At 65.1% G+C, this 55,565-nt stretch carries 55 protein-coding genes; 32 read left to right on the plus strand and 23 right to left on the minus strand.

What is annotated here, in order from left to right; genetic code table 11:
* Positions 1-219: 219 nt before the first annotated feature.
* A complete protein-coding gene (locus MU553_RS08180; protein WP_247377583.1) occupies positions 220-828 on the minus strand; it encodes an undecaprenyl diphosphate synthase family protein in 609 nt (202 codons plus the stop codon).
* A gap of 247 nt (positions 829-1,075) precedes the next feature.
* On the opposite strand from MU553_RS08180, the gene MU553_RS08185 reads away from it, so the two are divergent.
* Entirely contained in the window at positions 1,076-2,416 is a 1,341-nt protein-coding gene (locus MU553_RS08185; RefSeq protein ID WP_247377585.1) for a DUF92 domain-containing protein, read from the plus strand.
* Complete coding sequence (locus tag MU553_RS08190) at positions 2,413-2,889, plus strand: GNAT family N-acetyltransferase (protein WP_247377586.1); 477 nt, start codon at positions 2,413-2,415, stop codon at positions 2,887-2,889. Before MU553_RS08185 ends, MU553_RS08190 begins: the two co-directional genes overlap by 4 nt.
* Here the strand turns inward: MU553_RS08190 and dnaG are convergent.
* A complete protein-coding gene (gene dnaG / locus MU553_RS08195) occupies positions 2,886-4,316 on the minus strand; it encodes a DNA primase DnaG (protein ID WP_247377587.1) in 1,431 nt (476 codons plus the stop codon). The genes MU553_RS08190 and dnaG overlap by 4 nt on opposite strands.
* A 191-nt stretch (positions 4,317-4,507) precedes the next feature.
* Between dnaG and MU553_RS08200 the strand changes: the two genes are divergently transcribed.
* The 3 genes from MU553_RS08200 (at position 4,508) to MU553_RS08210 (ending at position 6,503) form a co-directional block, all read left to right on the plus strand.
* Positions 4,508-4,855: a tRNA-binding protein gene (locus MU553_RS08200; RefSeq protein ID WP_247377588.1), complete on the plus strand. Its 348-nt coding sequence runs from the start codon at positions 4,508-4,510 to the stop codon at positions 4,853-4,855.
* A 310-nt stretch (positions 4,856-5,165) separates the two neighbouring features.
* Positions 5,166-5,465, plus strand: a complete 300-nt coding sequence (locus tag MU553_RS08205; RefSeq protein WP_247377589.1) for a hypothetical protein — start codon at positions 5,166-5,168, stop codon at positions 5,463-5,465.
* A gap of 96 nt (positions 5,466-5,561) precedes the next feature.
* The gene (locus MU553_RS08210) at positions 5,562-6,503 is read left to right on the plus strand and encodes an HFX_2341 family transcriptional regulator (protein ID WP_247377590.1); all 942 of its coding nucleotides are present in this window, start codon (positions 5,562-5,564) and stop codon (positions 6,501-6,503) included.
* A 73-nt stretch (positions 6,504-6,576) separates the two neighbouring features.
* Here the strand turns inward: MU553_RS08210 and MU553_RS08215 are convergent, their stop codons facing one another.
* Positions 6,577-7,335, minus strand: coding sequence for a DUF1405 domain-containing protein (locus tag MU553_RS08215; protein WP_247377591.1), 759 nt, complete (start codon positions 7,333-7,335; stop codon positions 6,577-6,579).
* Positions 7,336-7,462: 127 nt separating this feature from the next.
* Between MU553_RS08215 and pdxS the strand changes: the two genes are divergently transcribed.
* From pdxS to MU553_RS08230, 3 genes are all read left to right on the plus strand, one after another.
* Entirely contained in the window at positions 7,463-8,371 is a 909-nt protein-coding gene (gene pdxS / locus MU553_RS08220) for a pyridoxal 5'-phosphate synthase lyase subunit PdxS (RefSeq protein ID WP_247377592.1), read from the plus strand.
* A 6-nt stretch (positions 8,372-8,377) separates the two neighbouring features.
* Positions 8,378-8,839, plus strand: a complete 462-nt coding sequence (locus tag MU553_RS08225) for a thiol-disulfide oxidoreductase DCC family protein (RefSeq protein ID WP_247377593.1) — start codon at positions 8,378-8,380, stop codon at positions 8,837-8,839.
* 116 nt (positions 8,840-8,955) lie between these two features.
* Complete coding sequence (locus MU553_RS08230; RefSeq protein WP_282594255.1) at positions 8,956-10,143, plus strand: mechanosensitive ion channel family protein; 1,188 nt, start codon at positions 8,956-8,958, stop codon at positions 10,141-10,143.
* A 270-nt stretch (positions 10,144-10,413) separates the two neighbouring features.
* Here the strand turns inward: MU553_RS08230 and MU553_RS08235 are convergent, their stop codons facing one another.
* Positions 10,414-10,836 carry an SCP2 sterol-binding domain-containing protein gene (locus MU553_RS08235; RefSeq protein WP_247377595.1) on the minus strand — a complete coding sequence of 141 codons (423 nt, stop codon included), beginning with the start codon at positions 10,834-10,836 and terminating at the stop codon, positions 10,414-10,416.
* Between the two features lie 313 nt (positions 10,837-11,149).
* Between MU553_RS08235 and MU553_RS23755 the strand changes: the two genes are divergently transcribed.
* Entirely contained in the window at positions 11,150-13,084 is a 1,935-nt protein-coding gene (locus MU553_RS23755) for a DUF6114 domain-containing protein (protein ID WP_247377597.1), read from the plus strand.
* Positions 13,085-13,125: 41 nt separating this feature from the next.
* Here the strand turns inward: MU553_RS23755 and MU553_RS08245 are convergent, their stop codons facing one another.
* From MU553_RS08245 to MU553_RS08255, 3 genes are all read right to left on the minus strand, one after another.
* The gene (locus MU553_RS08245; RefSeq protein ID WP_247377599.1) at positions 13,126-14,001 is read right to left on the minus strand and encodes a homoserine kinase; all 876 of its coding nucleotides are present in this window, start codon (positions 13,999-14,001) and stop codon (positions 13,126-13,128) included.
* 75 nt (positions 14,002-14,076) lie between these two features.
* On the minus strand, positions 14,077-14,964 hold the full coding sequence (locus MU553_RS08250) for an alpha/beta fold hydrolase (RefSeq protein WP_247377601.1): 888 nt from the start codon (positions 14,962-14,964) through the stop codon (positions 14,077-14,079).
* A 64-nt stretch (positions 14,965-15,028) separates the two neighbouring features.
* Entirely contained in the window at positions 15,029-15,946 is a 918-nt protein-coding gene (locus MU553_RS08255; protein WP_247377602.1) for a hypothetical protein, read from the minus strand.
* Positions 15,947-16,042: 96 nt separating this feature from the next.
* On the opposite strand from MU553_RS08255, the gene MU553_RS08260 reads away from it, so the two are divergent.
* Genes MU553_RS08260 through MU553_RS08270 form a run of 3 tightly spaced genes read left to right on the plus strand, consistent with a single transcriptional unit; the run spans position 16,043 to position 17,849 of the window.
* Entirely contained in the window at positions 16,043-16,360 is a 318-nt protein-coding gene (locus MU553_RS08260) for an MTH1187 family thiamine-binding protein (protein ID WP_247377605.1), read from the plus strand.
* Positions 16,361-16,408: 48 nt separating this feature from the next.
* Positions 16,409-17,341 carry a methenyltetrahydromethanopterin cyclohydrolase gene (gene mch / locus MU553_RS08265; protein ID WP_247377607.1) on the plus strand — a complete coding sequence of 311 codons (933 nt, stop codon included), beginning with the start codon at positions 16,409-16,411 and terminating at the stop codon, positions 17,339-17,341.
* 1 nt (position 17,342) lies between these two features.
* On the plus strand, positions 17,343-17,849 hold the full coding sequence (locus tag MU553_RS08270; protein WP_247377609.1) for a double winged helix-containing putative transcriptional regulator: 507 nt from the start codon (positions 17,343-17,345) through the stop codon (positions 17,847-17,849).
* Positions 17,850-17,864: 15 nt separating this feature from the next.
* Here MU553_RS08270 and MU553_RS08275 read toward each other — a convergent pair whose 3' ends face one another.
* Positions 17,865-18,770 (minus strand): hypothetical protein, encoded by a 906-nt coding sequence (locus MU553_RS08275; RefSeq protein WP_247377612.1) that lies wholly within the window; start codon positions 18,768-18,770, stop codon positions 17,865-17,867.
* Between the two features lie 149 nt (positions 18,771-18,919).
* On the opposite strand from MU553_RS08275, the gene MU553_RS08280 reads away from it, so the two are divergent.
* Entirely contained in the window at positions 18,920-19,597 is a 678-nt protein-coding gene (locus MU553_RS08280) for an HAD family hydrolase (protein WP_247377614.1), read from the plus strand.
* A gap of 7 nt (positions 19,598-19,604) precedes the next feature.
* Here the strand turns inward: MU553_RS08280 and MU553_RS08285 are convergent, their stop codons facing one another.
* Positions 19,605-21,263 (minus strand): GTPBP1 family GTP-binding protein, encoded by a 1,659-nt coding sequence (locus MU553_RS08285; protein WP_247377616.1) that lies wholly within the window; start codon positions 21,261-21,263, stop codon positions 19,605-19,607.
* A gap of 105 nt (positions 21,264-21,368) precedes the next feature.
* Positions 21,369-22,055, minus strand: coding sequence for a phosphoglycolate phosphatase (locus MU553_RS08290; RefSeq protein ID WP_247377619.1), 687 nt, complete (start codon positions 22,053-22,055; stop codon positions 21,369-21,371).
* 96 nt (positions 22,056-22,151) lie between these two features.
* Between MU553_RS08290 and MU553_RS08295 the strand changes: the two genes are divergently transcribed.
* On the plus strand, positions 22,152-23,027 hold the full coding sequence (locus MU553_RS08295) for an MBL fold metallo-hydrolase (protein ID WP_247377621.1): 876 nt from the start codon (positions 22,152-22,154) through the stop codon (positions 23,025-23,027).
* Here the strand turns inward: MU553_RS08295 and MU553_RS08300 are convergent.
* Entirely contained in the window at positions 23,024-23,581 is a 558-nt protein-coding gene (locus MU553_RS08300; protein WP_247377623.1) for a J domain-containing protein, read from the minus strand. The two genes, MU553_RS08295 and MU553_RS08300, sit on opposite strands and share 4 nt — an antisense overlap.
* Positions 23,582-23,693: 112 nt before the next feature.
* On the opposite strand from MU553_RS08300, the gene MU553_RS08305 reads away from it, so the two are divergent.
* Together MU553_RS08305 and MU553_RS08310 are read left to right on the plus strand one after the other, a co-directional pair.
* The gene (locus MU553_RS08305) at positions 23,694-23,900 is read left to right on the plus strand and encodes a hypothetical protein (protein WP_247377625.1); all 207 of its coding nucleotides are present in this window, start codon (positions 23,694-23,696) and stop codon (positions 23,898-23,900) included.
* 108 nt (positions 23,901-24,008) lie between these two features.
* A complete protein-coding gene (locus tag MU553_RS08310) occupies positions 24,009-24,851 on the plus strand; it encodes a hypothetical protein (protein ID WP_247377627.1) in 843 nt (280 codons plus the stop codon).
* Positions 24,852-24,863: 12 nt separating this feature from the next.
* On the opposite strand, the gene MU553_RS08315 is transcribed toward MU553_RS08310, so the two are convergent.
* Entirely contained in the window at positions 24,864-26,855 is a 1,992-nt protein-coding gene (locus MU553_RS08315; RefSeq protein ID WP_247377629.1) for a PAS domain S-box protein, read from the minus strand.
* 198 nt (positions 26,856-27,053) lie between these two features.
* Between MU553_RS08315 and MU553_RS08320 the strand changes: the two genes are divergently transcribed.
* On the plus strand, positions 27,054-27,851 hold the full coding sequence (locus tag MU553_RS08320) for a hypothetical protein (RefSeq protein WP_247377631.1): 798 nt from the start codon (positions 27,054-27,056) through the stop codon (positions 27,849-27,851).
* Here the strand turns inward: MU553_RS08320 and pyrF are convergent, their stop codons facing one another.
* Positions 27,852-28,694: an orotidine-5'-phosphate decarboxylase gene (gene pyrF, locus MU553_RS08325; RefSeq protein ID WP_247377633.1), complete on the minus strand. Its 843-nt coding sequence runs from the start codon at positions 28,692-28,694 to the stop codon at positions 27,852-27,854.
* A 60-nt stretch (positions 28,695-28,754) separates the two neighbouring features.
* Complete coding sequence (locus MU553_RS08330; RefSeq protein WP_247377634.1) at positions 28,755-29,525, minus strand: SIMPL domain-containing protein; 771 nt, start codon at positions 29,523-29,525, stop codon at positions 28,755-28,757.
* Between the two features lie 154 nt (positions 29,526-29,679).
* Between MU553_RS08330 and MU553_RS08335 the strand changes: the two genes are divergently transcribed.
* Positions 29,680-30,342, plus strand: coding sequence for an HAD family hydrolase (locus tag MU553_RS08335; protein ID WP_247377637.1), 663 nt, complete (start codon positions 29,680-29,682; stop codon positions 30,340-30,342).
* On the opposite strand, the gene MU553_RS08340 is transcribed toward MU553_RS08335, so the two are convergent.
* The gene (locus MU553_RS08340) at positions 30,330-30,713 is read right to left on the minus strand and encodes a DUF7993 family protein (RefSeq protein ID WP_247377640.1); all 384 of its coding nucleotides are present in this window, start codon (positions 30,711-30,713) and stop codon (positions 30,330-30,332) included. The genes MU553_RS08335 and MU553_RS08340 overlap by 13 nt on opposite strands.
* Entirely contained in the window at positions 30,713-31,153 is a 441-nt protein-coding gene (locus MU553_RS08345) for a DUF2240 family protein (protein WP_247377642.1), read from the minus strand. The genes MU553_RS08340 and MU553_RS08345 overlap by 1 nt, the downstream gene beginning before the upstream one ends.
* Before the next feature lie 128 nt (positions 31,154-31,281).
* Between MU553_RS08345 and MU553_RS08350 the strand changes: the two genes are divergently transcribed.
* Positions 31,282-32,259 carry a hypothetical protein gene (locus tag MU553_RS08350; RefSeq protein ID WP_247377644.1) on the plus strand — a complete coding sequence of 326 codons (978 nt, stop codon included), beginning with the start codon at positions 31,282-31,284 and terminating at the stop codon, positions 32,257-32,259.
* Between the two features lie 63 nt (positions 32,260-32,322).
* The gene (locus MU553_RS08355; RefSeq protein ID WP_247377646.1) at positions 32,323-32,697 is read left to right on the plus strand and encodes a 30S ribosomal protein S8e; all 375 of its coding nucleotides are present in this window, start codon (positions 32,323-32,325) and stop codon (positions 32,695-32,697) included.
* A 351-nt stretch (positions 32,698-33,048) separates the two neighbouring features.
* Here the strand turns inward: MU553_RS08355 and MU553_RS08360 are convergent, their stop codons facing one another.
* Positions 33,049-34,044 (minus strand): phosphate signaling complex PhoU family protein, encoded by a 996-nt coding sequence (locus MU553_RS08360; protein ID WP_247377648.1) that lies wholly within the window; start codon positions 34,042-34,044, stop codon positions 33,049-33,051.
* A gap of 375 nt (positions 34,045-34,419) precedes the next feature.
* On the opposite strand from MU553_RS08360, the gene MU553_RS08365 reads away from it, so the two are divergent.
* From MU553_RS08365 to phoU (MU553_RS08390), 6 genes are all read left to right on the plus strand, one after another.
* Entirely contained in the window at positions 34,420-35,466 is a 1,047-nt protein-coding gene (locus MU553_RS08365; protein WP_247377650.1) for a PstS family phosphate ABC transporter substrate-binding protein, read from the plus strand.
* A 97-nt stretch (positions 35,467-35,563) separates the two neighbouring features.
* Complete coding sequence (gene pstC, locus MU553_RS08370) at positions 35,564-36,610, plus strand: phosphate ABC transporter permease subunit PstC (protein WP_247377652.1); 1,047 nt, start codon at positions 35,564-35,566, stop codon at positions 36,608-36,610.
* Complete coding sequence (pstA, locus tag MU553_RS08375; protein ID WP_247377654.1) at positions 36,607-38,169, plus strand: phosphate ABC transporter permease PstA; 1,563 nt, start codon at positions 36,607-36,609, stop codon at positions 38,167-38,169. The genes pstC and pstA overlap by 4 nt, the downstream gene beginning before the upstream one ends.
* Positions 38,166-39,092: a phosphate ABC transporter ATP-binding protein PstB gene (gene pstB, locus MU553_RS08380; RefSeq protein ID WP_247377656.1), complete on the plus strand. Its 927-nt coding sequence runs from the start codon at positions 38,166-38,168 to the stop codon at positions 39,090-39,092. Before pstA ends, pstB begins: the two co-directional genes overlap by 4 nt.
* 3 nt (positions 39,093-39,095) lie before the next feature.
* Positions 39,096-39,764, plus strand: coding sequence for a phosphate signaling complex protein PhoU (gene phoU / locus MU553_RS08385; protein ID WP_247377658.1), 669 nt, complete (start codon positions 39,096-39,098; stop codon positions 39,762-39,764).
* A 331-nt stretch (positions 39,765-40,095) separates the two neighbouring features.
* Positions 40,096-40,782, plus strand: coding sequence for a phosphate signaling complex protein PhoU (gene phoU / locus MU553_RS08390; protein ID WP_247377660.1), 687 nt, complete (start codon positions 40,096-40,098; stop codon positions 40,780-40,782).
* A 203-nt stretch (positions 40,783-40,985) separates the two neighbouring features.
* On the opposite strand, the gene radB is transcribed toward phoU (MU553_RS08390), so the two are convergent.
* Both radB and MU553_RS08400 read right to left on the minus strand, forming a co-directional pair.
* Positions 40,986-41,705, minus strand: a complete 720-nt coding sequence (gene radB, locus MU553_RS08395; protein WP_282594288.1) for a DNA repair and recombination protein RadB — start codon at positions 41,703-41,705, stop codon at positions 40,986-40,988.
* A 12-nt stretch (positions 41,706-41,717) separates the two neighbouring features.
* The gene (locus MU553_RS08400; RefSeq protein WP_247377664.1) at positions 41,718-42,575 is read right to left on the minus strand and encodes a hypothetical protein; all 858 of its coding nucleotides are present in this window, start codon (positions 42,573-42,575) and stop codon (positions 41,718-41,720) included.
* Between the two features lie 72 nt (positions 42,576-42,647).
* Between MU553_RS08400 and MU553_RS08405 the strand changes: the two genes are divergently transcribed.
* Positions 42,648-43,379: a hypothetical protein gene (locus tag MU553_RS08405; protein WP_247377667.1), complete on the plus strand. Its 732-nt coding sequence runs from the start codon at positions 42,648-42,650 to the stop codon at positions 43,377-43,379.
* Positions 43,380-43,387: 8 nt separating this feature from the next.
* Here the strand turns inward: MU553_RS08405 and larC are convergent, their stop codons facing one another.
* Complete coding sequence (gene larC / locus MU553_RS08410) at positions 43,388-44,713, minus strand: nickel pincer cofactor biosynthesis protein LarC (RefSeq protein WP_247377670.1); 1,326 nt, start codon at positions 44,711-44,713, stop codon at positions 43,388-43,390.
* 131 nt (positions 44,714-44,844) lie between these two features.
* Between larC and MU553_RS08415 the strand changes: the two genes are divergently transcribed.
* Positions 44,845-46,074 carry an MFS transporter gene (locus tag MU553_RS08415; protein ID WP_247377672.1) on the plus strand — a complete coding sequence of 410 codons (1,230 nt, stop codon included), beginning with the start codon at positions 44,845-44,847 and terminating at the stop codon, positions 46,072-46,074.
* A 125-nt stretch (positions 46,075-46,199) separates the two neighbouring features.
* Positions 46,200-48,428, plus strand: coding sequence for a CDC48 family AAA ATPase (locus MU553_RS08420; RefSeq protein WP_247377674.1), 2,229 nt, complete (start codon positions 46,200-46,202; stop codon positions 48,426-48,428).
* A 223-nt stretch (positions 48,429-48,651) separates the two neighbouring features.
* Here MU553_RS08420 and MU553_RS08425 read toward each other — a convergent pair whose 3' ends face one another.
* Positions 48,652-51,156 carry a methyl-accepting chemotaxis protein gene (locus MU553_RS08425; RefSeq protein ID WP_247377676.1) on the minus strand — a complete coding sequence of 835 codons (2,505 nt, stop codon included), beginning with the start codon at positions 51,154-51,156 and terminating at the stop codon, positions 48,652-48,654.
* A 184-nt stretch (positions 51,157-51,340) separates the two neighbouring features.
* Positions 51,341-52,483, minus strand: a complete 1,143-nt coding sequence (locus MU553_RS08430) for a CBS domain-containing protein (RefSeq protein ID WP_247377678.1) — start codon at positions 52,481-52,483, stop codon at positions 51,341-51,343.
* Between the two features lie 82 nt (positions 52,484-52,565).
* On the opposite strand from MU553_RS08430, the gene MU553_RS08435 reads away from it, so the two are divergent.
* The 3 genes from MU553_RS08435 (at position 52,566) to MU553_RS08445 (ending at position 54,278) form a co-directional block, all read left to right on the plus strand.
* On the plus strand, positions 52,566-52,913 hold the full coding sequence (locus tag MU553_RS08435; protein ID WP_247377680.1) for a lycopene cyclase domain-containing protein: 348 nt from the start codon (positions 52,566-52,568) through the stop codon (positions 52,911-52,913).
* A 187-nt stretch (positions 52,914-53,100) separates the two neighbouring features.
* Positions 53,101-53,607, plus strand: coding sequence for an HTH domain-containing protein (locus MU553_RS08440; protein WP_247377682.1), 507 nt, complete (start codon positions 53,101-53,103; stop codon positions 53,605-53,607).
* Positions 53,608-53,807: 200 nt separating this feature from the next.
* On the plus strand, positions 53,808-54,278 hold the full coding sequence (locus MU553_RS08445; protein WP_247377684.1) for a DoxX family protein: 471 nt from the start codon (positions 53,808-53,810) through the stop codon (positions 54,276-54,278).
* Between the two features lie 27 nt (positions 54,279-54,305).
* Here MU553_RS08445 and MU553_RS08450 read toward each other — a convergent pair whose 3' ends face one another.
* Complete coding sequence (locus tag MU553_RS08450) at positions 54,306-54,509, minus strand: winged helix-turn-helix domain-containing protein (protein WP_247377686.1); 204 nt, start codon at positions 54,507-54,509, stop codon at positions 54,306-54,308.
* Positions 54,510-55,565 lie beyond the last annotated feature (1,056 nt).

Raw genomic sequence — 55,565 nt, forward strand, 5'->3', positions numbered from 1 at the left:
CCAAACCGCCGTCACGTCAAGCCGCACGTGACGTGCTTCGGCCTACCGGCCGAACTTCCGAGAGACTCGCTCTGTTCGTCTCTCGGCGTTTGGTCGCTTCCTTCCGTCAGCGACCAAACCGCCGTCACGTCAAGCCGCACGTGACGTGCTTCGGCCTACCGGCCGAACTTCCGAGAGACTCGCTCTGTTCGTCTCTCGGCGTTTGGTCGCTTCCTTCCGTCAGCGACCAAACCGCCGCTGACGATCCTGAAAGTCCCGAATCGCGCGGATGTAATCCCGCTCTCGGAAGTTGCGCCAGTTCACGTCCGTGAAGTACAGTTCCGAGTAGACGGACTGCCAGATCATGAAATCGGAGAGTCGCTCGGCACCGGTCTTGATGACCAGATCGGGATCGGTCGGGAAGACGAGCCGTTTCTCGATGTCCGCCTCGTCGATGTCCTCGGGATCGAGCTCTGTGGCGTCGACCTCCTCGGCGACGCCCTGCACGGCGGTCGCGAACTCGTGTTTCCCGCCCAGTCCGATCGAAATCTGGATCGGCGTGTCGGCCCGGCGTTCGTCTTCGGGACCGCGGACGGCCATCTCGCGCGGCGCAGTCACGTCCTCCAGCGACCGCCGCAAGGTCGGGACTGCCCCCTCGTCCAGGACGCTCACGTAGACCATCACCCGTTCGGCGCCGTACTCGAAGGCCCACCCGAAAAACGCCTCCAGCGTGTCGTAGGCACCCTGTTCCAGGAGGTCACGCTCGGTGATGACGACTGCGACGTTGTCCGGCGTGGCCTCCGCTGCCCACTGGGTGCGAGCGGCGAGATATCGGTCGTAGATACCCACGACTGTTGCTTTTTCGACCAGTAGCAATGAAGGTCACGGCTCTGCGTGTGGGGTGCCGTGCGGGGACGGAAGTTGTGCAGTGCTGTACAGTTGCGGAAGCTGTACTGTTCTGTGTAGGAAATTGTACGCGAGCGGCATAGCCGCTCGCGCTTTTTTGGTCCAGATTTTTTCGAGTGGGGGTCGCCGGAGGCGACCCTCCGAAGAAAAAAGGTGGTGGTTTAAGTGGTTCTCGCGGGTACCCCGGCACGTGACGTCGACAGTCCGGCGAGCGGGCGCGTTCGCGCTGGTCGGAACCCTGGCGCTACTCGTCCCGTTCGTGAGCCGTGCCACCCCGACGCCCGTCGCGACGGTCGCCGGGCCGGCCCCGTTTATTCTCCTCGCCATCCTGGCGCTGTACGTCATCGACGACGGGGTCCTGTTCGAGACGTTCGCCCGTCCGGGAGACCGACGAGACGGCCGTCTGTACGGGCTCGCTGGGTTCTCGCTGGCGGTCGCCGGGTTGGCGCTCCTCTCGCTGCAGTTCGGGCTGTCGATGAACGTCTTCATCGGCGCCGTGTTCATCCTCGCGTACGGCAATCTCGCCGAGCAGCTCGTCAGGACGGTGACGAGCGAAGACATCGTCGCGACCGCCGGCTTCGTCGCCGGCGGGTTCCTGGTCGGGACGGGCGCACAGCTCTCGTCGCTGGCGCTGACAGACACCTCGCTGTCGATTCCGACGGTCCTGTTTTTCGCTGCGAGCGGTGCACTGCTGGCCTCGCTGTTGCGCACAGTGCTGTTCCCGCGCGACGATCCGCTCGTGATGTTCTCGGTGGCGCTTTTGCTGTGGCTGTTCGCCGATCTCGCGGTGTCGGTGACGACGACGCGCATCGCCGTCGCGCTCGGCGTGACCGTCGGCCTGGGATACGTCTCCTACGCGCTGGAGACCGCGTCGCTGCCGGGCATGTTGACCGGCGTCTTCCTGGGCCTGTTGACGATCGTGCTCGGGGATTACGGCTGGTTCGCGATGCTCATCACCTTCTTCGGCGTGGGCGGCCTCTCGACGAAGTTCCGCTACGAGGAAAAACAGACGCGCGGGATCGCCGAGGAGAACGAAGGTGCACGCGGGAGCGGGAACGTGTTGGCGAACTCGACGACGGCGCTCGTCGCGGTCATCGGCGCGGCGGCAAGCCCGACACACATTCCGGTCGCACCGGAGATTTTCCTGTTTGCCTTCGCGGGCTCGATCGCTGCCGCGATGAGCGACACGCTCTCCTCGGAGATCGGCGGCCTGTTCGACAACCCGCGGCTGATCACGACCTTTCGGCGCGTGGACCCCGGGACCGACGGGGCGATCACGTGGCAGGGAGAGCTCGCGGGACTGGCCGGGGCGACGCTCATCGCGGCGATCGCGCTGGCGATGTTCGACGAAGTCAGCGTCCTCGGCTTCGCCGTGATCGCCGGGGCAGGCGTCGTCGGGATGACGGCCGACAGCCTGCTCGGAGCGACGATCGAAGGCCCCTACGTCGGGAACCAGGGCGTCAACTTCCTGGCGACGCTCGTCGCCGCCATCGCCGGGGGCCTCTTCGCCGTCGGCGCCGGGCTGCTATGATCCGAGACGCGACGCCCCAGGACCGCTCACGAATACGCGCCATCCAGCTGGCTGCGCTCGACGAACCGTGGCCGGAGCTGCTGGACCCGGCCATCGAGGGGCCGCCCATCGTCCTCGTGACCACGGCAACCCCGGACTCGACTGCCGACGGATCGACGACCGAGCCCGGAGCTGCCCGACGACCTGGCGACGAACCGGTCGGTTACGCCGTGGCGATTCCCGAAGGGGACTGCGCCTACCTGGCGGAGTTCGCCGTCGCCGCGGGCTATCGCCGATCGGGGCGGGGGTCGGCGCTCATGGACGCGCTCTGCCGGCGACTCGCTGACGAGGGGTTCGAGGCGCTTCGACTCACCGTGAAAATGGGCGACGAGGTCGCGCGGTCGTTCTACGACTCGCAAGGGTTCCGGGTGCGGTCACTCCTGCCACACCACTACGAGTCCGGGGACGGCCTGCAGCTCGTTCGCTCGCTCTAGGCGTTGGCTTCGATTTCGAACTGGTCTGCCGTCCGGACGCGCACGTTCGTCGGTTTCTTGACGTACTGTCCCTCGCGCTGCGCGACTACCTGTTCGACGCCCCGCTGTGCCGCCACGTCCAGGACCCGCTGGGTCAGTTCGCCGTCGAGAATCACGGCCGCCGGCACCTGCTCCGAGTCGGCGATCGCGTCGAACGCGTCGCTGGCAGGCGCCACGCCCACGCGCCCGAACTCGCTGTCGAGCAGGACGACCGACTCCGACTCCTTTCCGATGACGGCGTGGACGTGTCCGGCGATAGTTTCTGGCTCGTCCGGCGTTCCGGGACCCACGCCAGTCGCTGCTGGGTCATCCGCTGTGTCGTCGTTCGCCGCCGCGGTATCGGCGGGTGACTGTTCAGTGTCGTCGGTGCTATCCGCATCGTCGGCACCGGTACCGACCTCGGCCCGGTCAGTCTGTGGCTCTTCGGCCGTCGTCGCCTCGGGTTCACACGACGGTGCGTCGACGCGCTCGTCGGGGCCGTCAGGGTGTGACGGCGCGTCAGCTGCCGGTTGCTCGCCGGTGGCTTCGGGCGGGGCCGGACGCGTACTCCCGTCGGTCGCGGCGGCCAGTTCGTGGGGCGTGCTCGCGTCTGCGACGACCTCGAAGGGAACTTTCTCCCTGAGCCCGGACATGATCTCGTCACGCGAGAGGTCCTCGACGGACCGGCCTTCCGGAGCGAACGCCGCGTAGTCGATGTTGCCGACCTGTCGGAGCTCTTTGAGGATCAGATCGCCGCCGCGGTCACCGTCGAGGAACGCCGTAACCGTCCGCTCACGGGTGAGTCCGGCGACCGCGTCGGGGACGTTCGTCCCCTCGACGGCGATGGCGTTCTTGATCCCGTACTGGAGCAGTTGGAGCACGTCCGCGCGACCCTCGACGACGATGATCGCGTCGCTGTCGGCGACGCGGGGGCCTGCCGGGAGCCCTTCGTACTCGGTGATGTCCGCGACGCGAACCTCCTGGCGGACTTCCTCGACCAGGTCCTCACTGCTCATGACGTCGTCTTCGAACGACGAGAGCAGATCGGTGGCCCGGTCGACGACTTCGCGGCGCTTGGCCGCACGCACGTCCTCCAGTTTCGTCACTTCGAAGTCCGAGCGACAGGGGCCGACCCGGTCGATGGTTTCCAGGGCCGCCGCCAGGATCGCGGTCTCGATCTTGTCGAGGCCGCTGGCAATGGTCACCTCGCCGAACGACTGGCCGTTCTCCGAGCGGATCTGGACGTCGATTCGCCCGACCTTCGAGGACTGTTGGAGGTCCCGCAAGTCGAGGTCATCACCGAGTAAGCCCTCGGTCTGGCCGAAGATCGCACCGACGACGTCACTCCGCTCTACCACCCCGTCCGTCTTGATGTCCGCGTGAATGAGGTATTTTGCTGAATCCTGCATTGGTAATGAACTGCCCCGCTGAGGGGCGTGAATGATGTGATGACGTGTCCATGAGCGAATCCATGGATACAGTGTGACGTAGGTGACGACGGGTCCATATACCTACTGCCGAATCGCCTGGTACTTCGTCGGGGATCTCACGAACGACAGCGACCCGCAGGATACTTCCCGGTCGCGAGATGGTGACTGCCATGGGAATCGAAGCAGACGACATCGACCCCGCGACGTTCCTCGAAGACGTGGAGATGCGCATCGGCACCGTCGTCTCCGTGGCGGACTTCCCGGAGGCGCGCAAGGACGTGTACAAACTCGAAGTGGATTTCGGCTTGGAGGTCCGCCAGTCCGCGGCCGGCCTCACGGGCAACTACACCGAAGACGAACTCGAAGGGCGGCAGGTCCTCGCCGTCGTGAACCTGGGCACGGTGACCATCGCCGGCTTCGAGAGCCAGTGTCTCGTCACGGGCGTCGACGACGAGAACGGCGACGTGGTTCACCTGCAACCGGAACGGGACGTGCCCGACGGGACCCGGCTGTACTGAGCGTCTCCCCGTTCTCGGCCGCCGTTCGCCGATCTAGGGCCGTCTTATTCGCGAGTATCGCTAGATTTCTGTCCGATCGAGTGGCCTCGAGTAACCCACCAGACCCCCATCGGGCGGGTAATCCGACCGTATCTCCTCCCGGATCGGCAGCGTGAGTTCCGACGTTCGTGGGGGACGTACCCATGGTACTCCGTGGACCCTCACGATAGTTTTTACTCGATAGTAAGTAAAGCTTATTTAACTCAGCGGCGTCGAGAAGAGTAATGACTGGAACCACTTCTGAACACCTCGAAAACGCGGAGTTGGAACAATGATGTGGCAGGACCTGATCTTTCTCGGCGGGAGCGTGTTCTCACTGATCGTCCTGGTCCCGACTCTGCGGGATCAGATGGCGAACGTTCCCCTGGGGACCTCGCTGCCGTCGGCCACGATCGGCATCATCTACGGGACGACGTTCCTCTCGCTGGGAATGACGATGTCTGCAGCCGGCTCGCTCCTGACGGGGCTCATGTGGAGCGTCATCGCGTTCCTTCGGTCACCGCATCCCTACGACCACCTCATTGAGTCCGACCCCGTCGGGAACGCGGACAACTACCAGTCGGCAGACTGAGCGCCAGCGGTTTCGAGCGTTTTTTCCGGCCACGTGCGCGGTTCGAGTGGGGTGAGAACTCGAACGCTTAACAGTGCGTCCTAACTACTGGAACCCATGCAGACACACATCGTGCCGGTCGGCTTCGACTACGACCGGCTCATCGCGCCGCTCGTCCGGGAGCAACTGGACGTCGACCGCGTGATCTTACTGGAGGGGGCGGTGGGCAGCGAGGCCAACGTCGAGTACTCGCGGAACTTGGCCGAGAAGCTGGAGAAGGACTTCACGAACCTGCTCGGTGCCCAGACCGAACGGGTCGTCGTCGAGGACGTCTACGACTACGACGCGGCCTTCGAGCAGGCGTACGCGCTCATCATGGCTGAACTCGACCGCGGGCGCGAGGGGGACGGGAACGACACGGAGATCGAGGGGGTCTGGGTGAACATCTCGGCGATGCCCCGGACGGTGTCGTTCGCTTTCGCGACGGCGGCCCACTCGATCATGGTCGAGCGCCAGGAGGACCGCGACCGCATCCACACCTACTACACGGTCCCCGAGAAGTACCTCGAAACCGAACTGGCCGAGGAACTGCGCCGCCAGATCGACCTCCTGTCGGACCTCCGGGACGGCGGCGTCGACGACGACCGGGTCACCGAGCGCCTGGAGAGCGCCCAGGATCTGCTCGACGAGTTCGACGAGCGCGGGACGACCATCGGCGCGAAGGAGATCGGCGGGAGTCACATCGTCGAACTTCCGGTCGCTTCCTTCTCGAACGTCAAGCCCTTCGAGGAGATCATCCTCTTCACCCTCGGCGAACACGGCGAGTTCGAGTCCGTCTCTGAACTCGCCCAGGAACTCGCGCGCGAACTCGGGGAGGAGTACACCGACTCGTTCCGCTCGAAGGTCATCTACAACGTCGACCGCCTCGGCCCCGGGGGGAAAGGCTACATCGAACAGGAGGAACACGGGAAGTCCTACCGGACGCGGCTCTCGCGGATCGGGGAGTTGTGGGTGCGTGCGCACGCGGATAGCGTTCCCGAGCGCAGCGAGGGAACGTAAACGCGAGCGGCGAAGCCGTGAGCAACGTGCCTGAGCGCAGTGAGGGCGGAAACGAATTGGTCGGGCGATTCGGTCAGTGGCCGAGTTCGGCCTTCGTCGCTCGCGTCGCCATCGCGAGGAACACGGCCAGCACCGTCAGCACCACCGCACCGGCAGCGGCCTGGTCGTGAACGGCGAGGTCGTGGTTGAAGCCCGCGGCGATTTCAGCCGGGAGCAGGGTGTGGTGTGGCTCACCGACCAGCGGGATGAAGTAGTCGACGACGTCGTTGAACAGGTACCAGCCGGTGGCGACGGCAATCGCCCAGATCGGGAAGGCGCTGTAGCGGTAGATGATGAACGCCTCGACGGCCATCGCGAAGTGGCTCCAGACGAGGAAGTGATACAGCCACAGCGGCGTGTCCCCGAGGCCGTTAACGTAGAGTTGGACGTACGGCGTCCAGAGCCCGAGTTTGATACAGCCGAAAAACGCCAGGACGTGGAGCAGTTCCAGATCGAGATCGAGCTTCCAGGCGACGAGCGAGAGCCCGATGAACATCGTCGCCACGGGGCTGTCGGGCACAACTGGCCAGGCGACGAGCGGTTCGACGGCGAACTGGCCAGCGATGAGCGGGGTGTCGAGCGGGATCGGCTGGAAGCCGTAGTACCAGAACCCGAACGCGGTGCCCAGGAGGTTGACGATCGCGATGGGCCAGGCCAGTCGGAGGGCGGCGTCTTCCAGCCAGGCGGGCAGCGGCGCGACGTACCGCGGCAACGGCTCCCGGTCGGGGAGCCGGCCGTCGAAGTAGCGGGCGATGAACTGCTCCAGTCTGCGGCCCGCATCCGTGACCGACATGGACGGGTTGTCGACGGGCGGTAGCAAAACGGTACCGGAGCGCACACAGCGAGACACAACGTGGGAACGCCGTCGCGTCGTCCGGCAAAGGACACGCGTTAAGTGGATGAAAACCTAAGCGCCTGATATGCCTGAAGAGACCGATCTGGAGGATCTACAGCGCGGAACCGAGCTGGTCAAGCGCGGTTTCGCGAAGATGCAGAAGGGCGGGGTCATCATGGACGTCGTCAACCCCGAGCAGGCCCGTATCGCAGAGGACGTCGGCGCAGTCGCGGTGATGGCTCTCGAAGCCGTCCCCGCCGACATCCGCAAGCGCGGCGGCGTCGCCCGGATGGCCGACCCCGCGGACGTCGCCGAGATCATCGACGAAGTCTCCATCCCGGTGATGGGCAAGTCCCGCATCGGCCACCGGAAGGAGGCGGAGATCCTCGAAGCGATCGGCGTCGACATGGTCGACGAAAGCGAGGTGCTGACGCCCGCCGACGACCGCTATCACATCGACAAGCGCGAGTTCACCGCACCGTTCGTCTGCGGCGCCCGCAACCTCGGTGAGGCCCTGCGTCGCATCGACGAGGGCGCGGCTATGATCCGCACGAAAGGCGAGGCCGGCACCGGCGACGTCAACCAGGCCGTCCACCACCAGCGCAACATCAAGGGCGCCATCCGCGAACTCGAAGGGATGACCCACCAGGAACGCGAGAAGTGGGCCCGCGAGAACGAAGCGCCCGCCGAACTCGTCCACGAGACCGCAGAGATGGGGCGGCTGCCGGTCGTCAACTTCGCCGCCGGCGGCATCGCGACGCCCGCCGACGCCGCGCTGATGATGCACCACGAGTGCGACGGCATCTTCGTCGGCTCCGGCATCTTCGGTGCCGAGGACCCCGAGGCAATGGGCGAAGCCGTCGTCGAAGCGGTCAACAACTGGGACGACCCCGAAGCGCTCGCCGAGATCTCCTCGAACATCGGCTCCGGGATGAAAGGCAACGCCAACGTGGACCTGCCCGAGGAAGAGAAACTCCAGGGCCGGGGCGTCTGAGAGTCGATGTCCGGGGAGTCGGCCCGCGACCCCGCCGCGGTCGCCGACGACCTCGACACACCTGTTTTGCTGTTCGACGGCGTTTGCAACCTCTGTAACTCCTTCGTGCGGTTCGTCGTTCGGTTCGACGCCGAGGGCACGTTTCGGTTCGCTCCCCTACAGTCAGCCATCGGCGAGGAACTGCTCGCGCGATACGACCTTGAACCCGACGACGAGACGTTCGACACCGTGGTACTCGTCGAAGACGGCGAGGCGTACACCAGATCGACCGCTGCGCTCCGGGTCGCGCGGCGACTCGACGGCCCGTGGCCGCTGTTATATCCCCTCGTCTATCTCCCGCGACGGCTTCGAGACGGCATCTACGACCTCGTCGCGAAGTACCGGTACCGCGTGTTCGGGAGCAAAGACGAGTGTCCGATGCCGGACCCGGAACTCCGCGAACGGTTCGCCGAACGGTCGTTCGACTGACAATTAGACACCACACCGTCTCGGAAAGCGGTCGGCCAGCCGTCGATAATCGGTCGAAATACAAGAAACGATAATCCGAGGCCCGGATTTTTCATTCCGAAGTCACTGATTCGAATATGGTCGCCAAATATATAAATGATTTTAGGTATTTGCTGGAGGGAGTGGTGTCCACGGAAGCACGGGTCGCGGCGACCGTCGTGTTGACGCTCGCAGCCGCGGTGACGGCCGTCGTCCTCGCACCGCGCGTCGTCAGGCTCGTCCATCGCTCGCTGAAAACCCGAGTGTTCGGCCACGAGCGCATGCCGTTCGAACCGCCGGAGTTCGACTGGCAACTGCCGGTGACGGCGTTCGTCCGGACGATCCAGTTCGCTATCTTCCTGGCCGTGGGCCTCTCTGTTATGGTCGTCTGGGGATTCGTGGACCTGGCGCTCAGGACCGTGGCGACGATGGCGATCCTGATTCCGACCCTGCTCCGGGGACTCCTGACGATCGGTCTCGTCGGCGGGACGCTGATCGGCATCGACGTGCTGGAGTCGGCGATCGAGGAGTACGCCGAGGAGTCGGACGCGTTGAACCAACACCAGCAGGGGATCGTCTTCCGCGTGCTGCAGGTGACGGTGCTGATCGCGGCCGCGATCGTCACGCTGTCGCTCTGGGGCGTCAACCTCGGGGGCCTGCTCGTTGGCGCGGGCTTCCTCGGCATCGTCATCGGGACTGCCGCACGGACGACGATCGGCTCGTTCATCGCCGGCTTCGTGCTGATGTTCGCTCGCCCGTTCGAGATCGGCGACTGGGTCGAGATCAGCAACGACGAGGGGATCGTCACCGACATCACGATCATCAACACGCGGATTCGCAGCGCGTCCGGCCAGGAGATCGTCATCCCGAACGAGCGGGTCGCGAACGCGACGGTCACGAACCTGACCAGTTTCGAGCGGCTGCGGCTCTCCGTCGACGTTGGCGTCGACTACGAGGCCGACGTCGAAGGGGCAGAAGCCGTTATCGAGGAGACGCTCACCGAGATCAACCACGTCCTGGCGAACCCCACGCCCCAGGTCGTCCCGAAATCGTTCGGTGACTCCGCGATCGTGCTGGAGTGTCGGTTCTGGATCGACCACCCCAGCGCGGCCAAGCGAGCGATGGCGACCGCAGCGGTCGTCCGTGAGGTGAAAGCGGCACTCGACGAGGCCGGCATCAAGATCCCGTATCCACAGCGCGAACTGCTCGGCCGCGAGGAGGCCGGCGGCTTCCACGTGAACGGCGTCGCCGACGAGGAACCGCGGCTCGTCAATGATCGGCAGTAACTGCAACAGATGGGCTTCACCGACTCGTCGAGGCACGCTGGCCGTGATTCCGACTCGGCGGTGGCGGACGCATCCGCGGCACGAAGTGGTGCGGTTCTCCGGACGCGAATGGAACGAGCGTCCGGTAGTTTTTCCCCAAGGTTTTGGAGATCGGGGGCGGGTCGCGGGCTGCAGGCCCGCGACCGTATGTCGTGGCGGCTTCGCAGCCACGCAGTTCCCGCAGGCCGACGGCGTCGGCCGAGGAAACCCCGATCTGTAAAAAGTGGGTGGCTAGTACTCGTAGTCCGTGTCGATGGTGCTGGCGGTTTCGACCATCGCGACGGCGGCGTCGGAGTACTGCAGGACCTTCTGCATGTCGCCGTCGAGTTCGAAGACGCCGGACATCAGGCCGTCGATGGCCCCGACTTCACCTTCGGTCAGGCGGACCCAGTCAGCGTACGAGCCACTGTAGATGAACCCGTAGTCGACGGCTTCCGGGTCGTCGATCTCGCGGCAGTCGAACACGTCACCGTCCTCGAGGCCGATGAAGAAATACCGGTCCTCGGGAAGCCGGTCGTCGGCTTCCAGATGGAAGATGAAGTTCCCGTTGAAATCGACCCCCCAGCCCTCGCTGGATTCCTGATAGTCCTCGTTGTTGCTCAGTGCTTCCTCCCACTCCTCGATCCACTCGTTAGTTGGAAACGGTAGTGCCATTGTTGTATCCTCCGTACTTGCGACAGCAGGAAGAAATCAACAGTATTTTTAATAAAGATTCTCCCGGAATTATTCCGCCATTTATATCACCAGTTATTTCTTGTATCTTATGCCGGAAGATATCAGACGGACGTACCTCTACCCTTAAATTACCGGTCAATCGTCGCAGAATTCTTTTTTAGTGTTCCGGAGTAGTACAGTTCAAGAGAGCACCGCATCTGGGGAATTGCGGCGCGAAACGTGCGTTACCATGAGTGTAAATCAGAAATCACGGTTTGGGCGGGATGAGCAGGTTGCGTCAGTCGTCGGCTCAGTGGTTGGGGGACTGCTGGGCGGTGCGCTGATTCAGTTGACTGGCGGTGCGGAAGCGATGCTCCTTTTCGCGTGGCTCATCGACGGCAGCACCGTCGCGACCGGCTGGGTCGTCTGGATGGGGCTGGCTCTGGTGTTCGGCGCCGGGTTTGCCATCTTCATGTCGCGCGGGGTCAACAAGTTCACGAACACGATCATCATGATCTCCCGGAAGAGTGAGACCACCCAGAAGATCCTGGTGCCGTTGCTTCACCGGTCGGCGCTCGGCCTCACCGCCGGGAGCATGGGTCTCCTCTACGGTCAGATTCTCGGCTTCGGCTTTTTCGCGTGGCTCGTCCCGATCATCCACGCGATGAACGGCCATCCGGTCGAGATGTTCCCGTTGGCGAACTTCCCGGTCATCGTCGGGTACATCGTCTACGCGCAAGTTCTGGGGACGGTGTACGGGATGTTGCTGGAAGCGGAGTGGTACGAACTGGGCAGCGGGGACGGCACAGAACAGTCCGCAGCGCTCGTGGGTGCAGTCGGGGGCGGACTCGTCGGGAGTGGCGTCCTCTATCTGGTCGGCGGTGCCCAGACGGTGGCGACGCTCGGCACGCTCGTTGGCAGCCGGTCCGTCCCGCACGGCGTGCTGGTGTTCATGCTCGCGGCGCTCCTCTTCGGCGTCGCCTTTTCCTGGGTCCTCTCGCGGACGATCAACGACTTCACGACCACCGTCATCATGTTCTCCCGGCGCAGCGAGACCACGCAGAAAATCCTCGTGCCCCTGCTCACCCGAGCGGCACTCACGGTCACGGCCGGCAGCATGGGACTGGTCTACGGTCTCGTCCTCGGGGTCGCCGCGGTCGCCCTCGGGACGGTCGGCGTGGTCCCCCAGACCGGGCTGGCTGGCCTCCTGGCGTTCGCCGTGTACGGGAACGTCCTGGGGAACGGCTACGGGCTGATGATGGAGAAAGTCGACCTCTCGGGACTCGGGCCGAGCGAGGAGTACCGAGCCGGCCTCACGGGTTCGGTCGGCGCGGGACTGCTGAGCGGGCTGTTCATCCTCACGTTCGTGGGACTGTCAGTGTTCAGCAGGCTCGCAGAGCTAGTCGGACAGGACGGAATCTTCACCGGCTTCCTCGTGTGGATGGGGGTCAGCGCGGTCCTGGGGTTGGCGTTCGTCGCCTACGTCTCGCGGACGATCAACGACTTCACGACCACCGTCATCATGTTCTCCCGGCGCAGCGAGACGACCCAGGCCATCCTGGTGCCCCTGATCACGCGTGCGGCACTCACGGTCACCGCCGGCAGCATGGGACTGGTCTACGGCCTCGCGCTCGGCGTGCTCGCCTACGGTGGCGCGCTCGCCGGACTGATTCCGCCGGTGAGTCCGCTCATCGTCCTCGCCTTCGTCATCTTCGGGCAGGTGCTCGGGACGACGTACGGCCTCGTTCTCGAAGACGCGGACCTCAGCCTGCCGTTCGGAAGCGACGACGAGTCCGAGTCGGTCGCCGAGGGCGAGAAAGTCGAGTACGTGCCGCCACACGAGCGGCCCGGGTTCGCCGGGTGGCGCGCTCGCCGTCCGTTCGCGGGCGGAGTGATGCTCATCCTCGCTGGCATGATCATCGCGGCGATTCCGATCCGACTCCAGACGATCCCCGCCACCTCCGGGCCCTCGAAGGCCGCGCTCGGGATCGTCTTCGGTGCGATGGTCATCGCCTGTGGTGCCTTCGCGCTGGTAAAGCCCAATCTCTCCACGCTCATCGGTGTCACCGGCATCGCCATGTCGATCCTCTCGCTCATCGGCGCGTTCGGTGGACTGGTGATCGGCATGCTCGTGGGGATCGTCGGCGGGAACCTCTGCATCGCCTGGCAGGACCCCACTGTCGACGAGGAGTCGAGTTCAGAGAGTCGCTTCAACTGGATCAGCGAAGGCGAACGCCAGCAGTGGTAGCGGTGTGATTTTTTGCGATCAGTCACCGACGCACGAGCCGCTCAGTAAATAGTTGCGCCGTCGCCGATCTCGGTCTGGTAGACCCGTGACTGGACGCCAACCTCGTCGAACGCGTCCATCATGGCCGTGCCGACGGACCGCTGGTCGGACTCGTGACAGGCCGCGATGACGGTCGGGCCGGCACCGCTGATCGTCACGCCGGTCGCACCGGCAGCGTGGGCAGCGGCTTTCACCTGCTCGTAGCCGTCGATGAGATCGGCCCGGGCCGGCGTGACGACGGTGTCGTTCATCCCGGTGCCGACGAGTTCCGGATCGTTACGGTGCATGCCGGAAGTCAGCGTCGCCGCCCACCCGACGGTTTCGACGAGCTGCTCGACGCGTGCGGTCTCGGGAACGACCCGACGGGCATCCCGCGTCGAGACGACGATGTCGGGCAGACAGGCCACCAGCGGGATGTCGGCGTCGACCTTGGTGACGCCCTCGTCGGTCGCGATGGTGAACCCGCCCATGATCGACGGCGCGACGTTGTCGTCGTGGGCGTCGCCGGAGACCACAGCTTCGCCTTTGGCTGCGATGGGGACGAGTTCCTCGCGACTGTAGCCCCGATCGTACAGTTCGTTGAGGCCGACGGCGGCCGCGGCCGCACTGGCGGCCGAAGACCCGAGTCCCGAGGCCGGCCGGACGCCTTTGTCGATCTCGATGTGCGCCGGAGCCTCCAGGGCCTCTGCCACCGCACCGACGGTGTTTTTCTCCGGGTCTTCGGGGATGTACTGGCTGCCGACGCCAGTGACCTCGATCGTCGTTTTCGCTGCCTTCTCGACGCGAACGATGTCCGCCGGGCGGTCGAGTGCGACGCCGAAGACGTCGAAGCCGCTCCCGAGGTTCGCACTCGTCGCCGGTGCCCGGACGGTCAGCATGCACGTGGCTTTCCGTAGGGCGGTCAAAAAGGTAGCGAACTGTTGGTTCTGGGTGCCCCTGACTCCAGCCGTCAGTCAGTCGGCGAGGAACGACGCGACCTCCGAACCGACGACGTCTGGCCGTTCCTGGTGCATGAAGTGGCCGGCGTCCCGCACTTCGACGACGCGACAGTCCGCTTCGAACGCCGCGTCCGCGTTCGCGAACAGGTCCGCCCCGATACACCCGTCGTTTTCCCCCGCGATCACCAGCCCCGGGACGTCGATCGTCGGGAGGTCGTCGAGGTCGGGACGCCCGCTGCCGACCAGGTCGCGAACGAGCGGGTTCACGAACTGCCGGTAGTACGAGAGCGACGCGTCGACGGTGCCCGCAGTGCGGAACGTTTCAGTGACGGCGTCGATGCGGTCCTCGTCGTAGTCCCAGCCGGGACTCCAGAGGTTCCACAGCACCTCGATCAGGGCGAAGTCGTCCCGTTGCAGCGTTCGCTCGGCGAGCCCCGGGAGCTGGAAGAACCAGACGTACCAGCTCCGGAGGAACTGTCGGGGGTGGTGCCAGATCTCGGCGGCGAACCGCGGCGGGACCGCCATCGTCACGATCCGCTCGAACCGGTCGGGAGCCATGCGAGCCGCCGCGTAGGCTGCGACGGCGCCCCAGTCGTGCCCGATCAGGACGACGTCCTCGTAGTCGTCCGCCTCGTCGAGGGCCGTCGCCAGTTCGACGGCGTCGCTGCCGAGAGCCGTCGCACTGTAGTCGTCGTCCGGGGCCGGTCCCGTCGGCTCGTACCCGCGCATGTACGGGGCGACGACCGTGAACCCGGCCTCGGCGAGGCGTCCCATGAGCGGTTCGAAGGTCCCGGCGTCGTCGGGAAAACCGTGCAGGCAGAGCGCGAGTCGGTCCCCGTCGCCGCGGGTGAGACACTCGAAGTCCAGGCCGTTGGCCGTCACTTCGCGTCGCTCGTCGGTCATGGACGGAGCGTCACAGCCGGCTCACTTACCGACTGGGTATCAGGCAGAAACAGCAGCGGCGGCGTCAGCTCAAGGTGTAGTCGTCGGTGTCGATCTTCGCGGTGACGACGACCGCACGACCGTTCTTCGAGGAGTTGACGTTGTCGTAGTCGTCGAAGGAATCGCCGTCAGTCCAGTCTTCGACGTCGTTCATGTCGACGTCGTCTTTGCTGTTGAACACCACGACCCGCTTTGCTTTCGAGGTCTCGCCGTTGACGGTCAGTTTGAACCCACTCGCGACGGCCCCCTCGAACTGACCCGCTTCCGCGTTCGTCTCGTCGGATTCTTCCTGAGTTCCCCCGTAGACGAACGTCCCGGAACCGAGTTTCCCGATGAGCGTTTTGAAGTCCTCCTCCGCTTTCGCGTAGCGCTCTTCGTTCCCCTTCTTGGTGTCGATGAGCGCTTCGAGGACGTCCTTCGGCTCGCCGCCGCCGGAAAAAAAGCTCATCCGGGCGTAGACAACTTCGTTTTTCTTGACAGCGACGCCCTGGAACCCCTGTTTCGTGTATATGGTGTACCCTTCGTGGTCGCCGTCTTCCTCGAAGTCGGCGTCTTCGAGTTCGCTCCCGACGTCGTCTTTCTTGAACTTGCCCGTGATGACGCCGTTGGACCCATTGACGCTGATCTGGGAGTTGACCTCGTCGAAGTCGACGTTCATCTGGTCGAGCGGGAACCTGTCTTCGAAGCGCTCGAAGGCCTCGAACACGTCCTCGTCGAAGTTGTCCTCGTTGTTCCGGATCGCCGTGACGTCGCTGTATGAGAACGAGTAGTGGTCAGTACCCTCGACGATCACGCCGGGTTCGGGCAACCAGGAATCGTACGCACTGCTGCCACCGCCGAGAAACGGAATCGAGCTACAGCCAGAGAGACTCCCTGTGACCCCGAACCCTGCAGTCGCCGCACCGATCCGAAGCGTGCCACGTCGTGTAATTTCGTCAGTCATTCCTACAAATCGCTTAGCCGTGAATGGTAAATTCCTTTTTACATTACGAGACTACTTTCCGAGTGTTCATCTGGTGGGAGCCCGAAAACTCGCAGAATGACCGTGATCGGCTTCCTCAGCGTCGCACCAGTGCAAGAAGCGAGCATGGCCGGCCAGGTCGCCGAGGCCGTCGCCGCTCTCGAGGAGTTCGACGTCACCTACGAGACGACGCCGATGGGAACCACCATCGAGGCACCGGACAGCGCCGAGTTGTTCGCGGCCGCCCAGGCGGCCCACGAGGCGGTCGACGCCGACCGCGTCTCGACGGTCCTGAAAGTCGACGACAAGCGGACCCGCGAAACCACTGCCCAGGAGAAAGTCGAGGCAGTCGAGGCGGAACTGGGACGGCCGGCCCGGAGTACCGACGACGAGTGACCGGGTCGGGACGAGTGTTTTTAACCGACGGCGAACGGAACGGGGAGTATGGAGAGTCTCAACAGGATGGCGACCGATCTCGTCGACGAGGCGATCGACTTCGCCGACGAACTGAACGTCGCCGTCCGTCCGCTGGATGGACAGGCGACGGTACTCGATTTCGGCGTGGACGTTCCCGGCGGGATGGAGGCGGGACTGCTGCTCGCCGAGATCCAGACGGCCGGACTGTCGTCCGTCCAGACCACCATCGACACCGTGGCGGGAGCGCCGCTGACACACGTCGAACTGTCGACCGACCACCCGGCGCTGGCGCTGCTCTGTGGCCAGAAGGCCGGCTGGGAGGTCAGCGTCGACGGCTTCGAGGGGCTGGGCAGCGGCCCCGCCCGCGCGCTCGTGGCCGAAGAGGACGTCTACCAGCGAGTCGGGTACCGCGACGAGTTCGACTTCGCGGTGCTGGCACTGGAGACCGAAACCGTCCCGGACGAAGCCGTGGCCGAACAGGTCGCAGAGATGACCGGCGTCCCCGAATCGAGCGTCTTCCTGCCGGCCTTTTCGGCGGCGAGCATCACCGGCTCCGTACAGATGGCCGCGCGGGCGGCGGAACTCGCCGTGTTCCGGCTCTCAGAACTCGGCTACGATCCGCTGGACGTGCTCTCGGTGACCGGCAGTGCCCCCGTCGCCCCCGTCGCCGACGACGAGGAGACGGCTATCGCGCGGACGAACGATGCGCTGGCGTACGGCGGACAGGTCCACGTGACCGTCGACAGCGAGTTCGACCGCTTCGACGAGGTCCCCTCGACGGCCACCGAGGAGTACGACGAGCCCTTCGCCGACATCTTCGAGGCCGCGGACTGGGACTTCTACGAGGTTCCGGAGGACGTGTTCGCGCCCGCACAGGTGACGATCGACGTCGTCGGCGGCTCGACGTACGTCCTCGGCGAACAGAATCACGAGCGGCTCGCAGAGAGCTTCGAGCTCTAGGATGCGATACAAGGTCGCACCGGACCCGGAAGACGGTCGCGACACGCTGGCGGCGGCGCATCGCGCCGTGCCGCTCGTCCCCGGGAGCACGGACGACTGCTGTGCCCGCCTCCAGTCGCGGCTCGACCTCACCACCCGTGAGGACGCTCGCGAGTGGCTCGCCTTCCTCGACGCGCTCGGCCTGGCGACCGAGACGACGCGCGGGTACGAGCGCGTCCAGACCGACCCGGCCGCCGACGCCGTCGGGGCCGCCTTCCGTGAGCACGTCTTCGGCGCCCGCGAGATCCTGGACGCGCTCGCGGCCGCCGAGGACGCGGTAACGGCCGGTGAAGCCTTCGCGGAGATTCGACCGATAGTGCCGACCTGGGAGCGCAATCGACACGACGACTGGGAGCGGGTGTGGCGAGAGCGCACCAGTCGGTTGCTGGAATGGGCGGCCCTGCTGGGGGTAGCTGAAAAACGGAGTGACGGATACGTCGACGCGCCCGCCTCGCAGGAGCGTCAGTAGCCCTCGATTCGGGGTTCAGGAACCCTGATGAGTGGTTCGATGATGACCCCCACCGCCGCCGTGATGGTGGCCGCCATCGCCGTCGGCGAACCGCGGATTGGTCTCTGCGAAGACGCCCTTCGGATTGTCCGTGTGCAACCAGACGTGTAAGGTCCGCAATTCGGGGTGGGTGATGACGAAATCGACGGTTCGCATCGTTCGCTCGCCTTGTTTCCCCGTCGTCGACCCCCAGTTCAGCGTTGTCGTATCGCCGGGCGACAGGGAGGCGTCCGCCGGGGTGTACTCCGACCAGTTCTCGCTCGTCAGGAGCGTCTCCAGGTCGAAGCTGTTGGCGTCGCGCTGCATGCTGTCGGGCGTCGCGAACACGTGCGTGGCCGCGTGGTGCGTGCCCCAGGTCTCGGTGAACGGCGTCCCTTCGTCGGCGAACAGATCCAGTTCGGAGTCGACGGCATCGACGGGGACTGCGTACTCGATGGACCCGAGCGCCAGTCCGTCGCCGGTTCGGACGTACGTGAGTAACGGCGGTTTCTCCCGCGTGAGACCCGTGTTCGCGGCCTCGGAGACGTACCCCTGGTTGATGAAGTGCCACCCCATGCCGTCCATGTAGGGACCGAGAACCGCGTACCCGTCCGCCCGGGCGGCTTCCGTGTCCTGGTACTCGGCCGTCGCCTCCTGAACGGACTGAAACTGCGTTTTGAGTTGCTCCGACGACTCGGCCAACTGCGTGTCGGTGCCCGTCGACGGGGAGTCGGTAGTGGTCGCCGTCCTGGACGTCGTGGTCGGGGCCGATCGCGACGGCGTTGCCGTGGTCGACTGTGCCGCGTCCGAACATCCCGCCAGCGCGGTGGCGAGTCCGGTGCCGACGGCGAGTAGCGCGCGTCGTCTGGTGTATCGCCTCCCCGAGCGGTCCGTCTCAGACATGTCTCACCGGATCATGCACAGCTCGGAATAAATGCGAGATGGCGGGTTTGCTACCGGAGTGTTTTCGAGTGCTGAACAGACTGTTGCGGTCGCCACGCGAGTGCGACCGGCGCCAAACGCTTACCCAATCGGGCGGGCAAGCATGACCGATGCCAACCGATCCGGTCGACGCCGTCTTCCTCGACATGGACGGGACCCTCTGTGAGTACCGCCAGTCCAGCGCGGAGCTGCTCGCCCGCGCCTTCGACCGGCTGGACGTCGATCCCTTCTTCACCGCCGAGACGTACCGGAATCAACTGTTCTCGCAAATCGTCACCGACGAGACGAAAGCCGAGCGGCGAGAGCAGGCGTTCATCACGCTCGCGGAACTCGACGACCGCGACCCGGCCGTGGGTCGCCGGCTCGCAGCAGTCTACGCGTCGATGCGCGACCACCGCGACGTGGAACCGCTGCCCGGCGCGCTCGACGCGCTCGACTCGCTTCGTGAGCGGTACGACCTCGCGCTGGTCACCAACGGCGGACCGGAGATGCAGGACCCGAAACTGGCAGCCCTCGACGTCGAAGACGCGTTCGACGTGATCGTCTACGGCGGGTACGACACCACGCCGAAGCCGGAGCCCGGCCCGTTTCACGAGGCGCTGTACGCCCTCGACGCGACGCCGGGCCGCGTCGTCCACGTCGGGAACTCCGTCCGCTTCGACGTCTGGGGGGCCGACGCCGCCGGTATCAAGTCCGCGCTGCTCCGACCCGACGGTGACGAACCAGCGACGGCACCGGACTATCTGCTGCGATCGATGGCGGACCTGCAGGACCCTCCCTGGCGCTAAAACGAGATCACGAGGTCGGCGTCACGTCGACGACCTTGCCGACGCCTTTCGAGCGGCCTTCGCGGAAGACGAACTTCTGGCCTTCCTCGACGAAGTACGACCGGAACTTGAATCGGACGCGCGTCGTCCCGTTGTCGCCCGGGAGGAGTTGCCCGTCGTCGGGATAGAACGCGGCGGCCTCGCTGACCGTTTCGAGGTGGACGACCGGTTCGTAGCCGTCGCCGATACGCGTCGGATGATTCAGGACCATCACTTCGGCCTCGAACTCCCGGACCGGCTCGGGGTCAGTGTCTGCTGGCAGCAGGACCATCCCGCGTTCGATGTCCGCCTCGGCCACGCCCTTGAGCGCGATGCCGACGATGCGCCCCGCGCGGGCCTCGTCCACGCGGTGGTAGTGCATCTCGATGGACCGGACTTCGACCTCGCGGAACGACCCGTCCTGCATGGGGCCGAGCAGGAGTTCGTCGCCGGCCTCGACCGTGCCGGACTTGATCGTCCCCGACGCGACCGCACCGACGCCGGTGACGCTGTAGGACCGATCGACGTACATCGTGAAATCGTCCGCCTCCGCGCCGGCGGTTTTGGGCAGGCGCTCGAAGAACTCGTCGAGCGCGTCGAGTCCGTCCTTCGTGACGGCGCTCGTCGTGACGACGGGGACGACGGTCTCACTGATCTCCTCGATGGCCACGTCGACGCCGTGGCGCTCGACCCGGAGCGGCGTCTTGTCGACCTCGCGCAGGAGGCGTTCGACCTCGCGCTCGACGTCTGCGACCCGCTCGTCGTCCACCAGATCCGCCTTGGTGATGGCGACGATCGTCGGGAGTTCCGTGGCGAGCAGGATGCCCAGGTGTTCGCGCGTCGTCTTCGTCGGGCCGTCGTCGGCCGCGACGGTCAACAGGCCGTAGTCGAGTTTCTGGCCGACCAGTCCCCGGATGGTCGTCCGGAGCCAGGGCTCGTGACCGACTGTATCGACGAACGAGACGAGGCGGGTGGCCTCTTCGACGACGCGGGCGCGGTCGGACTTCCGATGCGGATTGTCCATCCGGATCGCGTCGCCGTCGTCGTCGAACCCGTAGACGCCGTAGGAGAGGTCCGCGGACAGCCCGCGCTCGACTTCGTGGGGCTGGACGTCGAGGAACGATCGCGTGCCGCCTTCGCCGTCGTCCGGTTCGCCGGTGACGAGCGAGCCGACGAGCGTGGACTTGCCGTGGTCGACGTGGCCGGCGGTTCCGACGACGATGTGCTCGTCGTCTTCCATCACCGATCCCTCGCGGACGGTGGCGACGCCGACGATGCCGCGCTCGGCCGATCGGGACGCAGGGGACTGGCCGTCGGTCGGAGTGGCGCCGCCGTCGTCGACGCCCCAGGTCTCGACGTCCTCGATGTGTGCGCCGGCCTCTTCGGCCAGCAACGAGAGGACGTCCATGGACTCCGAGAAGGCGTCGGGGGCGATCCCGGTGATCCCGCCGTCGTCCGTGACGCCGACGACGTAGGTCGCTTCACCCTCCCCCGAGAGGACGCGGTGACGTAACTGTGCAGCTAAACTCTCGAATCGGCCCTCACGTGCGTGGAGGTCTTTCGTGAGCCGCTCTTTGAATTCGACGCTGCCGCCCTCCTCCTCACCGCGCTCGATGGCACGTTCGAGGACGGCCCGGTCGGGGCTCATACACCGCGTTTAGGGCACCATAAATAAAAGATTTCCTTTCCTTTGTGTATTGTTGTCACGGGTCCCGAAGACCCGATCGTCCGCGGCCGCTCGGCCGGCGAAAGACTACCCTTCCAGGCCGCCCTCGATCAGGTCGACGGCTTCGAGGAAGCCCTCGCCGTACTCGCCCTCTGTGACTTCGTCGGCAGCCGCGAGCGCGCGGTCGTCGGCGTTGGCGACGGCGATCGCCCGGCCGGCGACCTCGAAGGTCGAGACGTCGTTCTCGGAGTCGCCGACGGCGACGAACTCTTCGGGGTCGCGGCCGAGTTCGCGGGCGACGGCTTTCAGGCCCTTGCCCTTGTTCTGAGCGGGCGATTTCACGTGATAGGCGAAGCCGGTGTCGACGACTTCCAGGCCGTGATCGGCGGCGAGCGCTTCCAGCGGCTCCAGGGGCGCGTCCAGGTTCACGGCGATCTCCGTCTCGCGCCAGCGGTTCACCATGTCGGCACGGCCCCACCCGAGGTCGTACCCGGCGGCCTGGAACTCCTCGGCGACGGCCTGTGCGGCCTCGGGTTCGCCGGTGAACACGACGGTTTCGGTCTCGGCGACGTAGACGACGCCGCCGTTCTCGGCGATCACTCGGATCGGAATCGCGAGGAACTCACAGAGGCCGACGGGATACGGGAAGGCCTTCCCGGTGGCGACGACGACCGGCGCGTCCCACTCTTTGAGGATCGGCATCGTTCGCGGATCGAGCCCGCGGTCCGGTCCGGTGAGCGTCCCGTCGATGTCGACTACCAGCGGCGGCGTCACGCGTCGATCGCCTCCCGTTCCAGCTGGCGTCCGAGTCCGTCCATGTCCGGACGTAGCTCTCAAACCGCATAAGTGACCTCGGTCCGAGCCTCCGCTATGGACCCCCGACCCGTTGCCGGCTGTCCCGACACCTATCTCGTCGACAACCGACTGTTCGGGATGGAGAACGCCCTGGCGACCTACCTGCTGGACGCCGAGCGGCCCGCGATCCTCGACGCCGGCACCGCCGACGGCGCCGACCGCATCCTGGCCGCGATGGACGACCTCGGGATCGACCCCGCAGCGGTCGCGTACGTCGTGGTCAGCCACGTCCACCTGGACCACGCCGCCGGCACCGGCACGCTGGTCGAGGCCTGCCCGAACGCGACCGTTCTCGTCCACGAGCGCGGCTACCCGTTCCTGACCGACGCCGACCGCCTCGACCGACTCACCGAGAGCGTGAACGAAGCCATCGGGTTCGAGGACCCCTACGGCGACCCGGACGTCATTCCCGAAGCGCGCTGTCGCGCCGTCTCCGGCGGCGAAACCATCGACCTCGGCGATCGCGTCCTCGACATCTACGACGCACCGGGCCACGCTCCCCACCACTTCGTCTGTCTCGACCCCGAGAGCGGGATGCTGTTCGCGGCCGACGCCGTCGGTGCGTTCGATCCCGAGGGTTCGGGCGTCGCGCCGACGACACCGCCGCCGAGTTTCGACCTCGACGCGAACCTGGCGACGGTCGACCGCCTCCGCGAACTGGACCCCTCGCGCACGCTCTACAGCCACTTCGGGCCGGGCGAGCGCGGGAACGCCGTCGCTGAACTGGACGACTACGCCGAGATTCTCCCGGAGTGGGTCGCGGCCGTCCGCGACGCACGGGAGGCCGTCGGTGACGACGTCGACGAACTACTGACCGAGCTCCGACCAGAATGGGAGAGTCCGACGCTGCGCCGGGACGTGGTGGGCGTGCTCCAGTACCTCGACCGCTAGGTCAGTCGTTCGTAGGCGCGGTTGACGCGTTTGAACTGTTCCTCGTCACCGCCGTCGGTGTCCGGATGGACTTCCTTGACCTTCTGCCGGTAGGCCTGTTTGACGGTGTCGTCGTCCGCACCGGGGTCCAGGCCGAGCACTTTGTAGGCCTCCGCTTCGCTCGGTCCGTCGTTCGGTGATGGGGGCCGTCGCTGCCGGCGTTGGCGGCGCTGGCCGCCGAAGCCACCGCGCTGCCGTCGCGTTCGCTGGCCGGTTCGTCCGCCCGGCGGGACCCAGTCCTCCCGCGGCCCGGCACCGAAGCCGCCGCGCTCGCGCGTCCGCCGCTGGCCGTTCCCCGACGCGCCGGCGTTTTTCCGCGCCTGCCGTTCGACCGATCGGTAGACGCGCCGTGCGAGACGGCCGCTCGTCTGGTACCACATGAAGTAGGCCGCTGCACCGAGCGCCAGCGCGACGAAGATGATCGCCGGGTTGTAGACCACCCCGAGGAGCGCCAGCAGTATCGCACACCCGGCGAGGGCGATCGCGATGCCGGTGATGAGCCGGTCGTGCTGCACGGCTGTCCGTTCGGACGCAACGACTGTAAGCCTCTCGCTGCCGGCCCACGCGACCGACAACTAGAGTCCGCGCCGCGCAGGGTTCATACGGCTTGGCCTGCTACCGTCTAGCATGAGCGTGTCCGGCATCTGTGAGATCTGCGGCACGAGGGATGTCCACCACACCTGTTCGCGCTGCGCCCAACTGGTCTGCAGCGAGGACTTCGACGAGGAGACCGGCCTCTGCGTCGAGTGTCTGGCACAGGTCGGCGGTGGCGGCAAGGAGCGCCAGCGCAGCCCCGAGAACATGCCCGACGGCGTCGACACGTATCGGTTCTAGCCCAGGTGTGCGACCGGTCGTCTCGTCCCGTCGACGATCACGACACACCGTCCAAATCCGAACGACGCCATAGCCAGTTTTTTCCAGACGTTGGTCGTCGGAATGTGCATGGCTCAGCGTCGTCTCGGTGATCGGTTGATACCGTCACGGGGGCTGCTGTCTGTCGCACTGGGCGTCACCGTCGGGATCGACGTGCTCGCTGCGCTCACGATCGCGATCGGTCGTCCGTCGACCGCAAACGCGGTGACCGCTCCGGCAGTTGCGGCCTGTGTCGGGACGGTCTTCCTCTCGACGTTCCTGATCGACCCCGCTAACTGGCTGTGGCGGAGTCGCATCCACGATCTGCTCGTCGCGGTTCCGATCGGCGTCTTCCTCGTGGAAGCCGCCCAGGACTGGGTGACGGTCGTTCCGCAATCGGGAGTGCTCTCGGACGGCACGGCCCTCGTCGTGATGCTCGGCGCGCTCCCCGCTGGTGTCGTACGAATCGTCGCGGACGCCCGCCGCGTAGCGGAGATCTGTACGCGTGAGAGCCCGACCGTCGAGTGGACTGCTCGCCCACCTCGCCGTGCGATCAAGCGCAGAAAGTCACTCGTCTTTTTCGGTGGCGTGCTCGTTGCGGTCGGCGTGCTCGCGGACGTGGTCTCCGCGGACGCCGCGTGGATACTCGGCGGATTCATCGTCGCCAATGTGCTCTCGACGCGCTCGGGGGACCCCGACCGTCTGCGAGGGTTTGCGGCGTTTTCCGACGGTCTCGTCGTCGAACCGCGAGCCGGGCTACACGTCACTGTCATCCCCTGGTCGCGACTCACCGGGTACGAGGTTACCGACGACGCGCTCGTGCTCTACCGCGGGCGATGGCGCGGCCCGATACACAGCTCGAAAGCCGAGATCGACGATCTCCGAACGGTGATCGCCACGCTCGATACGCACATCGAGCGGACTCACGTCTGATCCGACGGTCAGCTACGCTCGCGGCACTTCGACGATGACCGCGCTCCCGGACGGCGTCGCCTCTTCGTACCGGACGTTCCCTTGCGACAGTCGGACGATGTGGTGGACGAGCCACAGTCCGAGTCCGGAGCCGTGTGAGAGGGGTTCGATGTCGGCGTCGTCAGTGAGGATGCGCCGCTCGTCGGTCGGAATCCCGGGCCCGTCGTCTTCGATGCGGATCGCCACGGTTTCCGCGCGCGGTTCGACCGTCAGTTCGACGCGATCCGAGTCGCTGCCGGTGTGAACGATGCTGTTCTCGATCAGTTCGTAGAGGCCGCTCTGGAGCTGATCGATGGCCTCGATCTCGACGTCGTCCGGACAGGTGACCGAGACGGTGCTGTCAGGGTACTTGTGCCCGACGTCCCGCGTGACCGCGTCCAGCAGGCGGGTGAGCGAGATCCGCTGGGGGTGTGGTTGGTCCACGAGCAGTTCGACGATCCGACGTTCCTTGTCGGCCAGATCCGTCAGGCCCTTGCTAGTCTCGATGATCTGCCGGGCCGTCGTCTCGTCGGCGGCGTCGGGGTCGTGGAGGAACACCTCGGCGTACCCCGTGATGACGTTGATCTTGTTCCTGAGATTGTGTCGCAACACGCGACTGAGAGTCTGCAGGTGGCGTTCGCGGTCCTTCAACTCCGTGATGTCCGTCTGGATGGCGACGAACTCCTCGACGTTCCCGTTCTCGTCGGTGAGCGCCGTGATCGTCTGGTGGGCGAAGTACAGCGTCCCGTTGCGCCGTTCGTTGATGATCTCCCGCTCCCACTCGCCGCCCGACAGGAGCGTCTCCCACAGGTTCGCGAAGTACTTCTGGGACATCTTCCCGGAGTTCAGAATCTTCGGGGTTTCACCGAGGGCCTCTCGTGCCGGATAGCCGGTGATCTCCTCGAACGCCGGGTTCACGTACTGGATCGTGCCGTCCACGTCCGTGATGAACACCGCGTACCCGGCGTGCTCGACGGCGCGCTTGAACTCCCGGAGCGAGTGTTCCCGCGCCTTCCGCTCGGTCTCGTACCGGTCGAGCGACTCGCTCAGCTCGTTGAAACTCGCTCCGATCTGTCGCCACTCGTCGCTCCCGCCGACGGCGATCTGCGTGCCGTACTCCTTCTCTTCGAGGGCTTTGAACCCCGTCAGGAGGTGTTCGACCTGGTGGAGGTTGCGTCGATACACCCACCAGCCGAACCCGGCGATCGAGAACAGCACCACGAGGATACTCCCCGCCTGCAGATACGAGACGGTCCGAGCGGTCGAGCGCAGCTCCCCGCGACTCTGGCGAACACTGACCGTCCAGCCGAGGTCACCGACGCTCACGTTCCGGACGATGGCGTCCCGTTCCGGCGACGGATCGGTCGAGTAGACGACCTCGTCAGACTGCGTGTAGATCGTGAGTTCGGCGTTCGGTTTGAGTAGCGACGTGGCCGTTCCCGCGAACGCACTCTCGGGCAGGTGATATGCGGCGTTGAGCGTCCCGACGATGCGCCCCTCGTGACGGATCGGCGAACTGATCGTCACGATGTAGTTCCCGGATTCGGCTGCGATCGGGTCACTGATGTACGTTTCACCCGCCACTGCTCGCTGGAAGTACGTCCGGTCGCTGAAATCGCTCCCGATCAGCGCCCGGCGCTCGTCCGGCGGCAGTCCGGCGGCGATGTTCAGCATCGTCCCGTTGCGGTGAATCACAGACACGCCGGAGAACGACGTGGTGTTGACGAACGTGGCCAGTGCAGTCCGCTGAACGGTTCGGTTCTCCGCAGCGACGAACGGCGAGTTCGCGGCGAGTTCGACGGTCTGCTCGCGGCTCGAAAACTGCGCCGAGAGCTGCGAGCCGATGTGGTGTGCCGAGTGGTTCACCTCGGCTCGGCCCTGCTCCGCGAGCGTCTCCTTGTACAGCTGGAACCCCGCAAAGACGGCACTCGACAGTAAGATCGCGATGAAAATCAGAACGACGAAAAACGCTCTGCGGGTATTCATATACAAATATAGATAGGTTAGCGATCGATACTTCAGTATATGGATACCATCATGATAAAATCCCCGAGTAATTTTCGGTCGTTTATCCAACACGTTTGGCACGTCGGAGCGTCGGCGCCGTGACGGCGAGCGGGTCGCGAACCCCTTCGGTAGCTATCACACCGGGCGTTTTTTGCGCTCGACGTGGAGGCGAACCCTATGCGTCGCCCTGATTCGTTCGCGATCCTGCTCGGAGCGTACGTCGGCGCGCTGACGTTTACCGTCGTCGTCGCCCTCGCCGGCCGTGCAACGGTCCGGACCGCGGCACCAGCCGCCGGTAGCGTCGCCTTCCTCGCCGTCGTCGCGTTCGCCACTCGCCGCGGGAACCTCGCTGCGACGATGGCCCGCAGCCAGTTGCACGCGGTGCTCCTCGGCGTCCCGGCCCTCGCGCTCGTCGGGTGGATGCTCGTCTACGACGCGCTGCCTGCGGCGGAGCGGACGGTGCTCCCGTGGATCCCGTTCCTCGTCGTCGCCTTGCTGGTGGGTCTCGCAGCGTACCTCCTCGCGAACCAGCGCGTCCTCGCGGCGGCGCGAGCCGACGACGCCGTCATCGCCGAGTGGCAGGCCGGACCGACGAGACGGCAGCGATGGGCGCTCCGGGGCGTGACGTTCCTGGGTGCGACGGCGCTGCTCGGCGTCGGCGTGTACTACCCGGACGCGGTCTTCCTCGGCGAGTTCGCGCCGACGGCGGCGGGCATCCTGTTCGCTGCGACCGCGTTCGCCGGTCGCCGCCGCCACTACGTCGCGTTGCCAGACGGGCTCTACGTCCAGGACGCCGGCAGTCTCGGGGGGCGGTACGTTCCCTGGTCGCGACTGACCGGCTACGACGTCACCGATCGAACGCTCGTCATCGACCGGTGGCTCCCGCTCCTGGCCTTCCGGTCGGCGCGGGAGGACGTTCCCGATCTCGGAACCGTCACGGACGCGCTCGATAGCCGGCTCGCTCGACGCTCCTGATCAGCGGTACTCGTTCAGGCGCTCCTTCAGTCGCTTGGCCGCCTGGCCGGACGCTTTGTGGAAGTGTTCGCCCTGATCCTCTCCGGCAAAAATGATGCCCCGCGAGGAGTTGACCAGGCCGACGCCAATACCGGACTTCGTCCGGTCTGCCGACGAGCTCTGCTCGTCCAGCTTCGCCAGTCCGAACTCCACGGCGGCCTCGGCGTCGCCGCCCTGGGCGCCGACGCCGGGCACCAGGAACGGGATGTCGGGGACGATCTCACGGATCTCCTCCAGTTCTTCGGGCTGGGTCGCGCCGACGACGAGGCCGACGTTGCCGTTCCGGTTCCAGGTGTCGGCCAGGGCGGCCACGCGCTCGTAGACGGGTTCGCCCGAGGCCAGTTCGAGGTTCTGAATGTCCGCGCCGCCGGGGTTCGAGGTGCGACAGAGCAGGAACACGCCCGCGTCCGTCCGCTCCAGAAACGGTTCCAGCGAGTCGCGACCCATGTAGGGGTTGGCCGTGATGGCGTCGGCCGAATCAAGGAGATCGGCGTACTGCCGGGCGGTGTTGCCGATGTCGCCGCGTTTCGCGTCCAGCAGGACGGGCACGTCCTTGCCGTGGGCGTAGGCGATCGTCTCCTGGAGAGCGCGCCAGCCGTCGGGGTCCTCGTAGAAGGCCGCGTTGGGCTTGTAGCAGGCGGCGTGCTCGTGCGTGGCGTCGATGATCCGGCGGTTGAACGCCCAGCGCGGCAGGTCCTTCTCCATGAGGTGGTCGGGAAGCCGCGCCAGGTCCGGGTCCAGTCCGACGGAGACGACGCTGTTCGCCGTCTCGATGCGGTCGGCGAGTCGGTCGAAGAAAGTCATTACCGAGGGCTGGACTGGTGCCCACTACAAGGTTCCCATCCTGACTTCGTCGGCCGGGCGTCAGGCGTCAGTCACGTTGTAGACGACGCGCACGTCGACGGACACGGACACGTCACCCGACTCGATCGTGGTGCTGCGCCCGCCGGCCGCGGCGCTGACTGCGTCGGCCTCGTAGCGGACCGGTTGGTAGTTGCGATCCGACGCGTCGATGCTCGCGACGCCCGTCACCTGGAGGTCGCCGGCTGCAGCCAGCGTGTCGGCCTGCTGTCTGGCGTCGGCCATCGCGTTCTGGAGGGCCTCGTCTCTGAGGGCCGTCCGGGTGTCCTCCGAGAGCGTGAACCGGACGCCGGTGACCTCGGCACCGCTGTCGGCGGCAGCGTCGACGACGCCACCGGTCGCGTTGGTCTGCTCGAGGCGAATCTCGAAGGCGTGGACGCCGCGGTACCTCGGCGCGTCAGCCGACTTCTCGGGCCGGTGTGACTCGGTGATGCGGTAGTCCGTCGTCGAGATCTGATCGCCGGCGACGCTCGCGTAATTGAGGGCGGTTCGCAGCTGCTCCGACCCGTTCGCGAGGTCGCGCCTGATGGCTTGCGTGTCGTCACCGTCGGCGACGACGGCGACGGTGACCACCGCCTCGTCGGGCGTCGCGCTGGCACTGCCGTCGGCGGAGACGCTGACGGTTTGCTCGCCAGACGAGTGGGCCGTCGCGACGTCGCTATTCGGCGCCGCCGTCGTGCTGTCTGTGCTATCGACCGTCAACGCCGCGCCCGCCGTCCCGACCGCCACGAGGGCGACGACGGCGAGGAGCACGGGGAGGGCTCTGTCTCGCATTGCACCCGTGGCTTCGACGGGAACGGTTGAATACTCGCCGGAGAATCAAATGCGCCTTTGACTTATCGAGGATCACACTGGCTGACTCCCCGTCGTCAGCCACGCACCAGATCGCGGGAACACTCAAATCCCGTGGGTCACTACTGACGACCGAATGACCCCGTCGCCCGTCGCAGTCGTGTTCGACCTCGACGACACGCTCGCGGTCACGGCCCGGCGTCGTCAGCAACTGCTCGACGAGGCGACTGCCCACGTGGGCAGCACCGACATCGACCGGGGGGCGTACCTGCAGGCCCACGGATCGGTCGACGCGACGGACACCCGGGCGCCGATCTTCGAGCGCTTGCTCGACGAGGACGCCACCGTCACGCCGACGGCCCTCGCGGCCGCGTACCGCGACGCCATCGAGGAGGCGCTGGAACCGATCCCGAACGCCGTCGACCTGGTCGAGGCGCTCCGTCGCGAGTACCGCGTCGGACTCCTCACCGACGGACCGCGCGTCGCCCAGCGGGGGAAACTCGTCGAACTGGGCTGGGAAGAGCTGTTCGACGCCGTCGTCATCACGGGCGAGCTACAGGCCGGCAAACCAGACCCGCGAGCGTTCGCGGCAGTGTGTGACGCACTCGAGGTCGGTCCCGAGGAGGCCGTCTTCGTCGGTGATCGGCCCGAGGTCGACATCGCGGGTGCAGCCGCCGCGGGCTTCCGAACCATTCAGGTGCTGACGCCGGAGAACCCGAACCGGCATCCGAGAGCCGACGCGGCGGTCGACAGGGAGAACCTGGTCGAGCGGTTGCCCGACCTGCTTCACTCGGCGTAGCGTTCGGCGGCCGCGACGAGCACCTGGACGGCGCCTTTCACCTCGGCGCCGCTCTCGACGAACACGAGGGTCCGCGGCGGCTCGACGGCCTTCGGACGGACGCGAAGGCCCTCCGTTTCGGCGGTCTCCGTCGCAGCGTCGACCCCGGCTTCGAGTTCCAGATACGCCCGGTCCGGCTGCATGAACACGTCAGCGATCCGGTCGTCGTCGAAGGCGACGGCGTAGGCGAACGCGCCGTCGTCGGACGGGTCGGCGTCCGGGTCGGCGTCGACCACGGCCAGCTCGGCGAGGACGCCGGTTTCGCGACCGGTGATTTCGGAGGAGAGCAGTTGTGCGATGCGCTTGCCGTCGGTGATGCGTTTCTCGACCATCAGATCTCACCCAGTGCGCGGTCGGCCAGTTCCGAGACGTCGATCTCCTGTCGTCGCGCGTAAACGACCGCCGCAGCCTCGACCGTCACGCCGAGGTCGGCCTGGAGCGAGTTGATCGCCGCGACGGCCTCCTGCTTCTGGACGCCGGCGTCGACGATCGCGTCGAGGACGCGCTCGAACGTCGACCGCTCCTGGAGGATGGACTCGTCGGGGACGAACCCGTCCGGCACCGTGACCTCGTCCAGGTCGAACGTGACGGCGACCTCGCCGTCGGCTCGCTCGACGAGGCCCTCGCTCGCCGCGACGTCGAGCAGTCGTTTCGCCTGGTCGGGCGAGAACCAGTCGCGATCCAGCGAGAGCGCGACGACGAACTCGCTTTTCCCCATCCGGTCCCGACCCTGCTGGCGAAAGGGCGTGGCGACGGCCGTCCGCAAACTCATCGTTCCTACGCGCAACTGGCACCCATCTAAAGCCATCGCTGTCGGCGTCCAGCGAGTGGCAGTCGATGGACACGAGCGAATCGACCGGTGACGGAAGCTATACGGCGTCCCGCAGTCAAGCGCGCCACATGAGCCAGGACGAGAGCGACGGTGCCGACAACATCGCCGGGCTGTCGCTATCGGACGCCGTGGACGCGGTGGTCGCCACCGTCGACGCACTGGACCGGGAGACAGCGCGAGCTGTACTCGCGACGATCACCGAGGACGGCGTCGTCAGCCGGGACGCGGTCGACGCCGCACTGGCCGACGCATCGATGGCCGTCTCGAACGCTGAAAGCCGCGCGGAGATGGCCGCGGTCAGACTCGCCGACGTTCGCGAGAGCGCCGCTGACGCTCCCGACCTCGATGCGATTCGGACACGCGTCGACGCGTTCGAGTCCGACGTCGCTGCGATCGAGGAACGGGCGAGCGACCTGGGCGCGACCCTTCAGGAACTCGTCGGTCGAAAGGACGACCCGGCGTCGCTCTACGATCTGGCAGCAGAGATCGAGCAGCTCACGGAGGAAGCGGGTTCCGTCCACGCGACCGCCGAGGAACTCCGGACTGATCTCGAATCGTTCGAGGAGTGGCTCGCGGACTCGAACGCCCGGCTTCGCGAACTCGAACGGGATCTGGACGTGATCGAACAGTCCATCGAGGCGCTCGGCGAAAACGTCGACGAGTTAGCGTCCCTGGTGGCGGGAGACCGAGACCACCAAGCGACGGACGACGACCTCGCCGGCGCCTGGCTCGAACTATCGGTCACGCACCGCGTGCGGGAGTTGGGGCTCATGGACGCTCGCGCCGAGCTCGCCGACCTCAGGACGTGGGCGGCCGACGACGACGGCGACGCAGAGGGGTACGGAAACGACGCGGAGAGGCGACTCGACGAGCTCGAAGACCAGTGGAGGACGCTCGGCGACCGGATCGACGACGTCGCACCACCAGCGTGGCGGGACCGGTTCGAAGATCGGCGCTCGGCCGTCGAGGACGCGCTCGACGGGTTCGAACCGCCGATCGACTTCGGAGCGGTGCAGGCAGAACTCGAGAAGCATCGCCTGGAGTAGGCACCCGCTGACCGCCGGGTGAGAGTCGAGAGGTTCAAGTGTCCGCTCGTGAATCGGACACGTATGAAAGACCAGGGACGCTCCACGCGCAAGCGCACGGGTGGCCGCCTTCGACCGAACCACAAGAAGAAAAAGCACGAACTCGCCGGCGAGTCGACCGAGACGCAGGTCGGCGACCAGAAGCTGAAGTTCGTCGACACGCGCGGCGACACGCAGAAGATTCGTGCGATCACCACGGACACCGCCAGCATCGCTGTCGGTGACGAAGTCGTCGCCGCCGAAATCGAGAACGTGGCGGAGAACGAGTCCAACCCGAACTACGCGCGCCGAAACATCATCACGAAAGGCGCCGTCCTCGAAACGAGCGAGGGCCGCGCCCGCGTGACCTCCCGCCCCGGCCAGGACGGCCAGGTCAACGCCGTCCTCGTCGAGGAGTAAGCCGACTCGTTCTCAGTACCGATATATATTCTCAGTGCCCACACGGACCCCAGTAGAGAGGTCTTAGCGGCGTTTATGTCATCCCCCCGACTCGGCCTAACTGGCGCGTCCGACCCGCACCTCATGGTCACGTTTCAGGTCACAAGTTCCTGTGAATACTCGCGGTGGCCGGACGGCGCCCTCTTCTCTCTCCTTCGAGACTACTATAGTAGTCACCAGAAGTCTTTGCTCACAGTCTACTCGGTCAGGGCGTTGCGAGCCGGAAAACAGACCTGCTGACGCTCGTGGACAGTGAAAATTTTGCTGACTACGATAGCTTCGAGAAAAGAGAGTCGTCTCGCGAACGGCGAGTCAGGGACGCGGAGCGGCTTTCTGGAGGGCGCTCTCCGCGATGTTCCCGCCGTAGTCGGCGGTCCGGGACAGCGAGTCGACGACGAGCCCGAGCACCTGAGCAGTCTGGGAGTCCATCTGGTGGATGCGGTCGTCGACCTCGCGGGCGCGGTCGTCGATGGGCCGGATCTGACTGCGAGCCTCGTTCGCCAGGCGCGTGGCCTCGTCGGGGTCGTCTTCGAGGAGCGCGTCCATGGCGGTCTCCGGGACGGCCAGCGCGTCCTCTCGGAGTTCGTAGAGCCCGTCGGCGATGTCGTCGTCGATCTCGTCGATCTCCAGGGCGAATTCGGCGATCTTCGTCGCGTGGTCGGCGATCCGTTCCAGTTGCCGAGCGCTCGACTGGTAGTCGAAACAGGTCACCCGTGGCAGCCCGATGTGGGATGCGGCGGTCGGGTCACGCAGGACCGTCCGGAACACCCGCGAGATCATGTACCAGAGGCGGTCCACGTCGTCGTCGCGCTCCATCACGTCGTTCGCCAGGTCGTCGTCGTTCTCGACGAGGGCGTCCACGGCGTCGGAGAGCATCGTCAGGGCGACCAGGCGCATGCGCGTGATGGCGTTGTGGACCGACAGCTCCGAGGAGTCGAGCAGGTCCTGGAGGACGACGCGCTCGCTGGTTTCCTCGATGACTTCCAGCCCGACCAGCCCCTGGGTGGCCTGACGGATGGTGCGGCGCTGTTTGGCCTCGACGCGCGGCGTCTCCAGCGTGATGATGTCGAACCCGCTGACGTACATCGTCATTACTGCGCGCGTGAGTTGATCGCCTTCGAGCCCGCTCACGTCGAGGGTACCCTCTGTACGCTCGTTGCTCTCTTTGGGAGAAAGGAGGAGTGAGTCGCTCTCGGCGTGGAACTCGACGACGCTTCCCGCGCTGACGTCGTTTTCCGTTGCCCAGTCTTTCGGCAACGACACTGTATACGTCGATCCACCAGTGACCTGGACTTTTCGCGTCTCCATGCGAGCGTGTAGCTCCTTACCCGCAATAAATTAATCCATATCTATATACGAACGCCAGATTTACCCATTTTCAGACTCAGCTACAACTAGAGCAAATTAACGGGTCTGGATCGGTCGACATGTGAGATATATTACGGCGGTCGCCCGGCATTCACGTAGCCTGACGTTCATTTCAACGGAGACAGAACATCAACAAACCACCCTACGGAAGCCGTATCGGCCAAGTGAAGCGTATAGACGGATCGATACTGATATAGAATACTATATAGAGAATAGATTATTAGGGAAAAGTAATAGTAGAGTATTTACCCCTTAGTCTACCCGTATCTGATGATGACACGCGAGTCAGGTTCACGCGTTTCGCGACGCAAATTCATGGCTGCGACGGGTACAGGGATCGCTGCGACGGCACTCGCCGGCTGTCTCGGCGGTGGCAGTGGCTCAGACGGAGGGTCGGACACCGGTCCGCTGACGGCGGACGGTTCGTCGACGGTCTATCCCATTGCGAACACAGCATCGTCCTACTGGAACGGAAACTCGCCGGCCGACGACGGTGAATACTGGGGATCGAACTCCGAGGGAAGCGTCCCGGGCTGGAGCCAGATCAAGACCGACAAGAACCTCGCCGACTACTTCGCCGGCATGTACGGCTTCGAAGAGACGGGCGAGCGCTCGACGCCGCCGTACCTCGTCAACGTCGCGCTTTCCCACTCCGGGACCGGCGTCCAGGCCGTCCAGAAAGGCCGCGTCGACATCGGGAACTCCTCGGCGCCCGTCGAGGACGAACTCCCCGACGCTGACCAGTCCACGCTGGACAAGTTCATCGACCACGTGCTCGGCGTCGACGGCCAGCCGATCGTCGTCTCCCGCGAGGTCTACGACGCGGGCGTCACCAAGCTCACCGGCGACCAGCTGAAGAAGATCTACAAGAAGGAGATCACCAACTGGAGCGAGGTCGGCGGCCCGGACAAGGAGATTCAGGCCATCGGTCGCGCCGAAGGGTCCGGTACCGACACGGCGTTCCGCGCGAACCTCTACGGCAACCCGGACGCCCCGATCAAGCCCGACGTCCGGAAGGGCCAGAACCAGCAGGTCAAGACGCTCATCAAGAACTCCGACAACGGGATCGCCTACCTCGCGCTGGCGTTCACCGAACCGGACGGAGCCACGCCGCCGGTCGCGCTCGAACTCGAGGGAACGACCTACGAGTACGGCAAGAACCTCGGCTCGAAGGGCTACCCGCTCAGCCGTGACCTCCACAACTACACGTGGGAAGACACGTCCAAGAAGGAGGCCGCCTTCATCAACATGATCCTGACTGATTTCGGACAGAAAGTCTTCGTCGAGTCGAACAACTACTTCAAACTGCCCCAGGAGCGGCGGACGGCGCAGAAGGACAAGCTTCCGTCGCCGAACAAATAGCGAACAGAAAACGACATAACAACCCCATTCGATTTTCCTACACCGGATGTCCACAATTTCGGATTTCGGCCGATCAGTCCGTCTCTCGCTCGATGGCATGACGAGTTCACAGCTCGGAGTGCTCGCAGTGAGCGGCGGTTCGCTGCTCGCGACGGTGGCCCTGTTCTTGCTGAACTCGTCAGCGACGGGCATCCCGTTCGTGGTCTGTGTCGCGGCAGTTGGCTACGGGTGGGCGACCGAGCAATCGTTGATGGCGAAGGCGTTGACCTTCGTCGCGACGGTCTCGACGGTCGCGATCCTCGGACTGATCGCCGTTTTCGTAATCCTCGAATCGCTACCGGCCGCAGAGGTGATGAGTGACACGATCTTCGGAATCACCATCCCGGGCCTGGGAATGCTGACGAAAGCCCAGCCGCCGTACTGGGCGTCGCGCGAGAATGTCTTCTCGATGCTCCCGATGATCTACGGGACTTTCGTGACCACGGTGCTGGCGATCCTCGTCGCCGGCCCGCTCGGGATCGCGGGCGCGCTCTTCATCGCGGAGATCGCACCCACGTGGGCCCGTGAGATCGTCAAGCCCGGCATCGAGATCCTCGCCGGGATCCCGTCGATCGTCTACGGGTTCATCGGCTTCGTCATCATCAACCAGTACACGCAGGACGTGCTGGGAACCAGTTACGGGAGCCTGTTCTCGGTCGGTCTCGTCATCGGCCTGATGGCACTCCCGACCGTCGTCTCGGTCGCAGAAGACGCCATCACCTCCGTCCCGGAAGACATGAAACGCGGGTCGATGGGCGTCGGCGCGACCGACTGGCAGACGATGAAAAGCGTCACTCTCCCCGCGGCGTTCTCGGGTGTTGCGGCCGCAGTCCTCCTCGGCGTCGGTCGCGCCATCGGTGAAACGATGGCTGCGACGGTGATGCTCGGTCACGCTCAGGACATCCCCGACCCGATCTACGACATCTTCTTCAACGGGGAGACGCTGACGAGTCTGATCGCCAGCCAGTACGGGAACGCCCACGGCGTCCACATGAACGCGCTCTACGCCGCCGGCGTCATCCTGTTCGTCACTGTGACCGTCATCAGCGTTGCCTCCCAGGTCATCGAGTGGCGGATGAAAGAGAAACTGGAGGGGAACGCATGAGCAACGCCGACGCACGCGAGACGGAACTCATCACCGGTTCGACCAGCGGATACGAGCGTCTCGCCGAGGCGTTCATGAGCCTCAGTATTCTGACGTTCGTCCTCGGGCTGACGACGCTCGGCCAGGTAACGACCGCCAACACGTCGATTCTCGGCCTGGGGCTGTACCAGTTCCTCGGGTTGTTGCTCGGCGTCACAGGCGTCGGCGTCATCGGTCTCGGGGCCGCGTCCGCCGTCGGTATCGCCGAAACGACGCCCGATCCAGAGTCGGGCCTGGTCCCGGCGACGTTCTCCGGGGTCCTGTGGGCGCTCGTGATCGCTGCGCTGGCAACGTCCCTCGGTGGGCTCGGCGCGACTGCCGGCCTCGGTATCGGCCTCGTCGCAGGCGTCGGCGTGTTCGTCACGGTCGCTCTACTCGACGAGGACGTCGGAACGACGCTCCCCTCCGGTGGGCTCGCCGTCATCGTCGCCGCGCTGCTGCTCGGTGGCATCATCACGCCCGCCTGGGCGTGGAAGCCTCAGGACATCATCGCTCAGTTCCCCGCACAGGCGGTCGTCCCGATGCTCTCCCTGTTCTGTGGGATCATCACGGCCTGGAGCGCCGCGAAGGCCCGAAGCGGGTTCGGTACCCGCGGTCGCCAGTCCGGGGCGTATCTCCTGATCGGCCTCAACGCCGCGTGGATGATCGCCATCCTGCTGGTTGTCATCGGCTTCGTCGTCTCCAAAGGATGGGGCCCGATGATGAAGAACTTCGAGTACGTCGCACCGCTCACGATCGACTGGCCGTTCGTGATGAACCCCTCACAGGGGCTCGGCATTCAGCGCGGGATCAAGCCGGCAATCTTCGGGACGCTGTACCTCGTCGTCGGCGCAATCGTGTTTTCGGTCCCGCTGGCGATCGGCGCAGCGGTGTACCTCACCGAGTACGCCGAGCAGGGACTGTTCACGCGTGCGATCGAAGTCGCGACGAACGGCCTCTGGAGCACTCCGAGCGTCGTCTACGGCCTGTTCGGCCTGGCGTTCATCGTTCCGCGCTTCGGTGGCGAACTCTCGATCCTCGCAGGACAACTCGTCCTGGGATTCATGCTTATCCCACTCGTGTTAATCACTAGCCGTGAGGCGATCAAGAGCGTCCCGGACGGCTACCGCGACGCGAGCGCCGCGCTCGGCGTCTCGAAGTGGGAGACGATTCGCAGCGTCGTCCTCCCGGCGGCGATGCCGGGCGTCATCACCGGGATCATCCTCGGCGTCGGCCGAATCGCCGGTGAGACGGCACCGATTCTGCTCGTCATGCGCGGTTCGACGTTCCCACGAGCGGCACCGAACGTGATCGAAGGGTTCCAGTTCACGGCCTCACCGCCGTTCATGACGAATCCAGCACTGATGGAGGCTGCGACCGCACTGCCGCTCCAGCTGTACGCCATCATCACCGCTGGGGTCGGGGAGACCCAGGCGTTCGGATGGGGGACCGCGCTCGTCCTCCTCATCGTCGTGCTCTCGCTGTACGCGATCGGCATCGCGGCTCGAATGTACTTCAGGAAGAAGCTCAAGCACCTATGAGTAGCGAAATAGACAGTACCGAGACAGAAGAGGAACCGGCTACATCGACGACCGACTCGTCGTCCGTCACGACGACCGGTGAGAGCCAGGAAAAGATCCAGGACGAATGGACTGACTACGAGTTCGACGGCGAGACGAAGTTCTCGGTGACCGACCTCGACGTCTGGTACGGGGACGATCACGCGCTGCAGTCGGTCTCGATGGACATCCCCGAAAAAAGCGTCACCGCGCTCATCGGGCCGTCCGGCTGTGGGAAGTCCACCTTCCTGCGGTGTCTCAACCGCATGAACGACCGCATCAAGGCCGCCGAGGTCGACGGGACGGTCGAACTCGACGGGATGGACATCTACCAGGACGGCACGAACCTCGTCGAACTCCGCAAGCGCGTCGGGATGGTGTTCCAGCACCCCAACCCGTTCCCCAAGTCCATCAAGGACAACATCTCCTACGGGCCGCGCAAGCACGGTGACATCGACACCGGCCTGTTCGCTCGGCTCCTCGGTCGCGACGACACCGAGGAGGAACTCGAACTCGTCGAGCGCTGTCTCAAACAGTCCGCCCTCTGGGACGAGGTCAACGACCGCCTCGACGACAACGCCCTCGGACTCTCCGGTGGCCAACAACAGCGGCTCTGCATCGCCCGCTGTCTCGCCGTCGATCCCGAGGTCATCCTGATGGACGAGCCCGCGTCCGCGCTCGACCCCATCGCCACCGCGAAGATCGAGGACCTCATCGACGACCTCTCCGAGGACTACACCGTCGTCGTCGTCACCCACAACATGCAGCAGGCGGCGCGTATCTCCGATCAGACGGCCGTCTTCCTGACCGGCGGGGAGCTCGCCGAGTACGACGACACGGACAAGATCTTCGAGAACCCCGAGAGCCAGCGCGTCGAAGACTACATCACCGGAAAGTTCGGATAAGGCGTGCCACGCGAAGAGTACCAAGAGCGGCTGGACGAACTCCGCGACGACGTGGTCCGGATGGGTAACGTCGTCTCGACGCGGCTCCAGAAGACGATCGCCGCGCTCGAAACGTACGATCAGTCGATCGCGACGCGTATCGCCGAAACCGACCACGAGATCAACGAGCTGTATCTGGATCTGGAACAGGATTGTATCGACCTGTTCGCGCTCCAGCAGCCAGTTGCCGGCGATCTCCGCTTTATCGCTGCCTCGTTCAAGATCATCACCGACCTCGAACGCATCGCCGACCTCGCGGCGAACCTCGCCGCATCGATCCGTTCAGCGGAAACTGGGCTCTTCTCCGAGATCGCCATCAGCGACCTCGCGGAGATCACCGTGGAGATGCTCGACGATGCCATCGCCGCCTACGCCAAGGACGACGCTGAGGCGTGTTTCGCAGTCGCCGAGCGCGACGAAGATCTCGACGGGCGCTGCGAGCGAGCCGCCCAGCAGATCATTCGCACGCTCGTCGACGAGACCCCCTCGAACGACGAACTCGAACTGTTGCTCGAATCCGTCACGAGCGTCCTCCTGACCATCCGCGACCTCGAACGCATCGGCGACCACGCCGTCAACATCGCCGCCCGCACCCTCTACATGGTCGAAAACGACGACGCACTCATCTACTAGTACCTTTTTACGTCAGGGGGTTTCCTCGGCCCGCTGGGCCTGCGGGAACCCCCTTCGTAAAAATCTACGCTAAAAACTGCTCCGACTCACTTCGTTCGTCGGAGTGAACCGGCGGCCGTTGGCCGCCGGATGCTCGTGGTGGACCTGCCCTCCCCGCTCGCGACGAAACGCGAGCGAGGCCCTGCATCAAAATGCCGGTACTCGGGGCGTCTCATCGCCGCCCACACTCTCTACATGGTCGAAAACGACGACGCACTCATCTACTGAGCGCCTTCAGCGTGATTTATAAGCGAACATAAGGTTATTTAAGTTCGGCTGTGTCGGAGCCACTATGCCGCGGAAAGATTACCAACAGAAACTCGAGGATCTGCAGGACGACGTTCTCTACATGAGTGAGGTCGTCCTGGAGCGGTTCCGAGTCGGATTGGAAGCGCTCGAACACAAAGACGACGAACTCGCCCGGGACGTCATCGAGGGCGATCACGAGATCAACGAACTGTACCTGGATCTGGAACAGGACTGTATCGACCTCCTGGCGCTCCAGCAGCCCGTCGCGAGCGATCTGCGCTTCATCGCCGCCTCGTTCAAGATCATCACCGACCTCGAACGGATCGGCGACCTGGCGACGAACCTCGGCGACTACACCCTCGACGCCTCCCGGGACGTCTTCCCCGACGTCGACATCCAGGCCATCGGCGACGAGACGCTCGAGATGGTCGAAGACGCCATGATCGCCTACGCCGACCGCGAGCCCGAGATCTGCTTCGAGATCGCTGACCGCGACGACGACATCGACACCCGCTGTGAACGCGCCTCCGAACTCGTCGTCCGGGACCTCATCGAGACGGAGCTGGAAGAGCACGGCGAGACTGACGACGAGGACGTCGAACAGTTCATGCAGGAAGTCTCCCGCATGCTCCTGACCATCCGCGACCTCGAACGCGTCGGCGACCACGCCGTCAACATCGCCGCTCGCACCCTCTACATGGTCGAAAACGACGACGCGCTCATCTACTAGTACCTTTTTACTTCACCGGGTGTCCTCGGCCCGTTGGGCCTGCGGGCACCCGGTTCGCAAAAAGCTACGCTAAAAACTGCTCCGACTCACTTCGTTCGTCGGAGTGAACCGGCGGCCACAGGCGCCGGATGCTCGTGGTGGGCCTGCCCTTCCCCGACGCTCGCGATGAAACGCGAGCGCGGCCACCGCAACAACGATCCTGCTCAGGGCGATTCCTCGACGCTCGCCAGCCCCTCACCGGTAATCTTGAACCGGGCGGTCTGCCCGGCCGGCTTGGCCTGGTGTTTTTCGAGCGTGGCCCTGCGGTTACCGCCGCGGAACCGCTCGATCCGGCAGACGACGCCCGACCAGTGCGTGAGAGTGTGACCGCCCAGCGGGCTGGCGCGGTCGGTGTCCGGGTCGGTGTACACCTGATTCGTGATGACGACGGCGATGTCGTATTTGCGGGCCAGCGAGAGCAGATGCGTCACCTGCTGGGCGACCGTCCGGAGGGCGTCGCCGGCTTCGTCGTCTTCGGAGCGCTTGATCCGGTAGAACCCGGTCGCGCTGTCGAGGACGATCAGTTCGACCCGTTCTGCGAACTCCGCGGCGTCCTGGACGGCCTCGCCCTGCTGGTCGAAGTCGAGGACGTCCGAGATGATGATGCGCGAGGCCAGGTCGTCGATGTCGTCGGTCCGCGCCCCGGCGACCTGTTCGAGGCGCTCGACGGACAGCCCCTCGGTGTCGATGAACAGCGCGCTGTCGCCAGCGGCGGCAGTCTCAACCGCAGCGGAGAGCGCCAGGTTGGTCTTGCCCGCGGCCGGTGGGCCGTACAGTTGGGTGACCGCACCGCGCTCGAACCCGCCGCCGAGGAGGTCGTCGATCGACGTGCAACCGGTCGGAATCGGCTCGCTCACGTCCTGGCGTTGGGAACCACCGGACAAAAGCCCTCTCACTCACGCTCGCTGGAGGTGCGCCGCGAGAGCGTCCACGACGGCGTCTTCGTCGTCAAGGTCAGCGCGGGCACACCGGATGGCCGGCCGCCACCACGCCCGCCACCGGACGACGATGGTCTCGTCGGTCACGGCGTAGCTCTCGAAGTCGTCCCAGCCGTAGACGTACCGGGAGGCCGGGTATCGTCGTTCCAGTCCGACGGGCGTCGCTCGGTAGGTGCGCTGCTGGCCGAGGTTCCCGAGGACGATCGCCGGGGCGAACAGGAACTGGGCGACGGTGAACAGCCAGTCGACGTTCCAGAGCGCGTCGACGGCCATGGCACCCACGAGGAGCAACATCCCAGCGATGCTCGCGTACTGCATGCGCTGGCGCTGGGGCTCGGGCCACCCGGCTTTCCACTCGCACTCGACCGCGTCTTCGTCGACGAGGGCTGCGGAGTACCGGTTCCTCGCCATCGTCACCAAACCGATACCGACGAGCATCCCCGGCAGTGCGAGGAGGAACCCAGCGACCGCGGCCCCATCGGTCCCGGCCGCGTTCATGTGGGCGACGAACGCGAAGTGTCCCACTAGTACGAGGACCGGTAGCAGCGCCAGCCCCCACGCGAGTGGCGTCGCGCCGAGTCGCTCCGGAAGTCCATGCCAGCGGGACACGCCCCACGACGAGAGACCGGTGATCACCGTGATGGCCACCAGCAGGCCGATATAGAGACCACCCGCGTCGCCGGTGACCCAAGCCCCGAGACCGATGACGACGAACGGCGACAGGAGGGCGGCAGCGTACAGGCCGGCGACGAACGCGAAGAACGTGTCCGGCCGGTCCGGCAACTGGCGGGCAGGCCTCCGGAACTGCTCGTGCATGTTTGATTCACCGAAGCACATCGGTAAAGAACTTCTCCTACAATCTAAGTCACCACGCTGCGAACGCCCGGTGTGATCGTCGTCGCCACGGAGGACTTCGAGGTGTACCACGGCGTGGTCAACGAGCTGCGCGACCGCGGCGTCCCGTTCACCACAGTCGAGCCCGGCGATCCGCTCCCCGACCAGGCGTCGGTCCTCGTGACCGGCCCGGAGAGCACGATCGACGCCAGCGTCCCGGCAGTCAGCGCCGACCCGGAAGACCCGCGCCGGGCCGTCGAAGAAGTCCTGACGATACTCCGGGGCGGTGGCGGCCGGATCGTCGTCGGCATCGACCCAGGAGACCGACCGGGCATCGCCGTCCTCTCCGGGGACTCGGTCGTCGCTGCCTTTCACGTCCCCGCTGCCCAGACCGCAGAGGTGGTCGCAGCGGAACTCGAAGACGCCCCGAATCCCCTGGTCCGGATCGGCGACGGCGCGCGGCTGATCGGCGCACAGATCATCGACGACCTCCCGGACGTGCCGGTCGAACTCGTCGACGAGACCGGGACGACGCCGTACCTCGGGACCGGCGCACGTGGAATGGGCGACGTCCTCGCCGCGGTCAACATCGCCCAGATCGAGGGTGAGGAAGTCGAATCCCGCGAGGTCGAACCGACGGCCGGCGAACTCCAGACGATCAAGGAGCGCTCTCGCGAGTTGTCCGAGGCGAACTGGACGATCGACGACGAACTCGCGCGCCGCGTCGCCGTCGGCGAGTTGACCATAGAAGAAGCGCTGGCCGAACACCAGGGCGACGACACCTGACCGAGCGCCTACTCGCTCACGGCGTTCTCCGCCCGCCGCATGACCTCCCGGACTGGCAGGTCCGTTTTCTTCGCGACGGCCAGCGCGTCGTCGTACTCGGCGCTCACGTCGAACACCGTGCCGTCGGTGTCGCTGGCGACTTTCACGTCGACTTCGAAGTCCTCGCCGCCGATTTCGATCGTCGCGGTTTCGATGCTACGGTCGGCCATCCAGCGGTGGCCGGCGCCGTGCTCGCGGACGCCTAGCGTTCCCGTCTCCTCGGCCAGTTTGCGGGCGACTCGCTGGGCGTCGGCCGGCCGGACGATGACCTTCACGAGGTGACCGGGCCGCGATTTCTTCATCGTCACCGGCAGGATGGAAACGTCTCGCGCGCCCGCGTCCGCGAGGGTGTCCTGGAGGCCCCCAAGGACCTCCGGGGACGCGTCGTCGAGGTTCGTCTCTAGAACCGTGATCTCGTCTTTTCGGAGGTCGCCACCGCCGTCGCCCACCACGGCCCGCAGGACGTTCGGTCGGTGGGCGAACTCGTAGCCGCCTGCCCCGTAGCCGGACGAGGCGATGCGGATCGAGGGCAGCGTCTCGACGCCGTCGGCGACGTGTGCGAGGATGGCGGCGCCGGTCGGCGTCAGCAACTCCGCGTCGACTGGTCCTCCTTTCAGGTTCCAGTCGGCTCGCTCGGCGATCTCGACGACGGCGGGCGTCGGCACCGGGTAGGTACCGTGGGCCATCTCCGTCTCGCCGCCGCCCGTCGCGAGCGGCGTCGTCACGACGCGGTCGACGCCCAGGTCGTCCAGCAGGAGACAGACGCCGACCACGTCGGCGATCGCGTCGTCCGCCCCGACCTCGTGGAAGTGCGTCTCGGCGAGGTCGGTGCCGTGGACCGCCGCCTCGGCCTCCCCGAGAATCTCGAAGATCGCCGTCGCATCCGCCACGACGCCGCTCGGAAGATCGAGGGACTCGACGACGTCGACGACCTCCGCGTAGGAGCGATTCGGACCGTGCCCTTCTGCGTGGGTGTGATCGTGGTCGTGATGGTCGTGTCCGTGACTGTGGTGATGATCGTGCGAGTGGTCAGCCTCGTCGTGATCGTGGTGATGATCGTGAGAGTGGTCGTGGTCGTCCGCAAACTCGTCAGCGTCCTCGGCGGTCAGAACGACGTCCACTGCCGTGGCACTGATGCCGTTTTTTACGACAGTGTCGACTTCGTAGGCCACGTCCAGCGCGTCGGCGTCCTCGACGGGCGCGAGGGCGTCCCGGTCGGCACCGGCGGCCAGCAGCGCGCCCAGAAGCATGTCGCCGCTGGCACCCATCCGGCCGTCGAAAGCGAGCGTTCGCATGATCGTACAGAGTGCCCTGCACGGGTAAAAGCGTCCGATCCGCAGTGGCACGGCCGCCGGTCCGCACGAGGGCCACGACGGACAGCGAAACCCCGTACTGTCATGGGTGCGGCCCGGGTACCGTCGATTCGATGACGGAATCGTCGGCGGCATCGAAGTACACGCTGTGGGTGATCGTCGCCTCGGCGACGCTGACGGTGATGGCCGGCGCGATCCTCGGGCCGGTCGTCCCGCAGATCCAGGACGGGCTCGACGTGTCGGAGTCGCTCGCCGGGCTCGTCATCACGACCCACGGGGCGCTCATCGTGCTGACGAGCCCCGTGGCCGGAGCGGTGATCGACCGGTTCGGCCCGCGTCGGCCCTTTATCGGGGGCCTGGTGGTGTACGCGATCGGCGGCAGTGCCGGCCTCGTCGTCGACACCTTGCCACCGCTGCTCGTCTCGCGGGCGGTACTCGGCGTCGGCACCGCCTTCGTCTACACCGGCATCACGGTCCTCATCTACGACCTCTACGAGGGCCAGCGGATGGAACGCGCGCTCGGGCTCCGCAGCAGCGCCAACAGCGCCGGCGCCGCCGTCTGGCCGCTGGTCGGCGGCGCGCTCGGAACCCTCTCCTGGCAGTTCCCCTTCGCCATCTACCTGATCGCACTGCCGCTGGGGCTGCTCGCGATCGCGACGGTTCCGGAAACCGGTCGTGGCGATGGTGGCGAGGGGCAAGTGGAGGCCAACGGCGGCTCGCCCGAACCGCAGACGGATGGCGGACTGGCTGGGGTGCTCGCCGTGTTCCGCCGCACGCCCGCGCTCTTGCTCGTCTACCTGCTGTACTTCGGGGCGAACGTGTTTCTGTACGGGATCGTCGTCTTCTACCCGCAGTTGCTCGATCGCATCGGGGTCACCTCCTCGTTCTCGATCAGCCTGTATCTCGCTGCGAACGGAGCCGCGGGCGGCGTCTCGGCGGTCGCGTACGACCGACTCAAACGGCGGGTCGGCGGGCACGCGCTCGTCCTCGCTGCCTTCGCGTTCTGGAGCCTGGCGTTCGGTCTCGCGACGGTGGCCGACTCGCCGGTGCTGGCCGCAGGGCCGGTGATCCTCTTCGGGCTCGGACTGGGGCTTGTCTTTCCCTCCGCGTTCGCGTGGGTCGAGTCCCTGGCTCCGCCGGACCGGCAGGGCCAGTACAGTTCCTACGTCGCCTCCTTCGGGTACGTCGGCCAGTTCCTCTCGCCGCTAGCGTTCGGCCCGCTGGTTCCCGCGGTCGGCGTTCGAGGTGCGTTCGCTGCTGCGGGCGTGACGGCGGTCGTCGGTGCAGTGTCGCTCGGCGGTGTGCTCGTGGGTCGGCGGGAACTACGTCCGAGTGAGCCCTGACTCGCCTCCCACGTGGGTGCAGTGTGGTACTCAGTCGCCGTCGCAATTATCAAAGCGGACCACCGGTAGCAAAAAGCATATCTCCCGGCGTCCCGGACTGTGTCACATCCCCACAGGCAACAAGTATGAATGAAGTCCAACTGGAGGTGGCGAAGGCCTACCCGAACGATTCGGGTCGCGGTATCGCCCGCCTTGATCCGGATACTCTGCTCCACCTGAAGCTCTCTCCCGGAGATATCATCGAGATCGAAGGGAGCGACACCACTGCGGCGAAGGTGTGGCGAGCGGATCGGCAGGACTGGAACACCGATACCGTCCGAATCGACGGGTTCACGCGGCAAAATGCCGACGTGGGCATCGGTGAGCGCGTCACCATCCGCAAAGCAGAAGCACAGAAAGCAGATCAACTCGTCCTCGCGCCTCCCGAGGAAGCGAGCGTGCAGTTCGGCAGCGACGCCGCTGGGATGGTCAAGCGACAGATCCTGAAGCGGCCGGTCGTCGAGCGCGACATCGTCCCGGTGATGTCCTCGACGAACCACCCGTTCATGCGCTCGCCCGGCCAGGCCATCCCGCTCATCGCGGTCGAGACCGAACCGGAGGGGGTCGTCCTCATCACCGAGGACACTGAAGTGGAACTCAGAGAAGAACCGATTTCCGGGTTCGAGAAGACGGGCGGCGGCATCACCTACGAGGACATCGGCGGCCTCCAGAACGAGATCCAGCGGGTCCGGGAGATGGTCGAACTCCCGATGAAACACCCCCAGATCTTCAAGAAACTCGGCATCGAGCCACCGCAGGGGGTGTTGCTCCACGGGCCGCCCGGCACCGGGAAGACCCTGCTCGCGAAGGCCGTCGCCAACGAGACGTCGGCGAGTTTCTTCTCCATCGCCGGCCCTGAGATCATCTCGAAGTACTACGGTGAGTCAGAACAGCAGTTGAGAGAGATCTTCGAGGACGCCAGCGAAGAGGCGCCCTCGATCATCTTCATCGACGAACTCGACTCCATCGCCCCCAAGCGCGAGGACGTGACCGGCGAGGTCGAGCGCCGCGTCGTGGCCCAGCTCCTGACGATGATGGACGGCCTCGAATCCCGCGGCCAGGTCATCGTCATCGCGGCGACGAACCGCGTCGACAGCGTCGACCCCGCGCTGCGTCGTCCCGGTCGCTTCGACCGCGAGATCGAGATCGGCGTCCCCGACGAGGTGGGTCGCGAGGAGATCCTCCAGATCCACACCCGCGGGATGCCCCTCTCGGACGACGTGAACCTCTCGAAACTCGCCACGGAGACCCACGGCTTCGTCGGTGCCGACATCGAGAGCCTCACGAAAGAGGCCGCGATGAAGGCGCTCCGGCGGTACCTCCCCGAGATCGACTTAGACGAGGAGGACATCCCGCCGAGCCTCATCGACCGGATGATCATCAAGCGCGACGACTTCCGCGGCGCGTTAAACGAGGTGAGTCCGAGCGCGATGCGGGAGGTGCTGGTGGAACTCCCGAAGATCGACTGGGACGACGTCGGCGGCCTCAACGAGCCGAAAGAGCAGGTCCAGGAGGCAGTCGAGTGGCCGATGACCCAACCAGAGAAGTTCGAGCGCTTCGGCATCACGCCACCCTCGGGCGTCCTGCTGTACGGCCCGCCCGGCACGGGGAAGACCCTGATGGCGAAAGCCGTCGCGAACGAGACCGACGCCAACTTCATCTCGGTGCGCGGCCCGCAACTGCTCTCGAAGTGGGTCGGCGAATCGGAGAAGGCGATCCGGCAGACCTTCCGGAAGGCCCGACAGGTGTCACCGACGATCATCTTCTTCGACGAGCTCGACTCGCTCGCCCCTGGACGGGGCGGCGAAGTGGGCTCGAACGTCTCCGAGCGCGTCGTCAACCAGCTCCTGACGGAACTGGACGGCTTGGAAGAGATGGAGGACGTGATGGTCATCGGCGCGACTAACCGGCCGGACATGATCGACCCGGCGCTCATCCGCTCGGGTCGGTTCGATCGCCTCGTGATGATCGGCGAACCGGGCGTGGAGGGCCGCGAGCAGATCCTCCGCATCCACACCCAGGACATGCCGCTCTCGGCCGACGTGAGCCTGCGAGAACTCGCCGAGATTTCCGAGGGCTACGTCGGCAGCGATCTCGAATCCATCGCGCGCGAGGCGGCCATCGAGGCGCTCCGCGAGGACGACGACGCAGAGGTCGTCGAGATGCGCCACTTCCGCCAGGCGCTCGAGGGCGTCCGTCCGACCGTGGACGAAGACATCCGCGACTACTTCGAGCGCATGAAAGACGAGTTCAAGGGCGGCGGTGCCGAGGCCCAGCAGCGCCGCGGCGGTGGCGGCCGCATCGGCTTCCAGTAAGCGATCCCGTTTTTCACGGCGCGGCTCCGCCGCGCCACGCGCTGCCCACGACTCACAGCGCAGCCCGTGGCCCCGACGACTGCTGGGAGACCGTGAGCGAACAGCGTCGCTGCCATTCGTCCGACCGACGTAACGGTATAGAGAGACGACACCGCCAGTCAGTGGCCATCAGATCGTCAGTATCGTCATGCCCAGGGCGACACCGGCTGTTGTCGGAACCGGCTCAGTCGTCGGTCGTCCCCTCGAGCGAGGAGAGTGCGTGCGACTCTTGGTCAGGTTCCGTCCGCATTTTCTCGTCGCCGGCTGTCACGTCACTCCCAGCGGCACCGGCATCCGTCGTCTCGTCGGTCTCGAACCGGGCGAGTTCGCTCGTGAGATCGCTCGCTTCGGCGTTCAACTGGTCGGCGCTCGCCGCGATGTGGTCGATCCGCGCGTCCTGTTGGGCCACTGCCTCGGCCGCACCGACGGCGTCGTCCTCCGTGCGCTCGCTGATCGAGGTGACGCTCTCGACCATCGAGACGACTTCCTGGCTCGCACTCGCCTGCTCGTCGGTCGCGCTGCTGATGGACTGGACGCTCTCGTTCGCGCGCTGGACGTGGTCACCGAGTCGTTCCAGCGAGGAGAGCGCGTCGTCGATGGTATCGATGCCGTCGGCGAGCGAGGTCTGCATCTCGCGGACGTCGCTCGCGGTGGCGTCGGTCGTCTGCTGGACGCGTTCGATGCGCGCCTCGATGTCGTCGGTCGCCTCGCGCGTCTCCGTCGCCAGGTCCTTGACCTCGCTGGCGACGACGGCGAAGCCCTCGCCGGCTTCCCCGGCCCGAGCGGCCTCGATCGACGCGTTGAGCGCGAGCACGTTCGTCTGCTCGGCGATGTCGTCGATGAGATCTACCACCTCGACGATGGCCGTCATCTCCGATTCGAGCTGTTCGATGGCGTCGACGGTCTCGTCGGCGGTCGTCCGGATGCGATCCAGCGTCTCGACTGACTCGGTCGCCAGCGCCGTCCCGCGCTCGCCCTCGTCGGCCGCATCGCCGGTCACCGACGCTGCCTCGTCGGCCGAGGCAGCGACCTCCTGGACGGTCGCCGAGAGGTCGCTCATCTCGCTGGCGATCGCCTGGAGGCGGTCGGACTGCTCGCTCGCACCGTCTTCGATGGAGTCGATGTTGGCTGCGACCTGCTGACTCGCCGCTTCCACGTCGGTCGCACTCTCGACGACGCGGTCGCTCGCGTGCCCGACCGACGCCGCGAACGCCTGAATGTCGCCCATCGTCGTCTCCAGGTCCGCGAGCATCGCGTTGAACGAGTCGGCGATCTCGGTCATCGCCTCGCTCTCGGCGTCCGCGTCGAGCCGCTGCGTGAAGTCCCCGTCCGCTGCCCGCTCCATGACGGCCGCAAACTCGTCTGCCTTCCGCTGGAGTTGACTGGTGAGGCGTTCCGCTTCCTCGCGGGACTGGGCTGCGTTCTCGTGAGCGGCTTCGAGGTCGTCGATGAGCGTTTCGAGATCGGTCGCCATCGTCGACAGCGACTGCCCGAGCCCACCCGGGACGTCCTCGTCGATGACGGGCGCGTCGAACTCCTGTCTCGCGAGCGCTTCGGCCTGCTGGGAGACCGTCGAGAGGTACGACTGGGTCTCCTGGAACGAATCGACGACGTCGCCGACCTCGTCCTCCCGATCGGTGGCTTCGATCGCCACGTCGACGTTCCCCCTGGCGATGGTCCGGGCGTTCGTCGCAAGGGCACTGAGTTGACGAGCGGTATTACGCCCGAGCGTCAGCCCGATGAGCGTCAGTCCGAGCAACATCACGCCGAGCAAGACGCCCAGATGCGTGGTGACGAGCGAGCGCAGCGCGTAGGCGCTGCCCGTCGGCGCCCGGACGAGCAGCGCCCAACTCGACTTGTTCACCGGTGCGTACGCGACGAGGGTCCCGTTGGCCGTCGCGTTCGTCCCCTGCGTCGCGACGCCGGTCGTCCGGTTGAGCCCCCGGACGACGGTCACCGGGGGTTCGGTCCCGTTGCCGTACGCGTCCATGGTCGCCGTCCCCGCCTGGTCGAAGACGACCGTGTTGTCGCCGTTGACGACCATCGTCCGCCCGTCCTGGACGGACGTCTCCAGGGTGTCCGCCACCGCCCGGAGCGAGACGGTGATGACGATGACACGGTCACCGGACTGCGGCACCGGGCTGATGAACGCGATGACGGGCTGGCCGCTCCCGCCGGCGTAGGGCTCGCTGACCAGCACCGACGATTCGTTTATAAACGTCAGCGATTCACCAGCCCACGGGGCTGCCGCGTCCTCGACGGTCTGCCCTTCGAGGATCGGTGACGTGGACGCGAGGATCGTGTCGGAACTCTCGTTGACGTAGTGGATGTTGTGGATGTCGGACGGAAAATGCGCCTTCTTGGCGTCGAGTAAGGGACTGATCGTGGAGACGTCACCGTCCGACAGGTCGCCGGACCGCGACAGCATGCGCGTGAGGAGTTCGCGCTGCGTATGCCACTGCTCGAGTTGGGTCGCCTTCGAACTCGCGACCGTCTGTAACTCGGCGTTCGTGTCCGTCGTGACGGCCTGTCCGACCGCCACGTAGGTGTACAAGCCGATGAGACACGTGAGCAGTGCAACACATCCGAGACCGAAGAGGAACTTCCGGAAGTAACTCTCCCGGACCGACACGGGAAGTATCCTGTCGAATTTTGCTAGCCACTCACCGGCGTCACCGTTGGGCCCCATTGTTCGGAGAGCGAAGACACATCGAGTTAAACGTATTCCGCCAGTTATCGAACGTAAATTTCTATTATCAACCCTCTATTCGGGAATTGAGAAGCAATAACTGACAGATCACTATATAGAGACAATAGTGGAAGCGGGAGCCACCAAGTCGACGGTGGAACCCGCACGCGCTCGGCCGTGTGTCCTATAGCTGGGCGAGTTTGCGCAGTAGCTGACCGCGGTACTCCTCGTCGGAGCGGACGTTCTTCAGTTCGAGGACGTTCCGTTCGAGTTTGTCGAGCGCGACGTTGAACGCCTGTTCGGCGCCGTAGCCCTCGCCAGAGCCGGCGATCTGGCCCTCGGTCGTCCGGAGGCGGATCTGACACTGGATGAGCGGGGTCCCGCGGAGTTTCTCCTTGTGCTCGTGGAACCGGACGTGCGAGTGGCGGACCTGCATGTCCTGGTACTTGTCGACGACCTCCTCGATGTCCGTCCGGATGTCCTCGCGGACGATCGTGTCCAGGAGGTTGATGTTCGTGATCTGGACGTCCATGTGCTCTTCCTCGGTGTACGTGAGCGCCCGGAGCACGTCGGTCTTGGTGAGGATGCCGACGACCTCACTGTCGTTGTCCTCGGGGGTCACGACCAGTCCGTTGAAGTCGTTCTCGAGCATCCGCTCGACGGCGGTCTTGACTGACTCGGCCAGCGTCGTCGTCGAGACGGGACTGGACATCACGTCGTAGACCGGGATGTCGAGGATGCGCTCGATGTCACCGGCGCGGTCGCCGGTGGTGGCTTTGTCCACGTCGCGGACGACGATGTCGACGATGTCGTGGGTCGTCGTCATCCCGGAGAGGTTCCCGTCTTCGTTCAGGACCGGTACGCGCGAGATGCTGTGTTCGCGCAGGAGGTTGATGGCCTGCCCGATGTGCGTGTCCTCCTCGACGGTGATGACGCTCTCCGTGTAGATGTCTTCGACGTCGATGGCGTCCAGGTTTTCGAGGACGGCGTCGAGAATCTCGTTCGTCGTGACGATTCCCCACAGATCGCCGGCCTCGAACACCGGTGCGATCTTCGTCCCGCCCTCGACGAGGACGCGGGCGACCTCGCGCACGTCGTCGGTGCGCTCGACGTTCGGCGCCGAGACGAGCATCGACTCGGCTTTCATGTCGTCGTTGACGTGCGACTGGACGAGCTGGCGCTTCCCGATGACGCCGGCGTACTCGCCGTCGTCCGTGACGATGATGCCTCGGGGGTTCTTGCGCTCGAAGATAGAGCGGACTTTCGCCAGTCGCTCGCCGGTATCAACTTCTATAAAATCACTTGTCGCGATCTCGGCAATATCCATCGTAATCTCTCCTCGTGGCTTGGTCGCGGGGGGTAATCAAACTTAGCGGTACCAATTTCCAGCCAGAGCCCGTATTCTGCCTGTGCTTCCGGACATCACCGTCTTCGGTCGGTACACCTACCTGGTGACTGAACTGCTCTGGGGAACCGTCGCCATCGTCCTGGTGACGTACGCCGGCGTTGCCAGGGAGGCGCTCCGAACGACTGCCGTCCTCTACCCCTTCGCGTACCTCTGGGACTGGTACACCCTCGAAGTCGGCGTCTTCGTCATTCCGCTACGGACGGGGATCGAACTGCTGGGCATCCCCATCGAGGAACACATCTTCATGCTCGTCGTCCCCGCCATGGTCGTCGGCACACACGAAACTCTCCAGCAACTCCTCGATCAACCAACGTCCAGAGATTCCGAACAGTCAACTGCAGAAACATAAGTTGGTTTCCGTACTCGTTCTGTCGGATCGGTATGTTTATTTATTCCAGGTAGAGTTCTTACATTGTAGCGAGTTTTCGCGGCCTGCGTGACATTATATCAGTGAAAGGGGTCCTATGTGGTATTATATCTATTAAAGCAACGCTTTAGGGAGATCAGCGACCATCTACTGATGGGAGGGGAAACCCATGGAAGCAACTACGAACTCCGATTCGATTCGTCTCGAACTTTACGTACGGACACTGTCACCATCTGGTGCACGGGCCCGTCAGGAAGCGGTTCTCGAACGCCTCCAGCGCCTCGAGGACGAGGGCCACATCGACGACTTCTACGTGAAGGTTTGGGGCAAACAGATCGACCCGACGACCAGAGCCGCGGACACGGACCAGGGGCAGTTCATCCTGAACCGGATCGCGGAATTCAAGCAGTGGGCGCTAGCCGAGAACACCACGCTGGAGTCGTTCTACCAGACCCACGAGCAGTCCTCGTCGATCACCGGCGAGGACCATACCAAGATCGTGCTCCCGAAGATGGGGCTCGCCGAGTACCACGGCAGCGAACTCGAACAGGTCGCCCCGTGCACGACTGGTGACGACGTCTACAGCATCACGGACCATCTCGACGAACTCGAACGTCGGCTCGCCGGCCCCTCGGCCGCCGAGCAGGCGACAGTGTCGCCCGTCGCAGAAGAGTGACGCTGCTTCCGCGGGTGGTTCCGTTCGTCTTCTTATCCTTTCAGTCCACGATCAGTCGAGACTCTGTTCCCGCCAACCGCCAGGTCCCGCTGGGGACGCACCGATAGCCATCCGATGGATTGGTCGCAGCGACTGTGCTACTAATCGACACTACGTCGCCGAAACACCGTTGCTCCGTCTGACCGATTCGCGCGTGTACGATGCTATCTACTCGTTCGTCGTGGGTGCCGCTGCCCCTCCGCATCGGTATCGGGACGATCATGACCATCCACGGGCTGGGGAAACTCGGCGTAGGACCCCTCGCATCCCCCGACGGCGTCGCCGGGTTCGCCGGGTTCCTCGCGTCGCTCGGGGTTCCGCTCGCCCTCGTGACGGCCTGGTTCGTGACGCTGGTCGAGCTGGTGGGTGGTGTGCTGTTGCTCGTCGGCCTGTTCGTCCGGTACGCGGCCGTGTTCATCGCGGGCGACATGGTCGTCGCCACGCTGCTCGTCCACCTCCCCAACGGCTTCGCCGTCTCGGACGGGGGCTACGAGTTCACGTTGCTGCTCGCACTCGCGTCGGTTTCGCTCGTGCTGAGCGGTCCCGGCGTCCTCTCGCTCGAACGGGCGCTGCTGGGCGGCGAGTACGTGCCGCTGTCGTCGTCGGGAACGACCGAGGAAGGGACTGCGTGACCAGTTGCGACCAGGACAATATCGGAATCACCGAGGATCGTCGCGGAGTTCGTAGAGCCCTGTTGGGTCGTGAAATTTCTGCACGTAATCAGCTGCGAGAAGAACGTTGAGCCGGTTGTGAATGTGCTGACGGGAGTAGGTCGTCTCGTCAGCAAGATACCCGACTGTACACCGCCCCTCGGCTAAGAGATCGAGAATTGCGTCGTCGGCAGCCGTGAGGTCAACCGGCACTGTTACGTTCTCACCGATGAGCGCAATCCGTTTTACCGGTTTGGGTTCACTGATTGATTGTTTACTATTGCAGTAGACATATAGTAAAATCCTTTGCGTGACTTTACGTACGAAAAGGTGAGGAGTGTGGTCCTGGGGTCACGAGAAAGTGGCCGCCTGCTGGCACAGGCGACCGCGCTTCTCGGGTCTGAGAAGCATGTCGAGAAAGAATCTTGAGAGGCAAAACTTTGACTCACGCATCGTTTGTGATGGTGGTACCAATCGTCGGTATCGCAATCCCGAGTTCCTCTTAGAGCAGTATGTGGAACAAGGAAAGACGTTAGAGGAGATCGCAAATCTTTGTGATGTTACATCTGTGACGATAAGGCGGTGGCTCGAACGTCACGATATTGAACGTGAACCACTGTATACTCGCCGTGAGTGGCTCGCCGAACAATATATCGAACGTCGACGTTCCTCGAACGAGATCGCGGAATCATGTGGTGTCTCTCCAAGCACGATCAGACGATGGCTCGATAGACACGAAATCAGCCGTAAACCTCGGTACAAGAAACGTGACTGGCTTTACGACCAGTATGTAAGTGAGGGTCGCCATCAAGATGATATCGCTGCGGAATGTGATGTCGCAAAAACCACAATCTGCCATTGGTTGGGTCGTCACGGCATCACGGATGGGGGATCACTGAAACGGACTCATTGTGCGGAGTGCGGTGATCCGTTTCGATATTATCCCTCGGTTCGCGATGGCGAATACTGTTCGAACGACTGTGCAAACGGACAGCGTAGTAGACAGATCCAAATGACATGTCCATCATGTGAGGAAACGTTCGAACGGCGAGCGTCGCTGGACACCCAGTATTGCTCGATGGCCTGCTGGGGTAACGGATATCAAACTGAGACGGAGGGATACTATTCGACGACCTGGTTTAAACAACGGGAGAAAGCACTCGAACGTGATAGTTACCAATGTACAGTGTGTGGAATCAGTGACGAAGAACACGTTCGCCGATTTGGTCGCGGACTCGAAGTCCATCACAAAGTCCCAGTGAGGGCATT

The sequence above is a fragment of the Halorientalis brevis genome (assembly GCF_023077655.1).

What these genes read in the sequence shown, in the direction of transcription:
- MU553_RS08285 (WP_247377616.1), bottom strand. Translation starts at nt 21,263, where the DNA reads ATGAGCCCCGACCGGGCCGTCCTCGAACGTGCCATCGAGCGCGGTGAG.
- MU553_RS08260 (WP_247377605.1), top strand. Translation starts at nt 16,043, where the DNA reads ATGACCGTGATCGGCTTCCTCAGCGTCGCACCAGTGCAAGAAGCGAGC.
- MU553_RS08250 (WP_247377601.1), bottom strand. Translation starts at nt 14,964, where the DNA reads ATGACCGACGAGCGACGCGAAGTGACGGCCAACGGCCTGGACTTCGAG.
- MU553_RS08200 (WP_247377588.1), top strand. Translation starts at nt 4,508, where the DNA reads ATGGGAATCGAAGCAGACGACATCGACCCCGCGACGTTCCTCGAAGAC.
- MU553_RS08310 (WP_247377627.1), top strand. Translation starts at nt 24,009, where the DNA reads ATGGCTCAGCGTCGTCTCGGTGATCGGTTGATACCGTCACGGGGGCTG.
- MU553_RS08355 (WP_247377646.1), top strand. Translation starts at nt 32,323, where the DNA reads ATGAAAGACCAGGGACGCTCCACGCGCAAGCGCACGGGTGGCCGCCTT.
- pstA (WP_247377654.1), top strand. Translation starts at nt 36,607, where the DNA reads ATGAGCAACGCCGACGCACGCGAGACGGAACTCATCACCGGTTCGACC.
- MU553_RS08440 (WP_247377682.1), top strand. Translation starts at nt 53,101, where the DNA reads ATGGAAGCAACTACGAACTCCGATTCGATTCGTCTCGAACTTTACGTA.
- MU553_RS08445 (WP_247377684.1), top strand. Translation starts at nt 53,808, where the DNA reads ATGCTATCTACTCGTTCGTCGTGGGTGCCGCTGCCCCTCCGCATCGGT.
- dnaG (WP_247377587.1), bottom strand. Translation starts at nt 4,316, where the DNA reads ATGCAGGATTCAGCAAAATACCTCATTCACGCGGACATCAAGACGGAC.
- MU553_RS08270 (WP_247377609.1), top strand. Translation starts at nt 17,343, where the DNA reads ATGCGATACAAGGTCGCACCGGACCCGGAAGACGGTCGCGACACGCTG.
- larC (WP_247377670.1), bottom strand. Translation starts at nt 44,713, where the DNA reads ATGCGAACGCTCGCTTTCGACGGCCGGATGGGTGCCAGCGGCGACATG.
- MU553_RS08305 (WP_247377625.1), top strand. Translation starts at nt 23,694, where the DNA reads ATGAGCGTGTCCGGCATCTGTGAGATCTGCGGCACGAGGGATGTCCAC.
- MU553_RS08280 (WP_247377614.1), top strand. Translation starts at nt 18,920, where the DNA reads ATGCCAACCGATCCGGTCGACGCCGTCTTCCTCGACATGGACGGGACC.
- MU553_RS08245 (WP_247377599.1), bottom strand. Translation starts at nt 14,001, where the DNA reads ATGCTGACCGTCCGGGCACCGGCGACGAGTGCGAACCTCGGGAGCGGC.
- MU553_RS08215 (WP_247377591.1), bottom strand. Translation starts at nt 7,335, where the DNA reads ATGTCGGTCACGGATGCGGGCCGCAGACTGGAGCAGTTCATCGCCCGC.
- MU553_RS08275 (WP_247377612.1), bottom strand. Translation starts at nt 18,770, where the DNA reads ATGTCTGAGACGGACCGCTCGGGGAGGCGATACACCAGACGACGCGCG.
- MU553_RS08430 (WP_247377678.1), bottom strand. Translation starts at nt 52,483, where the DNA reads ATGGATATTGCCGAGATCGCGACAAGTGATTTTATAGAAGTTGATACC.
- MU553_RS08365 (WP_247377650.1), top strand. Translation starts at nt 34,420, where the DNA reads ATGGCTGCGACGGGTACAGGGATCGCTGCGACGGCACTCGCCGGCTGT.
- MU553_RS08345 (WP_247377642.1), bottom strand. Translation starts at nt 31,153, where the DNA reads ATGAGTTTGCGGACGGCCGTCGCCACGCCCTTTCGCCAGCAGGGTCGG.
- MU553_RS08420 (WP_247377674.1), top strand. Translation starts at nt 46,200, where the DNA reads ATGAATGAAGTCCAACTGGAGGTGGCGAAGGCCTACCCGAACGATTCG.
- MU553_RS08205 (WP_247377589.1), top strand. Translation starts at nt 5,166, where the DNA reads ATGATGTGGCAGGACCTGATCTTTCTCGGCGGGAGCGTGTTCTCACTG.
- MU553_RS08340 (WP_247377640.1), bottom strand. Translation starts at nt 30,713, where the DNA reads ATGGTCGAGAAACGCATCACCGACGGCAAGCGCATCGCACAACTGCTC.
- mch (WP_247377607.1), top strand. Translation starts at nt 16,409, where the DNA reads ATGGAGAGTCTCAACAGGATGGCGACCGATCTCGTCGACGAGGCGATC.
- MU553_RS08225 (WP_247377593.1), top strand. Translation starts at nt 8,378, where the DNA reads ATGTCCGGGGAGTCGGCCCGCGACCCCGCCGCGGTCGCCGACGACCTC.
- pstC (WP_247377652.1), top strand. Translation starts at nt 35,564, where the DNA reads ATGACGAGTTCACAGCTCGGAGTGCTCGCAGTGAGCGGCGGTTCGCTG.
- MU553_RS08360 (WP_247377648.1), bottom strand. Translation starts at nt 34,044, where the DNA reads ATGGAGACGCGAAAAGTCCAGGTCACTGGTGGATCGACGTATACAGTG.
- MU553_RS08400 (WP_247377664.1), bottom strand. Translation starts at nt 42,575, where the DNA reads ATGCACGAGCAGTTCCGGAGGCCTGCCCGCCAGTTGCCGGACCGGCCG.
- MU553_RS08350 (WP_247377644.1), top strand. Translation starts at nt 31,282, where the DNA reads ATGAGCCAGGACGAGAGCGACGGTGCCGACAACATCGCCGGGCTGTCG.
- pstB (WP_247377656.1), top strand. Translation starts at nt 38,166, where the DNA reads ATGAGTAGCGAAATAGACAGTACCGAGACAGAAGAGGAACCGGCTACA.
- MU553_RS08425 (WP_247377676.1), bottom strand. Translation starts at nt 51,156, where the DNA reads ATGGGGCCCAACGGTGACGCCGGTGAGTGGCTAGCAAAATTCGACAGG.
- pdxS (WP_247377592.1), top strand. Translation starts at nt 7,463, where the DNA reads ATGCCTGAAGAGACCGATCTGGAGGATCTACAGCGCGGAACCGAGCTG.
- MU553_RS08235 (WP_247377595.1), bottom strand. Translation starts at nt 10,836, where the DNA reads ATGGCACTACCGTTTCCAACTAACGAGTGGATCGAGGAGTGGGAGGAA.
- MU553_RS08295 (WP_247377621.1), top strand. Translation starts at nt 22,152, where the DNA reads ATGGACCCCCGACCCGTTGCCGGCTGTCCCGACACCTATCTCGTCGAC.
- pyrF (WP_247377633.1), bottom strand. Translation starts at nt 28,694, where the DNA reads ATGACTTTCTTCGACCGACTCGCCGACCGCATCGAGACGGCGAACAGC.
- MU553_RS08335 (WP_247377637.1), top strand. Translation starts at nt 29,680, where the DNA reads ATGACCCCGTCGCCCGTCGCAGTCGTGTTCGACCTCGACGACACGCTC.
- MU553_RS08190 (WP_247377586.1), top strand. Translation starts at nt 2,413, where the DNA reads ATGATCCGAGACGCGACGCCCCAGGACCGCTCACGAATACGCGCCATC.
- MU553_RS08415 (WP_247377672.1), top strand. Translation starts at nt 44,845, where the DNA reads ATGACGGAATCGTCGGCGGCATCGAAGTACACGCTGTGGGTGATCGTC.
- MU553_RS08255 (WP_247377602.1), bottom strand. Translation starts at nt 15,946, where the DNA reads ATGACTGACGAAATTACACGACGTGGCACGCTTCGGATCGGTGCGGCG.
- MU553_RS08230 (WP_282594255.1), top strand. Translation starts at nt 8,956, where the DNA reads ATGGTCGCCAAATATATAAATGATTTTAGGTATTTGCTGGAGGGAGTG.
- MU553_RS08315 (WP_247377629.1), bottom strand. Translation starts at nt 26,855, where the DNA reads ATGAATACCCGCAGAGCGTTTTTCGTCGTTCTGATTTTCATCGCGATC.
- MU553_RS08210 (WP_247377590.1), top strand. Translation starts at nt 5,562, where the DNA reads ATGCAGACACACATCGTGCCGGTCGGCTTCGACTACGACCGGCTCATC.
- MU553_RS08320 (WP_247377631.1), top strand. Translation starts at nt 27,054, where the DNA reads ATGCGTCGCCCTGATTCGTTCGCGATCCTGCTCGGAGCGTACGTCGGC.
- MU553_RS08330 (WP_247377634.1), bottom strand. Translation starts at nt 29,525, where the DNA reads ATGCGAGACAGAGCCCTCCCCGTGCTCCTCGCCGTCGTCGCCCTCGTG.
- phoU (WP_247377660.1), top strand. Translation starts at nt 40,096, where the DNA reads ATGCCGCGGAAAGATTACCAACAGAAACTCGAGGATCTGCAGGACGAC.